The 45,314-nt window shown below is 69.7% G+C and carries 37 protein-coding genes; 16 read left to right on the plus strand and 21 right to left on the minus strand.

Annotated elements, in window-relative coordinates:
- The first annotated feature begins 55 nt into the window (after positions 1-55).
- The 3 genes from VT52_RS32215 to VT52_RS32225 all read left to right on the plus strand — a co-directional run bounded on the left by VT52_RS32215 (position 56) and on the right by VT52_RS32225 (position 4,928).
- Positions 56-1,345 carry a ribonuclease D gene (locus VT52_RS32215; protein WP_046427462.1) on the plus strand — a complete coding sequence of 430 codons (1,290 nt, stop codon included), beginning with the start codon at positions 56-58 and terminating at the stop codon, positions 1,343-1,345.
- A 242-nt stretch (positions 1,346-1,587) separates the two neighbouring features.
- Positions 1,588-2,805, plus strand: coding sequence for a thiolase family protein (locus tag VT52_RS32220; protein ID WP_046427459.1), 1,218 nt, complete (start codon positions 1,588-1,590; stop codon positions 2,803-2,805).
- On the plus strand, positions 2,802-4,928 hold the full coding sequence (locus VT52_RS32225) for a 3-hydroxyacyl-CoA dehydrogenase NAD-binding domain-containing protein (RefSeq protein WP_046427458.1): 2,127 nt from the start codon (positions 2,802-2,804) through the stop codon (positions 4,926-4,928). Before VT52_RS32220 ends, VT52_RS32225 begins: the two co-directional genes overlap by 4 nt.
- A gap of 158 nt (positions 4,929-5,086) precedes the next feature.
- On the opposite strand, the gene VT52_RS32230 is transcribed toward VT52_RS32225, so the two are convergent.
- Positions 5,087-6,103: a PLL family lectin gene (locus VT52_RS32230; RefSeq protein WP_046427455.1), complete on the minus strand. Its 1,017-nt coding sequence runs from the start codon at positions 6,101-6,103 to the stop codon at positions 5,087-5,089.
- 55 nt (positions 6,104-6,158) lie between these two features.
- Here VT52_RS32230 and VT52_RS32235 point away from each other — a divergent pair, with 55 nt between their 5' ends.
- Entirely contained in the window at positions 6,159-6,536 is a 378-nt protein-coding gene (locus VT52_RS32235; RefSeq protein WP_046427453.1) for a PIN domain-containing protein, read from the plus strand.
- A 42-nt stretch (positions 6,537-6,578) separates the two neighbouring features.
- Here VT52_RS32235 and VT52_RS32240 read toward each other — a convergent pair whose 3' ends face one another.
- The 10 genes from VT52_RS32240 to ngcE all read right to left on the minus strand — a co-directional run bounded on the left by VT52_RS32240 (position 6,579) and on the right by ngcE (position 19,452).
- Positions 6,579-8,090, minus strand: a complete 1,512-nt coding sequence (locus VT52_RS32240; RefSeq protein ID WP_046427467.1) for an amino acid permease — start codon at positions 8,088-8,090, stop codon at positions 6,579-6,581.
- A gap of 151 nt (positions 8,091-8,241) precedes the next feature.
- Positions 8,242-10,170, minus strand: coding sequence for a 1-deoxy-D-xylulose-5-phosphate synthase (gene dxs, locus VT52_RS32245; protein WP_046427451.1), 1,929 nt, complete (start codon positions 10,168-10,170; stop codon positions 8,242-8,244).
- A 232-nt stretch (positions 10,171-10,402) separates the two neighbouring features.
- Positions 10,403-11,014 carry a hypothetical protein gene (locus VT52_RS32250; RefSeq protein WP_143070952.1) on the minus strand — a complete coding sequence of 204 codons (612 nt, stop codon included), beginning with the start codon at positions 11,012-11,014 and terminating at the stop codon, positions 10,403-10,405.
- Positions 11,015-11,172: 158 nt separating this feature from the next.
- Positions 11,173-12,480: a sugar ABC transporter permease gene (locus VT52_RS32255; protein WP_046427447.1), complete on the minus strand. Its 1,308-nt coding sequence runs from the start codon at positions 12,478-12,480 to the stop codon at positions 11,173-11,175.
- A complete protein-coding gene (locus VT52_RS32260; protein WP_046427445.1) occupies positions 12,477-13,277 on the minus strand; it encodes an ATP-binding cassette domain-containing protein in 801 nt (266 codons plus the stop codon). The genes VT52_RS32255 and VT52_RS32260 overlap by 4 nt, the downstream gene beginning before the upstream one ends.
- A gap of 197 nt (positions 13,278-13,474) precedes the next feature.
- Positions 13,475-14,578 (minus strand): sugar ABC transporter substrate-binding protein, encoded by a 1,104-nt coding sequence (locus tag VT52_RS32265; RefSeq protein WP_046427444.1) that lies wholly within the window; start codon positions 14,576-14,578, stop codon positions 13,475-13,477.
- Positions 14,579-14,711: 133 nt separating this feature from the next.
- Positions 14,712-15,923, minus strand: coding sequence for an ROK family transcriptional regulator (locus VT52_RS32270; protein ID WP_046427443.1), 1,212 nt, complete (start codon positions 15,921-15,923; stop codon positions 14,712-14,714).
- A 199-nt stretch (positions 15,924-16,122) separates the two neighbouring features.
- Complete coding sequence (locus VT52_RS32275) at positions 16,123-17,046, minus strand: carbohydrate ABC transporter permease (protein ID WP_046427442.1); 924 nt, start codon at positions 17,044-17,046, stop codon at positions 16,123-16,125.
- A gap of 4 nt (positions 17,047-17,050) precedes the next feature.
- Positions 17,051-17,977: a carbohydrate ABC transporter permease gene (locus tag VT52_RS32280; RefSeq protein ID WP_046427441.1), complete on the minus strand. Its 927-nt coding sequence runs from the start codon at positions 17,975-17,977 to the stop codon at positions 17,051-17,053.
- 29 nt (positions 17,978-18,006) lie between these two features.
- On the minus strand, positions 18,007-19,452 hold the full coding sequence (ngcE, locus tag VT52_RS32285) for an N-acetylglucosamine/diacetylchitobiose ABC transporter substrate-binding protein (RefSeq protein WP_046427439.1): 1,446 nt from the start codon (positions 19,450-19,452) through the stop codon (positions 18,007-18,009).
- 380 nt (positions 19,453-19,832) lie between these two features.
- On the opposite strand from ngcE, the gene VT52_RS32290 reads away from it, so the two are divergent.
- Both VT52_RS32290 and VT52_RS32295 read left to right on the plus strand, forming a co-directional pair.
- Positions 19,833-23,636 carry a GH92 family glycosyl hydrolase gene (locus VT52_RS32290; protein WP_206306667.1) on the plus strand — a complete coding sequence of 1,268 codons (3,804 nt, stop codon included), beginning with the start codon at positions 19,833-19,835 and terminating at the stop codon, positions 23,634-23,636.
- Positions 23,637-23,725: 89 nt separating this feature from the next.
- Positions 23,726-23,956: a hypothetical protein gene (locus VT52_RS32295; RefSeq protein WP_046427438.1), complete on the plus strand. Its 231-nt coding sequence runs from the start codon at positions 23,726-23,728 to the stop codon at positions 23,954-23,956.
- A 7-nt stretch (positions 23,957-23,963) separates the two neighbouring features.
- Here VT52_RS32295 and VT52_RS32300 read toward each other — a convergent pair whose 3' ends face one another.
- A complete protein-coding gene (locus VT52_RS32300) occupies positions 23,964-24,368 on the minus strand; it encodes an ATP-binding protein (RefSeq protein ID WP_046427436.1) in 405 nt (134 codons plus the stop codon).
- A 145-nt stretch (positions 24,369-24,513) separates the two neighbouring features.
- Between VT52_RS32300 and VT52_RS32305 the strand changes: the two genes are divergently transcribed.
- From VT52_RS32305 to VT52_RS32320, 4 genes are all read left to right on the plus strand, one after another.
- Positions 24,514-25,299 carry a helix-turn-helix domain-containing protein gene (locus VT52_RS32305; protein WP_079175429.1) on the plus strand — a complete coding sequence of 262 codons (786 nt, stop codon included), beginning with the start codon at positions 24,514-24,516 and terminating at the stop codon, positions 25,297-25,299.
- Positions 25,296-25,541, plus strand: coding sequence for a DUF397 domain-containing protein (locus tag VT52_RS32310; RefSeq protein WP_046427431.1), 246 nt, complete (start codon positions 25,296-25,298; stop codon positions 25,539-25,541). The genes VT52_RS32305 and VT52_RS32310 overlap by 4 nt, the downstream gene beginning before the upstream one ends.
- The gene (locus VT52_RS32315; RefSeq protein WP_046427429.1) at positions 25,538-26,440 is read left to right on the plus strand and encodes a poly-gamma-glutamate hydrolase family protein; all 903 of its coding nucleotides are present in this window, start codon (positions 25,538-25,540) and stop codon (positions 26,438-26,440) included. The genes VT52_RS32310 and VT52_RS32315 overlap by 4 nt, the downstream gene beginning before the upstream one ends.
- Before the next feature lie 314 nt (positions 26,441-26,754).
- Positions 26,755-29,475 carry a SpoIIE family protein phosphatase gene (locus VT52_RS32320; protein ID WP_079175430.1) on the plus strand — a complete coding sequence of 907 codons (2,721 nt, stop codon included), beginning with the start codon at positions 26,755-26,757 and terminating at the stop codon, positions 29,473-29,475.
- A gap of 147 nt (positions 29,476-29,622) precedes the next feature.
- On the opposite strand, the gene VT52_RS32325 is transcribed toward VT52_RS32320, so the two are convergent.
- The 3 genes from VT52_RS32325 to VT52_RS32335 form a co-directional block, all read right to left on the minus strand.
- Positions 29,623-30,717 (minus strand): ABC transporter substrate-binding protein, encoded by a 1,095-nt coding sequence (locus tag VT52_RS32325; RefSeq protein ID WP_046427426.1) that lies wholly within the window; start codon positions 30,715-30,717, stop codon positions 29,623-29,625.
- Positions 30,718-30,793: 76 nt separating this feature from the next.
- Positions 30,794-31,675, minus strand: a complete 882-nt coding sequence (locus VT52_RS32330) for an ABC transporter permease (RefSeq protein WP_046427425.1) — start codon at positions 31,673-31,675, stop codon at positions 30,794-30,796.
- On the minus strand, positions 31,672-32,532 hold the full coding sequence (locus VT52_RS32335; RefSeq protein WP_053055707.1) for an ABC transporter ATP-binding protein: 861 nt from the start codon (positions 32,530-32,532) through the stop codon (positions 31,672-31,674). The genes VT52_RS32330 and VT52_RS32335 overlap by 4 nt, the downstream gene beginning before the upstream one ends.
- A gap of 259 nt (positions 32,533-32,791) precedes the next feature.
- On the opposite strand from VT52_RS32335, the gene VT52_RS32340 reads away from it, so the two are divergent.
- Both VT52_RS32340 and VT52_RS32345 read left to right on the plus strand, forming a co-directional pair.
- Positions 32,792-34,486, plus strand: coding sequence for an ATP-binding protein (locus VT52_RS32340; RefSeq protein ID WP_240509972.1), 1,695 nt, complete (start codon positions 32,792-32,794; stop codon positions 34,484-34,486).
- On the plus strand, positions 34,483-35,172 hold the full coding sequence (locus tag VT52_RS32345; RefSeq protein WP_046427422.1) for a response regulator: 690 nt from the start codon (positions 34,483-34,485) through the stop codon (positions 35,170-35,172). Before VT52_RS32340 ends, VT52_RS32345 begins: the two co-directional genes overlap by 4 nt.
- 7 nt (positions 35,173-35,179) lie before the next feature.
- Here the strand turns inward: VT52_RS32345 and VT52_RS32350 are convergent, their stop codons facing one another.
- Both VT52_RS32350 and acnA read right to left on the minus strand, forming a co-directional pair.
- On the minus strand, positions 35,180-35,398 hold the full coding sequence (locus VT52_RS32350) for a hypothetical protein (RefSeq protein ID WP_071387722.1): 219 nt from the start codon (positions 35,396-35,398) through the stop codon (positions 35,180-35,182).
- 95 nt (positions 35,399-35,493) lie between these two features.
- Positions 35,494-38,211 (minus strand): aconitate hydratase AcnA, encoded by a 2,718-nt coding sequence (acnA, locus tag VT52_RS32355; protein WP_046427420.1) that lies wholly within the window; start codon positions 38,209-38,211, stop codon positions 35,494-35,496.
- Positions 38,212-38,490: 279 nt separating this feature from the next.
- On the opposite strand from acnA, the gene coaD reads away from it, so the two are divergent.
- Positions 38,491-38,916: a pantetheine-phosphate adenylyltransferase gene (gene coaD / locus VT52_RS32360; RefSeq protein ID WP_046427418.1), complete on the plus strand. Its 426-nt coding sequence runs from the start codon at positions 38,491-38,493 to the stop codon at positions 38,914-38,916.
- Positions 38,917-39,016: 100 nt separating this feature from the next.
- A complete protein-coding gene (locus tag VT52_RS32365) occupies positions 39,017-39,946 on the plus strand; it encodes a DUF4232 domain-containing protein (protein WP_046427416.1) in 930 nt (309 codons plus the stop codon).
- 24 nt (positions 39,947-39,970) lie between these two features.
- Here the strand turns inward: VT52_RS32365 and VT52_RS32370 are convergent, their stop codons facing one another.
- Positions 39,971-40,420, minus strand: coding sequence for a rhodanese-like domain-containing protein (locus tag VT52_RS32370; protein ID WP_046427414.1), 450 nt, complete (start codon positions 40,418-40,420; stop codon positions 39,971-39,973).
- 140 nt (positions 40,421-40,560) lie between these two features.
- Here VT52_RS32370 and VT52_RS32375 point away from each other — a divergent pair, with 140 nt between their 5' ends.
- Together VT52_RS32375 and VT52_RS32380 are read left to right on the plus strand one after the other, a co-directional pair.
- The gene (locus VT52_RS32375) at positions 40,561-41,025 is read left to right on the plus strand and encodes an Lrp/AsnC family transcriptional regulator (protein ID WP_046427412.1); all 465 of its coding nucleotides are present in this window, start codon (positions 40,561-40,563) and stop codon (positions 41,023-41,025) included.
- A gap of 177 nt (positions 41,026-41,202) precedes the next feature.
- Positions 41,203-42,732 (plus strand): helix-turn-helix domain-containing protein, encoded by a 1,530-nt coding sequence (locus tag VT52_RS32380; protein ID WP_046427410.1) that lies wholly within the window; start codon positions 41,203-41,205, stop codon positions 42,730-42,732.
- Between the two features lie 197 nt (positions 42,733-42,929).
- Here VT52_RS32380 and VT52_RS32385 read toward each other — a convergent pair whose 3' ends face one another.
- The 3 genes from VT52_RS32385 to VT52_RS32395 are packed head-to-tail and all read right to left on the minus strand — an operon-like array spanning position 42,930 to position 44,753.
- Positions 42,930-43,550, minus strand: a complete 621-nt coding sequence (locus VT52_RS32385) for a type 1 periplasmic-binding domain-containing protein (protein ID WP_071387723.1) — start codon at positions 43,548-43,550, stop codon at positions 42,930-42,932.
- A 20-nt stretch (positions 43,551-43,570) separates the two neighbouring features.
- The gene (locus tag VT52_RS32390) at positions 43,571-43,885 is read right to left on the minus strand and encodes a hypothetical protein (RefSeq protein ID WP_046427463.1); all 315 of its coding nucleotides are present in this window, start codon (positions 43,883-43,885) and stop codon (positions 43,571-43,573) included.
- A 40-nt stretch (positions 43,886-43,925) separates the two neighbouring features.
- Complete coding sequence (locus tag VT52_RS32395) at positions 43,926-44,753, minus strand: glycoside hydrolase domain-containing protein (protein WP_046427406.1); 828 nt, start codon at positions 44,751-44,753, stop codon at positions 43,926-43,928.
- Between the last annotated feature and the right edge of the window lie 561 nt (positions 44,754-45,314).

Genomic DNA, 45,314 nt, shown 5'->3' on the forward strand with positions numbered 1-45,314 from the left:
CGTCGCCGGAACGTTCCGGCGACGGGCGCTGTCCGCGCATGGATACCCTTGACAGGTGACCGACGCCCAAGACACCGCAGCAGACAGCACCCGGCGCAGCAATGGGGACACCTCTCCCGACGACGCCGGATCTTCTGTGACGGAGGCGCCGACACCCCTTCTCGAACCCCGTGAGGGCATTCCGCCCGTCGTCGCCGACGCGGCGGCGCTCGCCGAGGTGGTCGCCGCCTTCGCCGCCGGCTCCGGGCCGGTCGCCGTGGACGCCGAGCGCGCCTCCGGGTACCGCTACGGCCAACGTGCCTACCTGGTGCAGCTGCGCCGCGAGGGCGCCGGCAGCGCACTGATCGACCCCGTCGCCTGCCCGGACCTGTCCGCGCTCGGCGAGGCGCTGTCCGGTGTGGAGTGGGTGCTGCACGCGGCCACCCAGGACCTGCCGTGCCTGCGCGAGATAGGCATGCTGCCGACCCGCCTGTTCGACACCGAGCTGGCCGGACGGCTCGCCGGGTTCCCCAGGGTGGGCCTCGGCGCGATGGTGGAGAACGTCCTCGGCTTCGTCCTGGAGAAGGGGCACTCCGCCGTCGACTGGTCCACCCGCCCGCTGCCCGAGCCGTGGCTGCGCTACGCCGCGCTGGACGTCGAACTCCTCGTGGACCTGCGCGACGCCCTGGAGAAGGAGCTGGACCGCCAGGGCAAGCTGGAGTGGGCCCTCCAGGAGTTCGACGCGATCGCGAGCGCCCCGCCGGCCGAGCCCCGCAAGGAGCCGTGGCGCCGTACGTCCGGGATGCACAAGGTACGGCGCCGCCGGCAGCTGGCCGTCGTACGGGAGCTGTGGGAGACGCGGGACCGCATCGCGCAGCGGCGCGACGTGTCCCCGGGCAAGGTGCTGGCGGACGTGGCGATCGTCGAGGCGGCACTGGCCCTGCCGGGCAATGTGCACGCGCTGGCCGCGCTGAACGGGTTCGGGCACCGGACCGGGCGCCGGCAGCTGGAGCAGTGGCAGGCGGCGGTGGACCGGGCGAAGGCACTGCCGGAATCCGAGCTGCCGCAGCCGGGACAGCCGGTGACGGGTCCGCCCCCGCCGCGGGCGTGGGCCGACAAGGACCCGTCGGCGGCGGCGCGGCTGTCCGCGGCGCGGGCCGCGGTGACGGCGCTCGCCGAGCGGCTGTCCATGCCGCAGGAGAACCTGGTCTCCCCGGACACCGTCCGCCGGCTCTGCTGGCAGCCGCCGGCCGCGGCCGACGCCGGGGCCGTCGCCGCCGCGCTCTCGGGGTACGGCGCGCGTCCGTGGCAGGTGGAGCTGGTGACGCCGGTGCTGGTCACCGCGCTGTCGTCGAAGGGCGCCTGACCGCCGCCTTCCACCACGTCGTCGCGGCGGCCGCGGGTCGCCGCGAGCCGATCGCGCGCTTCCCCGCGCCCCTCGGGGGGCGCCAGGACGCCGTACAGATCACGCCAACCTGTACATCGGTCCTGCCTCCCGCCGGTGTGACCTTCACCGCTGGCACCTCTGACGCTGTGCAACTACATTACTCGCAAGTAGCATGGGCTTAAGCAAGCGCTCAGCGTCCCGCACCATGGAGGAGAGCCATCGTGCCTCGTACCGTCAGGGACGTCGTCTTCGTCGACGGCGTCCGCACCCCGTTCGGCAAGGCGGGCCCGAAGGGCATCTACCACGAGACTCGCGCCGACGACCTCGTCGTCAAGGCGATCCGGGAGCTGCTGCGCCGCAACCCCGGCCTGGACCCGAAGAAGATCGACGAGGTCGCCATCGCCGCGACCACGCAGATCGGTGACCAGGGTCTGACCCTCGGCCGCACCGCCGGCATCCTGGCCGGCCTGCCGCAGTCGGTGCCCGGTTACTCCATCGACCGCATGTGCGCCGGTGGTCTGACCTCCGTGACGTCCGTGGCCGGCTCCATCGCGTTCGGCGCCTACGACGCCGTCATCGCCGGTGGTGTCGAGCACATGGGCCGCCACCCGATGGGCGAGGCCGTCGACCCCAACCCGCGCTTCGTCAGCGAGAAGCTGGTGGACGAGTCGGCCCTGTTCATGGGCATGACCGCGGAGAACCTGCACGACCGCTACCCGAGCCTCACCAAGCTGCGTGCCGACCAGTACGCGGTGCTCTCGCAGGAGAAGGCCGCCAAGGCGTACGCCGACGGCAAGATCCAGCAGGACCTGGTGCCGATCTCGGTGCGCCGCACCACCCCCGTGGGCGGCGAGACCGGCTGGGGCCTGGTCACCGCCGACGAGCCGATGCGCCCGGGGACCACCCTGGAGGGGCTCGCCAACCTGAAGACGTCGTTCCGCGTCCACGGCCGCGTCACCGCCGGCAACTCGGCCGGTCTGAACGACGGTGCCACCGCGTCGATCGTCGCCGGCGAGGACTTCGCCCGCGAGAACGGCCTCCCGGTCAAGATGCGCCTGGTCTCCTACGCCTTCGCCGGCGTGGAGCCCGAGGTCATGGGCTACGGCCCGATCCCGGCCACCGAGAAGGCGCTCGCCAAGGCGGGCCTGTCCATCTCCGACATCGGCCTGTTCGAGATCAACGAGGCCTTCGCCGTCCAGGTCCTGGCCTTCCTGGAGCACTACGGCATCGCGGACGACGACGCGCGCGTCAACCAGTACGGCGGCGCCATCGCCTTCGGCCACCCGCTCGCCTCCTCCGGCATCCGGCTGATGACGCAGCTGGCCCGCCAGTTCGAGGAGCAGCCGCACGTCCGCTACGGCCTGACCACCATGTGCGTCGGCTTCGGCATGGGCGCGACGGTCATCTGGGAGAACCCGCACTTCGAGGGGGACAAGTGAGCACCACCGAGCTTCTGGAGCAGGCTTCCGGCCTGTTCCCCGACGAGGTCGTCACCACGGCGCACGTGCGCCACTTCGACCTCCCCCTCGGCGCCGGCCGCTTCGCGCTGATCACGCTGGACAACGGCCTGGACCACACCAAGCCGACCACGTTCGGCCCGGCCTCGCTCGCCAACCTGAACGCGGCGATCGACCAGGTCGAGCAGGAGGCCGCGGACGGCGCGATCGCCGGTATCGGCATCACCGGCAAGCCGTTCATCTTCGCCGTCGGCGCCGACCTCAAGGGCGTCGAGCTGCTGAAGGAGCACGAGCACGCGCTCGCCATCGGCAAGGGCGGCCACGAGGTCTTCAAGCGCCTCGCGGGCCTCGCCGTGCCGACCTTCGCCTACTACAACGGCGCTGCCATGGGCGGCGGTGTCGAGGTCGGCCTGCACTGCACCTACCGGACCGTCTCCCAGGCGATCCCGGCGTTCTCGCTGCCCGAGGTCTTCCTCGGTCTGGTCCCCGGCTGGGGCGGCTGCACCCTGCTGCCGAACCTGATCGGCGCCGACAAGGCCGTCTCGGTCATCATCGAGAACTCGCTGAACCAGAACAAGCAGCTCAAGGGCAAGCAGGTCTTCGAACTCGGCATCGCCGACGCCATCTTCGAGGGTGCCGACTTCCTGGAGCAGTCGCTGCTGTGGACGGCCGGTGTCCTCAAGGGCGACGTCACGGTCGAGCGCCCGGAGATCGACCGCGGCGAGGCCTGGGACCAGGCCGTCGCCAAGGGCCGCTTCGTCGCCGACTCCAAGGTGCACGGCGCCGCCCCGGCCGCCTACCGCGCCCTGGACATCATCGAGGCCGCCAGGAACGGTGACCTCCAGCAGGGTTACGACGCCGAGGACCAGGCGCTCGCCGACCTGATCATGGGCGGCGAACTGCGTGCCGGCATCTACTCGTTCAACCTGGTGCAGAAGCGCGGCAAGCGCCCCGTCGGCGCCCCGGACAAGAGCCTGGCCCGCCCGGTCACCAAGGTCGGCGTCGTCGGCGCCGGACTGATGGCCAGCCAGCTCGCGCTGCTCTTCCTGCGCCGCCTGGAGGTGCCGGTCGTGCTGACCGACATCGACCAGGAGCGCGTCGACAAGGGTGTGGGCTACGTCCACGCCGAGATCGACAAGCTGCTCGGCAAGGGCCGCATCCACCAGGACAAGGCCAACCGCCTCAAGGCGCTGGTCACCGGTGTCCTGGACAAGGCCGAGGGCTTCGCGGACGCGGACTTCATCATCGAAGCCGTGTTCGAGGAGATGAGCGTCAAGCAGAAGGTGTTCGCCGAGGTCGAGGCGGTCGCCCCGGCGCACGCGGTCCTCGCGACCAACACCTCCTCGCTGTCGGTGTCGGAGATGGCCTCCAAGCTCCAGCACCCCGAGCGGGTCGTGGGCTTCCACTTCTTCAACCCGGTCGCGATCCTGCCGCTGCTGGAGATCGTCCGCGGTGAGCGCACCGACGACGCCTCCCTGGCCACCGCCTTCGCGGTCGCCAAGAAGCTCAAGAAGACCGCGGTGCTGGTCAAGGACGCCCCGGCGTTCGTCGTGAACCGCATCCTGACCCGTTTCATGGGCGAGATCCAGAACGTCATCGACGAGGGCACCCCGGTCGAGACCGCCGAGAAGGCCGTCGAGCCGCTGGGCCTGCCGATGTCCCCGCTGGTCCTGCTCGAACTGGTCGGCCCGGCGATCGGCCTGCACGTCTCGGAGACCCTCAACCGGGCCTTCCCGGACCGCTTCACGGTCTCCCCGAACCTCAAGGCCGTGGTCGAGGCCGGCAAGCGCGGCTTCTACGTCTACGACAGCGGCAAGCCGGAGCTGGACCCCGAGGTCGCCGCTCTCCTCAAGCAGGGCGATGTCGTCCTGACCGAGGAGCAGGTGCGCGACCGGGTCCTGGACGCGGTGGCGCAGGAGATCGGGCTCATGCTGGACGAGGGCGTCGTCGCCGAGGCCCAGGACATCGACCTGTGCCTGATCACCGGCGCCGGCTGGCCCTTCCACCTGGGCGGCATCACGCCGTACCTGGACCGCGAGGGCGTCTCGGAGCGGGTGAACGGCAAGCCGTTCCTGGCCCCGGGCGTGGCGAGCGTCCCGGCGTAACCCCGGCAGCGACGTGCAGGGCCCCCGCCTCGGCGGGGGCCCTTTCGTTCGCGCACGGCACGGTCGGGCCGCACCGCTCTCGGTCCGCCCGGAACGCCCGGTCCGCCCGGACCGTCACTCGGGCAGTCGGTCGCCCGGACCGCCGCCCGGACCGCCGCTCAGACCGCTCGCCACGCCTCCAGCGCGAGGCCGGGCTCGTCCTTGCGGCGGGTCAGCAGGAGTTGGCCGGTCGACGGGGACAGGGTCGCCGCGACCACCCGGCCGTCCCGGTCCGTCGTGAGGGACACCCGGGCGTCCACCGTGAGCCGGGGGCCCGACTCGGTCCACCAGGCCCCGGCGGACTCCAGTTCGGTCGGGTAGGCGGCGAAGGCGACGCGGCCGGCGGCGGAGCGCTGGGCCAGCAGGGTGCAGTCGTGGCCGTCGAGGTCGCAGCGGACGGCGCTCACCGGGCCGTGGCCGGCGGCCGTCAGCAGGGTGACCGGCTCGCCGCCCGGCCGCCAGGCGCACAGCTCGCCGTCGGTGCCGGTGTAGTAGAGCGTCGTGCTGTCGGCGGACGTGGCGAGGGCGTACAGGCTCCCTGGGCGGACCGGGGCCTTCAGGGGCTCCTGGAGCACCGGCTCGGCGCCGGAGGCCTCCTGACGCCAGTGCAGGACGCCCTCGGGGCCCGGCGCGTACAGCTCGACCCCGCCGGACTCCCCCGTCACCGCGGCGAGTCCGTCCTGGACGTCCTTGCCGCCGAGGTCCCGCCAGGGCTCCCAGCCGCCCTTCTCCTTCTGCGCGAGCATGCTGACGCCGCCGCCCTTGTTGCGCACGAAGACATGGGCGCGGCCCTGGGCGTCGACGGCGACGGCGGGCCGGCCGGTGCGGTCGCCCTTCTTGTCGGGGTGACCGACCGGGCTCCAGTCCAGGGCGGCGAGGTGGGCGCGGAAGTGGGTGGAGTGCACGAGGCCCGACCCGCCCTCGCCGGTGGGCCGCCAGGACACCAGGTGGGCATAGCCGTCCGCGCCCTGGCCGAGGGCCGGGACGGGATGCAGTCTCTGTTCGCCGCCGACCTTGCGCGGGCCGGTCCAGGGGCCGCCGGGGGCGCTCTCCGCCCGGCACAGGACGGCGTCGCCCGACGACTGGTAGACACTGAGCCGGCCGTCTCGGCCACGCAGGAGCCAGTCTCCGTTCACCCGGTCACTTTAAGCCGGGGCCCCGGACGCCCGGCGAGCGGGCACCATGGCAGGCATGACGAACATCCTGCCCCTGCTCGTCGTCGACGGCGCCAACGTGGTCGGCTCCGTGCCCGACGGCTGGTGGCGCGACCGGCGCGGGGCCGCCGAACGGCTGCGCGACCGCCTGGTGGCGTACGCCGCCTCCGGCACGGCCGAGCTGTCAGGGCCGCTCGAACTGGTGCTGGTGGTCGAGGGCGCCGCCCGCGGGGTGGGGTCCGTGCCGGGGGTGCGGGTGGCGGAGGCGTCCGGCAGCGGGGACGACCGGATCGTGGAGCTGGTGGCGGAGGCGGCGGGCCGCACCTGTCTGGTCGTCACCGCGGACCGTGAACTGCGGCGCCGGGTGACGGCGCTGGGGGCGCGGGTGACCGGGCCCCGCGCGGTGCTCGGCTGAGCCGGCCGCGCCGCCCGGCGGGACACGACGACGGGGCGCGGGTCACGACGTCGGCGGCGCGGGTTCCGGTTCGGCCGGCCGCTCGGAGTGGGCGAGGCGGCTGTGCGAGCGGCCGTAGAGGAAGTAGACGGCGAAACCGATCACCATCCAGATGGCGAACCGCAGCCAGGTCTCGGCGGGCAGATTGAGCATCAGCCAGAACGTGGCGCACACGGAGAGGACCGGAACGAACGGAACCCACGGGGTGCGAAAGGCGCGGGGCAGGTCGGGACGTGTCCGGCGCAGGATGATCACGCTGATCGCCACGACCACGAACGCGAACAACGTGCCGATGTTGACCAGTTCGGCAAGCTCGCTGAGGCTGGTGAAACCGGCGACGATCGCGATGACCACACCGAGCAGGATGGTCGGCCGGTGCGGGGTCCGGAACCGGGGGTGCACCCGGGAGAAGAAGCGCGGCAGCAGCCCGTCGCGGCTCATCGCGAAGAACACCCGGGTCTGGCCGAGCAGCAGGATCAGGCACACGGTGGTCAGGCCGATCGCGGCGCCGAAGCTGATCACGCCCGCGTACCAGGGGTGCCCGACGGACTTGAAGGCGTCGGCGAGCGGGGCGGCCACGGACAGCTGGGTGTAGTTCTGCATGCCCGTGACGACGACGGAGACGGCCACGTACAGCACGGTGCAGATGAGCAGCGAGCCGAGGATGCCGCGCGGCACGTCCCGCTGCGGGTTGCGGGTCTCCTCGGCGGCGGTGGCCACGATGTCGAAGCCGATGAAGGCGAAGAACACCACCGAGGCGGCGGTGAAGATGCCCATCACGCCGAAGTTCGCGGGCGCCCACCCGAACATCAGCTGCACCAGCGGCGCCTTGAGGCTCCCGCCCGCCGGCACCGGCTGGGCCGGCGGGATGAAGGGGTGGTAGTTGCGGGCGCTCACGAAGAAGGCGCCGGCGATGATCACGATGAGCACGACGGCCACCTTGATCGCGACGACCAGCGAGGTGATCCGCGCCGAGAGCTTCATGCCGAGGACGAGGATCGCGGTCAGGACGAGCACCAGCAGCGCGGCGAGGATGTCGAAGCCGAAGCCGTGGGCGCCGTCCCGTCCGGAGAGGTACTCCGGCAGGTGCCAGCCCACGTTGTCCAGCAGTGAGCGGATGTAGCCGGACCAGCCGACCGCGACCACCGCGGTGCCGAGCGCGAACTCCAGGACCAGGTCCCAGCCGATGATCCAGGCGGGCAGCTCGCCCAGGGAGGCGTAGCTGAAGGTGTACGCCGAGCCCGCCACCGGGACCGTGGACGCGAACTCGGCGTAGCACAGGGCGGCGAGGGCGCAGACCACGCCGGCGGCGACGAAGGCCAGGGCGACCGCGGGGCCGGCGTTGTTCTTGGCGACCTGTCCGGTCAGGACGAAGATACCGGTACCGATGATCACACCGACGCCGAAGACGGTCAGATCGAGGGCGGAGAGCGACTTCCTGAGCGCGTGCTCCGGTTCCTCGGTGTCCCGGATCGACTGCTCGACGTTCTTCGTCCGGAAGAGTGAGCTGCTCACGTTGCTGCCTCCCACGCTTGTCGTCCTCGACCTGGTCGACTTGATCGAGAGGTTCGGGACGCGAGTGCCCCGTGACAGGCAGGCTTACGCACACGGGCCGGTTCCGCCACCGCAAGGAGGGGCGGAACCGGCCCGGTTGGGATCGCCGGTCCTAGTCGCGCGCTGATTCCACCGAGTCCACCGGGTCCGCCGTACGGTCGAACCGGCCGTCCAGCTTGGCGACCAGGCCGGTCACCTGGCGGGCGATGTCGGGCGCGGTGAGCCCGATCTCGGTGAGCACCTCGGCGCGCGAGGCGTGGTCGAGGAAGCGCGGCGGGATGCCGAAGTCGCGCAGCGGCACGTCGACGCCCGCGTCGCGCAGCGCCTGCGCGACGGCGGAGCCGACGCCGCCGACGCGGCTGTTGTCCTCGACGGTGACGACGACCCGGTGCCGCTCGGCGAGCGGGGCCATCGCCTCGTCCACGGGCTTGACCCAGCGCGGGTCGACCACGGTGGTGGAGATGCCCTGCTTGTCGAGCAGGCCGGCGATCTCCAGGCACATCGGGGCGAGGGCGCCGACGGAGACCAGGAGCACATCGGGCCGGTCGGTGCCCGCCTCGCGCAGCACGTCCATGCCGCCGACCCGGCCGACGGCGGGGACGGCGGGGCCGACCGCGCCCTTGGAGAAGCGCACCACGGTCGGCGCGTCCTCGACGGCGACGGCCTCCCGCAGCTGGGCCCGCACCTGGTCGGCGTCGCGCGGCGCGGCCATCCTGAGGCCCGGCACGACCTGCAGGATCGACATGTCCCACATGCCGTTGTGGGAGGCGCCGTCGGTGCCCGTGACGCCGGCCCGGTCGAGCACGAAGGTGACGCCGCACCTGTGCAGCGCCACGTCCATCAGGACCTGGTCGAAGGCGCGGTTGAGGAAGGTGGCGTAGACCGCGAAGACGGGGTGGACGCCCGCGTGGGCGAGGCCCGCGGCGGAGACGGCGCCGTGCTGCTCCGCGATCCCGACGTCGTACACCCGTTCGGGGAAGCGCTTGGCGAACTTGTCGAGGCCCACCGGCTGGAGCATGGCCGCGGTGATGGCGACGAGGTCCTCGCGCTCCTCGCCGAGCTTGACCATCTCCTCGCCGAACACGGAGGTCCAGTCGGCGCCGGACGCGGCGATCGGCAGGCCGGTGTCCGGGTGGATCTTGCCGACGGCGTGGAAGCGGTCGGCCTCGTCCTGGAGGGCGGGCTGGTAGCCGCGGCCCTTCTCGGTGAGGCAGTGCACGATGACCGGCCCGCCGAACCGCTTCGCGCGGGCCAGCGCCGACTCCAGCGCCTCGATGTCGTGGCCGTCGATCGGGCCGACGTACTTCAGGCCCAGGTCCTCGAACATGCCCTGCGGGGCGATGAAGTCCTTCAGGCCCTTCTTGGCGCCGTGCAGGGTCTCGTACAGCTGACGGCCGACCACGGGGGTCTTCTCCAGCACCTCGCGGGTGCGGGCGAGGAAGCGCTCGTAGCCGTCGGTGGTGCGCAGCGTGGCCAGGTGGTTGGCGAGGCCGCCGATGGTGGGGGCGTACGACCGCTCGTTGTCGTTGACGACGATGACGAGGGGGCGGTCCTTGGCGGCGGCGATGTTGTTGAGCGCCTCCCAGGCCATGCCGCCGGTCAGCGCGCCGTCACCGATGACGGCGGCGACGTGGCCGTCCCGCTTCATGAGCTGGTTGGCCTTGGCGATGCCGTCGGCCCAGCCGAGCACCGTGGAGGCGTGGCTGTTCTCGATGACGTCGTGCTCGGACTCGGCCTGCGACGGGTAGCCGGAGAGGCCGCCCTTCATCTTCAGCCGGGAGAAGTCCTGCCGGCCGGTGAGGAGCTTGTGCACGTAGGACTGGTGACCGGTGTCGAAGAGCACCTTGTCCTTGGGGGACTCGAACACCCGGTGCAGGGCGATGGTGAGCTCGACCACGCCGAGGTTGGGGCCGAGGTGTCCGCCGGTCTTGGAGACCTCCTCCACGAGGAAGGTCCTGATCTCCCCTGCCAGCTGGTCCAGCTCCTCCGGGCTGAGCCGGTCCAGATCGCGCGGTCCCGTGATGCGGGTCAGCAGCGGCACCCGTGCCTCCTTGCAATAGAGCTGATCGAGCTTGCCGGGCTCGCCAGAGTCTAACTTTCCGGCAGGGCGCGCGGTGCTCCAGGTCGCCGAGCGTCACCACCCGATCGGGCAGTGTCGGCAGATGCCCGGTCAGCCGTGTGACCGACCTCATGCATCGTGGACAGGCGCATGGTGGCCGCGGTTCACGCGGCCGGCCGCGGAACCGGTGAGATCCGGCTCCACGGCGGTTCCCCTACTCCAGGTGCATGCCCAGGATGTGGGCAAAAGCCCGCCACTTCATGGTGGCGAACTCCTTGTTGACCCCGTCCGGGATGGTGGGGTGAGTGACGGTCGCATACACCTTCAGATGCAGGAACCCCTGCTTGTCGTCGTAGAAACGGAACCGGACCATCGAGTCCTTGCCGTCGAAGTGCCCCTTCTGCGCGAGGAAGAACCAGGTGTAGGGATAGCTGTTGCTCTTGTGGTAGCGGACCGGGGCGTTCTTGCAACCGAAGTGCCCGATGCCACACGCCTTGAGCTTTATGTACTGATTCTCCGAGGGGAACTTCTTCGGCGCGCCGTCCACCGGGAAGCTGCAGTTGAAGCAGCGATGCAGCTCGTCCCACGCCTTCTTGGGCTTGAGCTTCAGCTTCCGCACATCCTTCGCACCTACGCGCTCGCCGACGAAGAAGTCGACGTCGTACAGGACACGGTCAGTGGATCGCAGCGAGGTCTGCGCTCGCGGGGCCGCCTGACGGGTGGCCCCGGCGGGACGGCCGACCGCAGGGGCCGCCAGCGCGGGCGTCGTCAGGAACGTGGTCGCGAAGAAGGCTGCCGACACCATGGCAGCCAGCACTTTCTTCATGTCTTCCCTCCCGTGATGTGTGGGCTGGGAGACACCCACAGATGATCATGAAGCTCGGGAAGTATCCCTAATGGTCCGATAGGGTGTCAATTAGGTTTTTAGACAGCAAACAGGCAGCCCCCGTGGCCTCGGGACACGGGGGCTGCTCGTCGCTTCCGTCAGGCGCGTCCGGCCGTCTTCTGCGTCTTGCGGGTGATCGAGTCGATCACGACGGTCGTGAGCAGAACCGCCGCGGTGATCATGTACTTCACCGGCTCCGCGATGGACTCCAGCTGGAGCCCGTACTGGATCGAGACGATCACCAGCACACCGAGCAGGGCGTTCCAGGTTCGGCCCCGGCCGCCGAACAGCGACGTGCCACCGATGACGGCGGCCGCGATCGCGTTCATGAGCAGGTCACCGGTGCCTGCGCTCTGGTTCGCCGAGGCGATCTTCGACGCCAGGAACAGACCGCCGATCGCCGCGAAGCCACCGGAGATCGCGAAGACGGAGATGCGCACCGCCGTCACATTGATACCCGCGCGCCTGGACGCCTCGACACTGCCGCCGAGCGCGAAGATCTTGCGGCCGTACGGGGTGCGCCGCAGCACGAAGTCCGAGCCGATCAGGAACACCAGGAAGATCACGGTGGCCAGCGGCAGGCCCTTGTACTGGTTGTACATGTACGCCGCGGCGAACGAGATCACGGCCAGCAGGACGGTCCGCAGGACCGTGTCGCTGAGCGGCCGGGACGGGACGCCCGCGGCCTCCCGGCGCCGGTTGGCGAGGAACGAGGTGAGGAAGAACACGGCGACCACGACCACGGCGAGCCCGTACGCGGCGGCCACGTCCGAGAAGTAGTACGTGGTGAGCTTGCCGACCAGACCGTTGGAGTCGAGGTTGATCGTGCCGTCCGCGCCCAGCACCTTCAGCATGAAGCCGAGCCAGAACAGCAGACCGGCCAGGGTGACAGCGAAGGCGGGCGCGCCGAGCACCGCGAAGAAGAAGCCGTGCAGCGCGCCGATGGCGGCGCCCGCGGCGATGGCGAGCAGCACGGCCGCCCACTCCGGCCAGCCCTGGTTGACCGCGAGTACGGCCGCCAGGGCACTGGCCGCGCCGCTGACCGAGCCGACGGACAGGTCGATCTCGCCGAGCAGCAGCACGAAGACGATGCCGACCGAGATCATGCCCGTGCCGACCATGGTGATCGTGATGTCGTTGATGTTCTGCGCGGACAGGAAGTTGGAGTTCAGGACCTGGAAGATCACACAGATGATCGCGAGGCCCACGACGACGGGCATGGAGCCCAGTTCGCCGGCCTTCATCTTGCGCTTGAACTCGCTCCAGTAGCCCAGCAGGCCCTGTTCGCGAACGAGGAGGCGGGGGTCGACCGCGGTGACCGCGGAGGCCGCCTCGGGCTTCTCGACAGGCTGCCCGTCCTGCTCGGGCGTCTTGTCGAGGTTCGCGGAGGTGTTGTCGACGCTCACTTGGAAACCTCCCCGTTCGTGCTGGACGTGCGTGCCGCACGGCGGGTCACAGCGTTGTCGGTGGCGCCGGTGATGGCGGAGATGATCTCCTCCTGCGAGGTCGTGCTGACCTCGAAGACGCCGTTGTTGCGGCCGAGGCGCAGAACGGCGACCTTGTCGGCCACCGCCTTCACGTCCGCCATGTTGTGGCTGATGAGGACGACGGCATGGCCGCGCTCGCGCAGCCGCTCCACCAGGTCGAGCACCTGTGCGGTCTGCTCGACGCCGAGCGCTGCGGTGGGCTCGTCGAGGATGACCAGCTTGGGCTCGCCGAGCATGGAGCGGGCGATGGCCACCACCTGGCGCTGACCGCCCGAGAGCGCGGCGATCGGGATACGGACGCTGGGGATGCGGATCGACAGCGTCGTGAGCAGCTCGCGGGAGCGGCGCTCCATCTCGACCTCGTCCAACACACCCCACTTCCTCAGCTCACGGCCGAGGAACAGGTTGCCGACGACGTCGATGTTGTCGCACAGCGCGAGGTCCTGGTAGACCGTCGCGATGCCCAGTGCCTGGGCGTCTTGGGGCCGGCTGATGGTGACGGGCTTGCCGTCCCACTCGATGGCACCCTCGTCGATCGGGTGCACACCGGCGATCGTCTTGACCAGCGTGGACTTTCCGGCACCGTTGTCGCCCACCAGGGCGACCACCTCACCGGCGTGGACCTCAAGCTCTACGTCGGTGAGCGCCTGGACGGCACCGAACCGCTTGGAGACCCCGCGCAACGCCAGCACGGGCGTAGCGGACACGTGAACCATCTCCTTCGCCGCCTGACCCGGCGGGAGGTTGTGCAGAGAGTTTGGGGGGGTTCCGTCCGGCGCCCCGCGCCGAGCTTGCGGGGCTGTATGTGTCGCGGAGCGCCGGAGGACAGTGGGGCGCCCTCTCCCCTCACCGAGGAGGCTTCCCGGGGGGTACGGGGGTGAACTCCCCGGGGAAGAGGGGGTGTTGCGGCGGCTTACTTCAGGCCGAGCTTGTCGCAGGCGGACTTGTACTGCGAAGTGCAGATGTCGGCGACCGTGTAGACGCCGTCCTTGATGACGGTGTCCTTGACGTTGTCCTTGGTCAGCGCGGTGACCGGGACGAGGACCGACGGGACGTTCTTCTGGGAGGTGCTGGAGACCTTGTCCTTGGCGACGGAGTCCAGCGACTTGCCCTGGGCGAGGTAGACAGCCATCTCGGCGGCGGCGTCGGCCTCGGGAGCGTACGGCTTGTAGACGCTCATGTACTGCGTCCCGGCGACGATGCGCTGCACACCGGCCAGCTCGGCGTCCTGGCCGGTGACCGGAACCTTGAGGCCGGCCGCGCTGAGGGCGGTGATGATACCGCCGGCCATGCCGTCGTTGGCGGAATACACGCCCGCGATCTTGTCCTTGCCGACCGCGGAGATCGCCGCCTCCATCTCGGAGTTGGCGTTGTCCGGCGACCACTCCTTGGTGTCGTACTCCTTGGCGATCGTGACCTTGCCGTCGAGGACCTTGTGGGCGCCCGCCTTGAACTGGGCGGCGTTCGGGTCGGTGACCGAGCCGTTGATCATGACGATCTTGGAGGACTTGGTGGCCTTGCTGCCCAGCGCCGTCAGCAGGGCCTGGCCCTGCGTCTCGCCGACCTTCTCGTTGTCGAACGAGGTGTACGCGCTGATCGGGCCCTCGGCGAGGCGGTCGTAGGCGACGACCTTGATGCCGGCGTCGACGGCCTTCTGAACGGAGTTCTGGATGGCCTTGGCGTCGACCGCATCCACGATCAGGACGTCCACCTTGTTGGTGATCATGGTATCGACCTGCTGAGCCTGCAGGTTCGCGTCCTGACGGGCGTTGTTGTAGTCGATCGTCGCCTTGCCGTTCGTCAGCTCCTTGATCTTCTTCTCGATCAGCGGGCGGTCGAACTTCTCGTAACGAGCGGTCTTGTTCTCCGGAAGCAGGAGACCGACCTTGATGTTGTCGCCCTTCTTGGCGGACGACGAGGAGGAAGAGCTGTCGCCCTTCGACTCCTTGGCACTGCCACAGGCGGCGAGCGAGACGGCCATGGCACCAGCGGCAACGGCGAAGGCCGCGCGACGCATACGCGTGTTCACTTCTCAAACCTCCCTGACGAGGCCGCGTCGTTGCGGCCGAGGTGGCTGGAAGTCAACTCGGCCACACGTGCGACGTCAAGAAGTAAATCCTTAACGAGATGGCAACGGTGCCATTCCTTCTCTAAGTGAAGGCAGGGGCGGACATGGCCGGAGCGCCGGTGACGGATCCGTCCAGAAGGGCCGAATCGCCCATCTCGCTCAGGGCGAGGGCGAGCGCGCCGAGCACCTCGGCGCGACCCCCAAGTGCCCCGGGAAGCACGGTGAGTTGACGGGCGGCGCTGGGGATCGCGTAGCGGCCGACGGACTCCCTGATGGGCCCGAGGACCAGCTCGCCCGCCTCCGCGAGATCGCCGCCGAGGAGCACCCGGCTGGGGTTGAGGAGATTGCAGAGATTTGCCACGCCGCTGCCGATGTGGCGGCCGACGTCGGCGACCACCCGGCGGCAGCCGGGGTCACCCTCCCTGGCGAGCCGTACGACGCCCTCCATGGTCAGATCGGACCCGTGGCTCGGCTGGAGCAGCGGGAGGACGTAGCGGGCCGCCGCGAAGGTCTCCAGGCAGCCGCGGTTGCCGCACCGGCAGACCGGGCCCGACTCGTCCAGCGTGATGTGGCCGATCTCGCCCGCGGTGCCGCCCGGCCCGCGGTAGATCTTGCCGTCGATGACCAGGCCGGCGCCGACGCCGCTGGCGACCTTGATGTACGCGAGGTCGCGCACGCCCTTGCCGCTGCCCCAGACCAGCTCACCGAGGGCGCCGAGGTTCGCGTCGTTGTCCACGTGCACGGGCACGCCGAGGCGCTGTTCCAGTTCCTCGGCGGGCTTGGTGCCGCCCCAGCCGGGCAGGATGGCGCTGTGCCCGAGGGTCCCGGACTCCAGGTCGATGGGGCCGGGCACGCCGAGGCCCACGCCCGCGACCTTGGACCGGTCCACGCCGGTGGCCACGATCAGCCTGCTGACCAGCTCCTCGGCCCGGTCGAAGCCCTGGGCGGCGGAGGCGTCCACATCCAGCGGCTCGGCCTCCTCGGCCAGCACCTGGTGGGCGAGGTTGCCGACGGCGACCCGCAGGTGCTGGTGCCCGAAGTCGACGCCGATCACGATGCCCGCGTCCCCGCTGAGGCTGACGCTGCGGGCCCGGCGCCCGCCCGCCGAGGTGGGCGTGACCTCGACGGTCCCGCCGTCCTTCAGCTCCCGCACGATGTTGGAGACCGTGGCGGCGGACAGGCCGGTCGTCCGCGCGATCTCCGCCTGCGTGAGCGAACCGGCAAGCCGGACGGCCCGTACCACCCGCTCCAGGTTGGCTCGGTGCAGCGACGACTGCGACCCTGGAGTCTCCACGACGACCTCCTGAGCACGGGGCCGCTTCGGCGAGGCCCCGTGTATGTCCAACTAGTGAACTCTAAGCTGAGCCGTTCGGGGTGACTCACGTCAAGAGGTTGAGCCGGATCCGGGGTACGCCACAGCGGCGCACGCCGCCCCGGGGACCGGAACGGCGTGCGCATGTACGATCACGGAGCGCGATATCGCTCCCGGAGTGTTACTTCAGCGCCCCCGCGGTGAGCCCCTGCACCACCTGGCGCTGGAAGATGATGTACGCCCCGAGCACCGGCAGCATGGCCATCACCAGGCCCGCGAAGAGTCCCGACCAGTCGCCCTTGTAGCCCTGGCTGACCGCGAGCTGGACCAGGCCCTGGGTGAGCACCTTCTTGTCGGGGTCGGTGTTGAGGACCGTGGGCAGCATGTACTGGTTCCACTGGCCCAGGAAGTTGAAGATGCCCACGCTGATCAGGCCGGGCTTGGCCATGGGCAGCATGATCTGGAAGAACGTACGCGTGTGCGAAGCCCCGTCCACGAACGCCGCTTCCGCCACCGAGGTCGGCAGGGTGCGGAAGAACGCGGTGAGGAAGAAGACGGTGAACGGCAGCGAGTACGCGATGTAGACCAGGATCAGCCCGTGGATGGTGTTCAGCAGGCCCATGTTGTTCACGACGTAGAACAGCGGGACCAGTGCCAGCATGATCGGGAAGCTCATGCCACCGATGAACAGGTAGTAGATGAAGCGGTTGCCCGGGAAGTCGAACCGGGCGAGCACATAGGCGGCCATCGAGCCCAGCACCAGGGTGCCGATGAGCGAACCGCCCACCACCAGGACGGTGTTGAGGAAGTAGCCGCTCATGTTGGCCTCGGTCCAGGCCCGTGCCCAGTTCCCGAAGTGCAGCCGGTCCGGCAGCGCCCAGGGCGAGCCGAAGATGGAGCTGTCGTCCTTGAAGGACGTCATCACCGCCCACAGCAGCGGCGTGACCACCATGATCGCCCAGATGACCAGCACGCCGTGGGAGAAGACGTTGAGGACGGCGCCCTCCTTCTTGCGGCGAGGCGGTCCCGCGACCGGCGCGGCCACCTCGGAGACGCTCGCACCGGGCTCGGCCGGCGGCGGGGCGGGGGTCTCGGTCGTCTTCATCGGTTCAGAACTCCAGCCGCTCGCGACGGCCCAGCCGCATCACGATCGCCGCGAAGGCGAGCGTGACGACCAGCAGGGCGACGCCGATGGTGGTGGCGTAGGCGGCCTGACCGTCCCGGAACGCCTTCTGGTACACGTACAGGACCAGCACGGTGGTCGAGTAGTCGGGCCCGCCCGGACCGGTCGTCATGATCTGTACGACCGCGAACGACTCGGCGCCGAGCGCGAGGATGCCCATGTAGACCCAGCCGGACTGCACGGTGTCCCACAGCAGGGGCAGGGTGATGCGGAAGAAGGTGGTGGCGCGGCTCGCGCCGTCGATCAGCGCGGCCTCGTACAGCTCGCCCGGGATCGAGGCCATGCCGGCGGAGAACAGGACCACGAAGAAGCCGGTCGTGGACCAGACGAGCACCGCCATCACACACCACAGGGCGAGGCTCGGATCGCCCAGCCACAGGGGCTGCACATGGCCGAGTCCGATTCCGCGCAGGAAGGAATTGATCGCTCCGCTGTCCGGGTTGTAGGCGAACTGGAAGAGCAGCGCGACGATCGCGATGGACAGGACCTGCGGAAAGAAATAAACGATCTTGTAGAAGGAGGAGCCCCGGACCCCGGTGATCGCGGGGCCGCCCCTTCTGCGCCGTCCGCCCACATTGATCATGAAGGCGAAGAAGAGCGCCAGGCTGATCGTCACGATCGGCAGCACCAGAGCGAAGAGCAGGCTGTGCTGCAACGACTTCCAGAAGATGTCGTCGTGCAGCATCCTCTTGTAATTGTCGAAGCCGACCATCTTGAATTCGGGGCTCAGGCCGGTCCAGTCCGTGAACGAGTAGTAGATGGACTGGATGAACGGCCACACCACGAACAGCGCGTACAGTCCCAGGGGTACGGCCAGGAACCCCACGATGAACCGGTACTTGCCGTGCTGCATCGTTACTCCGGTGCGCTCGGGGGTGCTGGTTACTGGTGCTTGTAGTGCTTGATGGTGGTGTCCTTGGCCGCCTCGTCGGCATAGCCCTGGATCTTCTTTATGGCCTCCGCCGGGGTGAGCCGGCCCGCCATCATCTCGCCGAGGGCGCCCACGCCGATCTTCTCCTTCTCCAACTGGACGTACCAGTCCTGCAGACGCGGGTTCACCACGTTGGAGCCGGCCAGCTTGAGCGCGGCCACGCCGGACTTCAGGCCCGGGGTCAGCTCGATGCCGTCGGTGCCGCCGTTGTACGCGGACAGCGACTTCACCTTGGAGGTGAAGTTCTTCGAGGACGCCTCGGAGAGCATGATGCGCAGCTGCTCCATGCCGCCCTCGGGGTTCGCGGCCTTGGAGGGCACGATGAACGGCTCACCGCCGGAGGCCCAGATGGTGCCGAAGGGCATCTTGTCGTTGTCGTCGATGCCGGAGGGCGCCGAGACCGCGAGGTCGAAGTCCTTGGGGATGACGTTCGCCGACTCGTTCTCCACCCAGGAGCCGTTCGGGATGAACAGGGCCTCGCCCTTGGCCCACGCGGTCTGCGACTGGATGTGGTCCAGGCCGGGCGTGCCCTTGAGGATGTAGCCCTTCTTGAACAGCTCGTAGTACGCCTCGAAACACGCCTTGACCGCCGGGTGCTTCCAGGCGTTCGGCTCCAGGTTGTCGATGGCGTTCAGGACCTCGACGCCGCCGACCTTGCCGATCATCGGGTAGAGCGAGAAGGGGATGTAGTACGGGTACTTGCCCGCGTACGTCCAGCCCGCCATGCCCTTCTTCTTGGCCTTCGCGCACACCTGGAGCATCTCGTCCCAGGTCTTCGGGTACTCGGCGTCCAGTGAGTCGAGCGCCTTCTGCGAGTACCAGACGCCGTAGACCGTGTACGCGTAGTACATGATCCACACCGGTTTGCCGTCGAACTGGCCCATCTCCACGATGCCGGGGCGCAGGGTGTCGCGGACCTTCTTGCCCGGGTCGTCGTACGACGGCGCGTCGAGCAGCGGGGTGAGGTCGGCCAGCTGGTTCTTGCCGACCAGGACGCCCATGTCCATCTGCTCGGCGCCGGAGTTGTCGATGAGGTCCGGCGGGTTGCCCTGGTTGAAGCGGGGCTGGAGCGTGGACTGGATCTTCTGGGTGGCGGAGAACTTCACCTGCGCCTTGGGGAAGTCCTTCTGGTAGATCTTGACCGCGTCCTGCGCGTACTCCTTGCCGAAACCGCCGTCGAAGAGGACGAACTCCATCTTGGCGGTGTCGTTGACGCCGAGGGGATTCTTCGCGGTCTTCTTTCCGGCCTTCGCCTTGCTCTGGCCGTCGCCGCCGCTGCTCGCGCAGGCGGACAGCAGGCTCATGCCGGGAACGGCGACCAGGCCGAGCGCGGCGGACCGCCTGATCAGTTCGCGGCGGCCGACACCCTCACGGTCGTGATGCGCAGTGGATCCCATGCTCAAGTCCTCGCCTTCTCCAGGACTCAGGCGGTGAACCGGATCCTGCCCGGCACCGCGGTCGGGTCAAGCTGGGTGGTGCGGAAGTGCTTCGTGCATGCAGTGCCGGGATTGCTCTTGTACCGGGCGCCGACAGGTATAGTCCACTTTCCGTCGGCGGAGCAAGATCGAATACAGGGTTGGCGACGGGTCTTTTCCGAGTTGAGACCTCGCCGACATGGGAGCGGGCCGCGCGAAGCCCCTGCGAAATCGACGCGACATCAGCCCCGGAATGACACGCCCAACGCCCTTGACATCATCCACCACTTGACCACCTACTTGGTTCCTGTGTTCCGCTTCTGACAACGTTGTCCACAACGGCGCGGGGAGGAAATCCGTACATGCAGCGGAGAACTCGGCACAGATGGGGCCCGGCGGTCGTACTCACGGCCGCCTTCGTGATGGCCGCGGGCGCGCAGGGCGCCGCGGTCGCGCTGCCCGCCAAGGCCCCGGTGGCCCACCGGGAGTTCGCGTCCTCGTTCGAGGCGGGTGATCCCGCCCCCGACTGGGTGGACACGGTCGACACCGGCCCGGACGGCACCCCGCGCGCCTCGGGGGTGGACGGCGGCTACAGCACCGGCATACCGGGCAATGTGAACGACCATGTCACCGAGGTCCGGGCGAGCGGCGAGAACGCCGGCGCGGGCGAGGTGAAGGAGAACCTGGCCGACGGCGAGTCCGGCACCAAGTGGCTGACCTTCCAGCCCACCGGCTGGGTGGAGTTCGACCTGGACAAGCCGGTCGCGGTGCGGACGTACGCGCTGACCTCGGCCAACGACTACGCCGAACGCGACCCGCGGGACTGGACGCTGCTCGGTTCCACCGACGGCAAGGACTGGAAGACCCTCGACACTCGGACGGGCGAGACCTTCGCGGAGCGGTTCCAGACCAGGTCGTACGACCTTCAGCAGCCGGCCGAGTACCAGCACTTCCGCCTCGAGGTGACGAGGAACAACGGGGCGCCGGACATCCTCCAGCTCGCGGACGTGCAGTTCTCCACGGGCGGCGGTGGCGGCCCGGTGCCGCAGGACATGCTGACGCTGGTCGACAAGGGCCCGACCGCCTCGCCGACGGCCAAGGCCCGGGTCGGCTTCACCGGCACGCGGGCGCTGCGGTACGCCGGGCGGCACACGGCGAGCGGGCGCGCCTACTCCTACAACAAGGTGTTCGACGTCGACGTGAGGGTCGGCGACGACACGCGGTTGTCGTACCGGATCTTCCCCTCGATGGCCGACGGCGACCGGGACTACGACGCGACCTACGTCTCCCTGGACCTCGCCTTCACCGACGGCACCTACCTCAGCGACCTCGGCGCGCGGGACGAGCACGGGTTCGGGCTGTCGCCGCGCGGGCAGGGCGACTCGAAGTCCTTGTACGTCAACCAGTGGAACAACGTCGTCTCGCGGATCGGCTCGGTGGCGGCGGGGAAGACCGTCGACCGCATCCTCGTCGGGTACGACTCCCCCGCCGGGCCGGCGAAGTTCCGCGGCTGGATCGACGACGTGTCGCTGAAGCCGGTCGCGCCCGAGAAGCCGAAGGCGCATCTGTCCGACTACGCGCTGACCACGCGCGGCACCAACTCCAGCGGCAGCTTCTCGCGCGGCAACGACTTCCCGGCGACGGCCCTGCCGCACGGTTTCAACTTCTGGACGCCGGTGACCAACGCGTCCTCGCTGAGCTGGCTCTACGAGTACGCACACGCGAACAACGACGCCAACCTGCCGACGATCCAGGCCTTCAGCGCGAGCCACGAGCCGAGCCCGTGGATGGGCGACCGGCAGACCTTCCAGGTGATGCCGTCGGCCTCGCCGGGTACCCCGGACACCGGCCGGGAGGCGCGGGCGCTCGCGTTCCGGCACGAGAACGAGACGGCGCGGCCGTACTACTACGGCGTGCGGTTCGAGAACGGGCTCAAGGCGGAGATGGCGCCGACCGACCACGCGGCGGCGCTGCGCTTCACCTATCCCGGCTCCGACGCGAGCGTGCTGTTCGACAACGTCACCGAGCAGGCGGGGCTGACGCTGGACAAGGTGCACGGCGTCGTCACCGGCTACTCGGACGTCAAGTCGGGCCTGTCGACCGGCGCGACCCGGCTGTTCGTGTACGGCGTGTTCGACAAGCCGGTCACGGGCGGTTCGGCGAGCGGGGTGAAGGGCTACCTGCGCTTCGCGGCCGGCGCCGGCCACACGGTCACCCTGCGCCTGGCGACCTCACTGATCGGCGTCGACCAGGCGAAGGACAATCTCCGCCGGGAGATCCCGGGCGGCACCTCGTTCGACACCGTCAAGCGGCGGGCCCAGCGCACCTGGGACAGGCTGCTGGGCAAGGTCGAGGTGCGGGGAGCGACGCCGGACCAGCTGACCACGCTGTACTCCAGCATGTACCGGTTGTACCTGTACCCCAACTCCGGCTACGAGAAGGTCGGCGGGAAGAACCGGTACGCCTCGCCGTTCTCCCCGATGCGGGGCCAGGACACCCCGACGCACACCGGCGCGAAGATCGTGGACGGCGAGGTGTACGTCAACAACGGCTTCTGGGACACCTATCGGACGACATGGCCGGCGTACTCGTTCCTGACGCCCTCCCAGGCAGGCCGGCTGGTCGACGGGTTCGTGCAGCAGTACAAGGACGGCGGCTGGACCTCGCGCTGGTCCTCCCCCGGCTACGCGGATCTGATGACCGGCACCTCGTCGGACGTGGCGTTCGCCGACGCCTACGTCAAGGGTGTGAAGTTCGACGCGAAGGCGGCGTACGAGGCGGCGCTGAAGAACGCGACCGTCGTGCCGCCGTCGTCCGGGGTGGGCCGCAAGGGCATGAGCACCTCGCCGTTCCTCGGCTACACCAGCACCGGCACCGCCGAGGGGCTGTCCTGGGCGATGGAGGGGTACGTCAACGACTACGGCATCGCGAGGATGGGCGCGGCGCTGTACAAGAAGACGGGCGAGAAGCACTACGCGGAGGAGTCCGACTACTTCCTCAACCGCGCCCGCGACTACGTGAACCTCTTCGACCCGAAGGCCGGTTTCTTCCAGGGCAGGGACGCCAAGGGTGACTGGCGGGTGGATTCGGCGAAATACGACCCCCGGGTGTGGGGTTACGACTACACGGAGACCAACGGCTGGGGCTATGCCTTCACCGCCCCGCAGGACACCCGGGGCCTCGCCAACCTGTACGGCGGGCGCAAGGGGCTCGCCGGCAAGCTGGACCGGTTCTTCGCCACGCCGGAGACCGCCTCCCCCGAGTTCGTCGGCTCCTACGGCGGGGTCATCCACGAGATGACCGAGGCGCGGGACGTGCGCATGGGCATGCTCGGGCAGTCCAACCAGGTCGCGCACCACGTCTCGTACATGTACGACGCGGCAGGGCAGCCCTGGAAAACGCAGGCGGCGGTGCGGCAGATCCTTTCCCGGCTCTACCTGGGCAGCGAGATCGGGCAGGGTTACCACGGTGACGAGGACAACGGCGAGCAGTCGGGCTGGTTCCTCTTCTCCGCGCTCGGCTTCTACCCGCTGGTCATGGGCAGCGGCGACTACTCCATCGGCTCCCCCCTGTTCAAGAAGGTCACGGTGCATCTGGAGAACGGGCACGACCTGGTGGTGAACGCGCCGGGCAACAGCGCGAAGAACGTGTACGTCCAGAGCGTCACCTTCGACGGCCGCCCCTGGACGTCCACTTCGCTGCCGCAGTCGTTGCTCGCCAAGGGCGGGGAGCTGACCTTCTCCATGGGGCCCCGGCCTTCGGCGTGGGGCTCCGGGAAGAACGCCGGGCCGGTGTCGATCACCCGGGACGACAAGGTGCCCGCACCCCGTACGGACATGCTGCGTGGCGCGGGGGCGCTGTTCGACGACACGTCGGCGACGGACGAGACGTTCACCTCCGTCGATCTGCCGGTGAGCCGGTCCGGGAAGCCGGCGCAGTACACGCTGACCTCGGCGGCGGACCACACCAGGGCCCCCACCGGCTGGACCCTCCAGGGCTCGGCCGACGGCACGACCTGGCGGACGCTGGACCACCGCTCCGGCGAGACCTTCCCGTGGAACCGCCAGACCCGGGCGTTCACGATCGCGGCGCCGGGATCGTACGCCAAGTACCGGTTGGTGCTGGGTGGTTCGGCGACGTTGGCGGAGGTGGAGCTGCTGGGGTGAGGTGTCCGGCAGCGCAGGGGCCCCGGGTGCGAGTGCGGCGCCCGGGGCCTCGCGCTGCGGGCGCAGCCGACGGCGCCCCCTGGTCCCACATGGTCACGGCGCTGGGCGCGGGCGTGGTGGGGTGGCTGGTCATCGGCCGGCCCGAGGCCGAATGGGGCGAGGTGCCCCTGGCGCTGATCTCCAAAGTGGTCCTCGGCTCCGAGGCCGCGCAGGCGGCGCGGGTCCTCTCCGGGAAGGCGTGGGCGGGCCGGGCGACGGCGTGCGGCAGTGGAGCGGCCTCGGCCGACCGGCTTCTGGCCACCCCGCTGCCCTTCATGTGACAGCCCTTCACGTCAGGGCGAACTCGCACCACACGATCTTGCCGGGGTTCCTTTCACCGACGCCCCACTTGTCGGACAGGGCCGACACCAGCAGCAGTCCGCGGCCGCCCTCGTCCAGGGTGGGGTGCGCGAGGGCCGGGACGCCCGTTCCGCTGTCGTGGACCTCCACCCGGACGAGGGCGGCGCCGTGGCGCAGCCGGAGCAGGAAGCCCCGGCCCGGCGGGGCGCCGTGCACGACCGCGTTCGTGGCCAACTCGCTCACGCAGAGCGACACGTCCGCGCTCCGCTCCCATTCGGTCAGCCCCCAGTACGACAGCGACCACTCCGTGAACCGTCTGGCAGCGGGGACGGAGCGGCGCGCCCGCGCGTAGAACTGGTCGCGCTGACGCAGGAGTTCAATCTGCTCGTTCACGGGGCGAATGTCGCGCAGCGTGACTACCCTGCGTCAGTAGGTGATCCCGTACAGATTCTTTGTACGGGTTCGCGCGGGGTGGCGTACGGACGGCACGGGGAGTTCAACAGGCATGACGCCAACACGGAGGAAGAACCAGTCGGCCATGAAGATGCTCGGCCGTCAACTGGGCGCCGCGCGCCGGGCGGCAGGTCTGAGCCAACCCGCGCTGGCCGCGGCGCTGAATGTCAACGACGAGACCATCGCGTCGATCGAACAGGGCCGACGCCGACTGAAGCTGGACATCGCCGAGCGATGCGATGAACTTCTTGACACCAAGGGGACGTTGGCGGCGGGGGTAACGAACCTTCCGGAGATCGACCAGTTTCCGCTCTGGGTCGAGGAGTACATGGATCAAGAGAAAGTTGCCGTCACGCTGTCGTGGTACGACGCGATGGTCGTGCCTGGCCTGCTTCAGACTGAGGCTTACGCGCGCACGGTTCTGCAAAATCGCGTTCCCGCGTACGAGGCGGAGGAACTGGAGACGATGCTGCGACTGCGGCTCGATCGCCAAGAGATCCTTAAGCGCAAGTGTCCGCCGACGCTGAGCTTCGTGGTGTGGGAGCCAGCACTGCTGCTGCATATCGGCACCGAGGAGATCCGTAGGGAGCAGATGCGGTATCTGCGCGAGGTAGCCGAACTGCCTTTCGTCTCGCTCCAAGTGCTACCGCTGGACAGCCCCCTGCACGCGGGGGTCGCGGGCCCCTTCGCCATCCTGGAAACCCCGGACCACCAAACACTTGCCTACACCGAATCGCAGCGCGGGAGCCAGTTGGTCTCCGACCCAGAAAGGGTGTCTCGCCTGGCACGCAAGTATGCAATGCTGCGGACACAGGCCCTGAACATCCAGTACTCCAAGGGCTTGCTCGACCGCCTGCTAGGAGAGCGATGAGCGCGGAAGCACTTCAGTGGTTCAAGTCGACGTACAGCAGCGACGAAGGCGATGCCTGTCTCGAAGTTGCTGTCTCCTGGCGCAAGTCGAGCTACAGCGGCAGCGAGGGCGGCCAGTGCGTCGAAGTCGCCTCCTGTGCCCATTCCATCCACATCCGCGACTCGAAGCAGGACCCCTCCCAAGCCCCCACCCTCCGCGTCACCCCCCTCACCTGGGCCGCCTTCACCGCCTCGGTCCGATGAACAGCAGACGCGCCGTCCTCGCCTCCGTCGCCGCCCTCGCCGCCGGGCTGCCCACCGTCAACGCCGTCGTCAGCGGCGGCGGCGCCACCCCGGCGTCCGCGGCGGACCAGTACGGGTCCAACACGGAGCTGTACACCCGTACCGCGGACAGGGAGGGCATCGACTGGGTGCGCCGGTTCCGGATCGGGGCTCCCGCGCAGGTGACGGACAACGACCGGGCCACGAGCGGCCTGCTCGGCAGCACCGCGGTGATCGCGCCGCACGGGGGCGGCATCGAGGCCGGTACGAGTGAGCTGTGCATGGCGATCGCCGGGTACACGCCGTTCGAGGCGGACACCGACCCGGCGAACGCGGCCGTGGCGGGAGAGCCGCAGCGGGACTACTGGATGTTCGAGGCGCTGGCCGACTCGGCCGCGCAGCACGTGACGTCCACGCACTGCGACGACCCGGCCGCGCTGGCCGTCTGCACGGGCAACCTGTACGCCGTCTCGCTGCACGGGTTCGACGACACGTCCGTGAAGAAGGTGATCATCGGTGGCCGGGACGCGCGGCTCAAGCGCAACCTGCTCGCGGCGTTCACGAAGTACGGGCTGACCTCTCCGGCGACGAACACCGACTGGGACGTCACCGTGGTCCTCGCGGACTCCTCGTCCTCCATCGACGGCGACGACCCGGCCAACATCGTCAACCGCACCCGTTCCGGCGGCGGCGCCCAGCTGGAGATCTCCACGGCGCTGCGCAAGGCGATGTTCGGTGACTTCTCCGGCGCGGCCAAACGCCGGACGACCGCGGGCGTGCCGAGCACGGCCGGCCCCTACGCCGACCATTTCTGGAACGGCTTCGTGGGCGCCGTACGCGAGGCGATCAAGAACCACGAACGGGGCCTGGACTCGCTGTAGGAAATCGGTTCGCGCGGGAAGCGGGCCTGGAGACGCTGGTCGTGTGGCCGTCGGAGCACAGCGACCCGCTGTACCGGCGCTCCGGTTTCCAGCCCTCGGCGGAACTGCCCGAACTGCCCCTGCGGTAGCGGCCATTGGCTTCCCGGTGCGGCGCGGACGGGGCCGGGTTGGTCACTTTCGGTGACCTGCGGGTCGACCGAGCGTGCAGGCCGGAGGGCGCGGCTGGATCACCGGCGGTTCCACCCCCTAGAACACATGTCCAGCTCGTGGACGGACCATGGCCACACAGCGGACTCCGGTGCTACAAATGCGGCATGTCGGACACCGTCGCTCGATTCAGACGCCTGCTGTGGCGCTCTGTGGTCGGCAGGAGGCAGTGGAGCGTCGCCAAGCAGGTCTTCCTGCTCCAGGTGGCCCTGGTCGTGGTGCTGGTGGTCAGTGGCGTCCTCGCCCTGTTCCTCCAGTCCGAGCGGGACACCCAGTCCGAGGCCACCCGTCGTTCCATCGCCGTGGCGGAGACCTTCGCCCACTCCCCCGGCGTCCTCCAGGCCCTGGCGGCCCCGAACCCCTCCAAGGTGCTCCAGCCGCTCACCGAGGCGGGGCGCAAGGCGGCGGGGGTCGACTTCATCGTCGTCATGGACACCCATGGCATCCGCTACACGCACCCGCTGCCCAGCAAGATCGGCGAGCGGTTCGTGGGCAACATAGCCGCGCCGCTCGCCGGACGGACCTACACGGAGAGCGTGCACGGTCCACTGGGCCACGAGATGCAGGCCACCCTGCCGATCAGGGACACGCACGGCAAGGTGACCGCCCTCGTCTCGGCCGGGCTCAAGGTCAAGAACGTCACCAACGAGGTGGACCGGCAGATCCCGATCATCCTGACCGCCGGGGCGGGCGCGCTCGTCGTGTCCACCGGCGGCACCGCGCTGGTCGGGCGGCGGCTGCGGCGGCAGACGCACAGTCTCGCCCCCGACGAGATGACCCGGATGTACGAGCACCACGACACGGTGCTGCACTCGGTGCGCGAGGGTGTCCTCATCATCAGTGACGACGGCGTGCTGCTGCTCGCCAACGACGAGGGCCGGCGCCTGCTGCGGCTGCCGGCCGACGCCGAGGGCAGCCATCTGTCCGAGCTGCCGGGGCTCGACCCCGAGACCGTCGAGCTGCTGACCTCCGGGCGCGAGGCGACGGACGAGGTGCTCTTCGCCGGGGAACGGCTGCTCGCGGTCAACCAACGGCCCACCGACCGCGGCGGAGCCCCTGGCGGCACCGTGGTGACCCTGCGGGACACCACCGAGCTCCAGGCACTCTCCGGGCGCGCCGAGGTCGCCAGGGAGCGGCTGAAGCTCCTCTACGACGCCGGGCTCGGCGTCGGCACCAGCCTGGACGTGCGGCGGACCGCGGAGGAGCTGGCGCGGATCGCCGTACCCCGCTTCGCGGACTACGTCAGCGTCGACCTGGACGACGGCGTCCTGCACGGCGAGGAGCCCGCACCCACGGCGGCCACCCTGCGCCGTATCGCCGTGCACGGCATCCGGAGCGACCACCCCCTGTACGAACGGGGCCGGCTGATCGACTTCAAGCCGTTCACGCCCCAGGCCCGCGGCTACGGCTCCGGCCACTCCGAGCTGGTGGCCGACCTCGCCGCCGCGACGGACTGGCGGGCCCAGGACCCGCAGCGCACCGAGAACATCCTGGAGTACGGCATCCAGTCCCTCATCTCGGCCCCGATCCGGGCCCGCGGGGTGGTGCTGGGCATCGCCAACTTCTACCGGGCCAAACGGGACCCCTTCGACGAGGAGGACCTCACGCTCGCGGACGAGCTGGTGGCCCGCGCCGCCGTCAGCGTCGACAACGCCCGCCGCTACGCCCGTGAGCACACCCTCGCGGTCACCCTCCAGCGCAGCCTGCTGCCGCGCGCACTGCCCGAGCAGAGCGCCCTGGACGTCGCCTACCGGTATCTGCCGGCCCAGTCGGGGGTGAGCGGGGACTGGTTCGACGTGATCCCGCTGCCGGGCAGCCGGGTGGCACTGGTCGTCGGCGACGTCGTCGGGCACGGGCTGCACGCCGCCGCCACGATGGGCCGGCTGCGGACCGCCGTGCACAACTTCTCGACCCTCGACCTGCCCCCCGACGAGCTGCTCGGCCATCTGGACGACCTGGTCGGGCGCATCGACCAGGACGAGGGGGACGGGGAGGACTCGGACGCGATCGTGGGCGCCACATGCCTGTACGCGATCTACGACCCCATCACGCGCCGGTGCGCCATGGCCCGTGCCGGGCACCTGGCGCCCGCCCTGGTGCATCCCGACGGCAGCGTCACCTACCCCGAGCTGCCGGGCGGTCCGCCGCTCGGCCTCGGGGGCATGCCGTTCCAGACGGCCGAGCTGGAGCTGGCCGAGGGGACGCAGCTGGTGCTGTACACCGACGGACTGATCGAGGACCGTACCCGCGATCTGGACGAGGGGCTGGAGCTGCTGCGCCGGGCGCTGGCCGGCCACCCCGACCGCTCCCCGGACGCGAGCTGCGGGGCGGTGCTGGAGGAGCTGCTGCCCCAGGGCCCCAAGGACGACGTCGCGCTGCTGGTGGCGCGCACCCGGGCCCTCACGTCGGAGCAGGTGGCGGAATGGGACGTACCCGCCGATCCGTCCGCCGTCGCGGGGCTGCGCCGGGCCGTGACCGAGCGGCTCGGGGAATGGGGACTCGATGAGCAGGCCTTCGGCATGGAGCTGGTGCTCAGCGAGCTGGTGACCAACGCGATCCGGTACGGCTCCGGGCCGATCCGGCTGCGGCTGATCCGGGACCGGACGCTGATCTGCGAGGTGGCCGACGGGAGCAACACGTCGCCGCACCTGCGGTACGCGGCGACGACGGACGAGGGCGGACGGGGACTGTTCCTGGTCCAGCAGATGACCGAGCGGTGGGGGACGAGGTATTCGCCGCAGGGGAAGGTGATCTGGGCGGAGATGGCGCTGCGCAGTGCCGCGCCGGCTCTGCCCGAGTTCTCGCTGGACTCGTTCGACGAGCTGTGAGGGTGGCGGGTGGCGCGGGTCGGGGTGACGCGGCCACCGGGCACGGCCGAGGGCCGCACCCCCGGTGACGGGGGTGCGGCCCTCGACCGCCCTCGGAGTGGCGCGGCAGGAGACTGGTGCCGCGGTGACATGCGTGTCCGGTGGTGATCAACCGGTCGGTCCTGCCGGGGTCGTGGTGGTCTTGAAGCCCTCCGTCCTGTTGGCCTGGAGGGCGAACTCGTTGGTGAACGTCTTGCTGAGGTCCACCGAGCCCTTCACGCTGCCGACCAGCTGCTCCGTCGCCAGGGAAGTCTTCGGACCGCCGGCCGGCATGATGCCGTCCGGGAGGAACTGGCCCTTGTCCTCGGTCAGGGCACTGATGTAGTCGGCCTTGGTCACCAGCTGGTTCGACACGAACGACGCCGGCAGCTTGTCCGCGATGTCGGCCGCGCTGTGCGTGTTGATCCAGTGCATGGTGGCGACGAGCGCGTCGACGACCTTCTGCACCGTGTCCTTGTGCGCGTTCACCCAGTCGGTGCGGGCGAGCACACTGGCCGCGGGGTAGGCACCGCCCATCGCCGCCGTGGCGCCCCGCGTGGTGGCCAGGTCGATCGCGGAGGTACCGACGCCCTTCTTCTGGATCGCGGCGACCGTCGGCTGCGTCGTCATCACACAGTCGACCTTGCCGTTCTGCAGGGCGGCGATGGCCGTGGAGCCCGCGCCGACCCCGATCCGGTGGAACTGGCTGGTCTTGACGCCCTTCTTGGCGGCCAGGAACTGGGTGAGCGTGTCGGTGCCCGAGCCCAGGTCGGTGACGCCCAGGGTCTTGCCCTTGAAATCGGCGCCCGACGTGACGCCCGACTTCTTGGCGCACATCTCCCGCTCGCCCGGCGCGCCGGACAGCTGGACGACGTCCTCGACCGCCTTGCCCTTGGCCTGGAACTCGATCGTGTGGCTGTACCAGGCACCCGCCATGTCCACCTGCCCGGAGGCCATGGCCTCCTCGGCGCCGACACCGCCGTCCTGCTCGGTGCTGAGCTGGACGTCGACGCCGTACTTCTTGTAGAAGCCGAGGTTCTGAGCGAGCTGGTAGGGCAGGTAGATCTGCTTGTCTATACCGCCGACCATGAGCTTGACCGTCGGTGTGCCGCCGGAGCCTCTGCTCGCGGTGGTGCTGCCGGAGTTGCCGGAACAGGCGCTGACCGCGCCGAGGGCGAGAACGGTGAGGACGGACGCGGCGACGGTGACGGGTCGTCTGGACATGGCTGGCCACATTCCTTTTCTGAGGTCGAACAGGGAAGAGCGGGGGAGGGAGAGGGGAGGGAGAGGGGAGGGCGGGTCAGAGGGCGCTCGACGCCTCGGACGGAGCCGGCGGACGCCAGGACAGCAGCCGGCGTTCGAGCTTGCCGATCACCCACTCGGCGCCGAGCACGATGACGGAGATGACGAGCATCGTCGCGAACACGCCGTTGGGGTCGAAGTTGTTCTGCGCGGTCTTGATGACCAGGCCCAGACCGCTCTGCGCGCCGAGCACCTCGCCGACCAGCGCGCCGACGATCGCGAAGCCGAAGGCGCTGTGCAGGCTGGCGATGATCCAGGTGAGCGCGGAGGGCACGGTGACGTGCCGGATGATCTGCAGCTGGGAGGCGCCGAGCACCGTGGCGTTGGCGAGGATGTTGCGGTCGACCTCGCGCACGCCCTGGAAGGCGTTGAAGAAGACGATGAAGAACACCAGCACCGCGGCGAGCAGGATCTTCGGCAGCACGCCGATGCCGAACGCGACGATGAAGATCGAGCCGAGGACGATCCGCGGGATCGCGTTGACCATCTTGATGTAGGGGCCGAGGACGTCGGCGAGGAAGCGGCTCTGGCCCAACGCGACGCCGAACACCACGCCTGCGACGGCTCCGACGGCGAAGCCGACGAGCGCCTCCTGGATCGTCGTCCAGATGTTCGCGTAGAAGGACCCGAACTCGGTGCCGTGCTGGAAGAGGTCGGCCAGCCGCCTGGCGATGCCGGACGGTTGCCCGAAGAAGAACGGGTCGACGATCCCCCAGGTGGTGAACGCCTGCCAGCCGCCGATGACGAGGACCGCGAGGCCGACGCGGCCCGCCCAGACCAGGGCGACGCGGCGCCGGCGGGCGCGTTTGGCGGCCGCCCCGGCCGAGAGGTGTGCGCGGCCCCTGACGGAATCGGGGGAAACAGCGGACGTCGTGCTCATGCCGTACCTCCTGCGGTGCGTGCGTAGGCGCGCTCCACCTCCTCGCGCAGCGAGTCCCAGATCTGGTGCTGAAGTTCGATGAAGCGGGGCTGGAAGCGGATCTCCTGAACCGAGCCGCGCGGGCGCGGCAGGTCGATCTCGAAGACCGCCTTGACCGACCCGGGGCTGGACGTCATGACGACGACCCGGTCTGCGAGCGCCACGGCCTCGTCGAGGTCGTGGGTGATGAAGATGACCGACGGCCGTATCTGCTCCCACAGGCCGAGCAGTTCGGTGGACATGATCGCCTTGGTCTGCACGTCCAGGGCGCCGAAGGGCTCGTCCATGATCAGGATCCGGGGTTCGTTGATCAGCGCCGCGGCCATCGCCACGCGCTTGCGCATACCGCCGGAGAGCTGGTGCGGGAAGCGGTCCTCGAACCCCGCGAGGCCCACCCGGCGCAGCCAGTCGCGCGCCGAGGCCTGAGCCTGCTGCTTGGGTACCCCGCGGAAGACCGGGCCCATCAGCACATTGCCGAGGACGGTCTTCCAGGGCAGCAGGGCGTCGGCCTGGAACATGAAGCTGACGCCGTCGGTGACGCCGTCCACCTCACGGCCGCCGACCTTGACCGACCCCTCACTGGGCCGGTCGAGACCGGACACCATGCCCAGGGTCGTGGACTTGCCGCAGCCGGTCGGGCCCACCACCGCGCAGAACTGGCCGGGCTCCACGGTGAACGAAACGTCCTGCAGGGCCGTGAACACCTCACCGGCGGGAGTCAGAAAACGTTTGGTGAGCCCGGAGATCTCGACTCGTGCGCTGTCCTGGCCGGTCCTCTCGGCGACCGGACTCACCGCCGCATCGTTTCGCGAAGCCATCAGAGGCTGTCTCCTTCCTGACCTCGGGGGTCGAACCTCGGGGATCGAGGAAGGCAGACGCTAGATGCCGCCGGGTGTTACGTCGCTGTTTCATCCGTATCTCGCGTAAGCCGTGTTAGCGGGACTTCTGCTCGTTCTGCTCAGCGATCCGGGGCTGGGCAGCAGGCCGAGGTCGGGGGCACAATCACGCCACCACGGGTACGGCTGCAGGGGCTGGGCCCGGCAGCCGTACGACAGGCGAGAGACGCGAGGAACACTGGTGAAACCCATCCGTATCCCGGGCGGACGTGGCAGGAAGGGGCGGCTCTCCGCGCGGATTCTGGCCAACCAGCTGGCCATCCTGGCGCTGACCGGGCTGATCGGTTTCGTGCTGTTCGCCTTCGCGCAGCGGGGCGAGATCGACCGCGCCTACGAGCAGCGGGCACTGGACATCGCGCAGACGACGGCCGCCGAACCGCAGATCCGGCAGGCCATGGAGTACGGGGGCGGCGGCGACGTGGTGCAGACCGTGACCGAACAGATCCGCAAGGCGTCGGGGGCGTCGTACGTGGTCGTGCTCGACCTGCGCGGCGTCCGCCACTCCCACCCCGACCCGACGCTGGTCGGCGAACCGACGGGCGATCCGATCGTGGTGCTGGACGGCAGGCCCCACGTCGGCACCGACCAGGGCGCGACCGGGCGGTCCGCCAACGGCAAGGCTCCGCTGTACGGGCCCACCGGCAAGCTGGTCGGCGAGGTGTCCGCGGGCATTCCCGAGCACTATGTGCTGGGCGAGCTGTGGCGCGAGCTGCCGACCTTCGGCCTGTACAGCGCCATCGCCGTCGCGCTCGGCTCGGCGGCCGCGTTCCTGCTGGCCGGGCGGCTCAAGCGGACGACGTTCGGACTGGAACTGGAGGAGATCGCCGGTTTGCTGCAGGACCGCGAGGCGATGCTGCACGGCATCCGTGAGGGAGTCGTCGCCTTCGATCCGGACGGCAGGATCACGGTCGTCAACGACGAGGCCCGCGAACTGCTCGGCATCGGCACCGCGCTCGGCAGCACGCTGGCGGAGGTCCTGCCGGACGGGCGGCTGCGCCGCGCCCTGGACGGCACCCTGACCGGCAACGACATCAGCGTGCTCACCGACGACCACTGCTTGGTCGTCAACCGGATGCCGGTGACCCTGCACGGCCGCGAACTGGGCGCCGTGGTCACCGTGCGCGACCGCACCGAGCTCATCGGGCTGCTGCGCGAACTGGACTCGGTGCGCGGGCTCACCGACGCGCTGCGCGCCCAGCAGCACGAGTTCACCAACCGGATGCACACGGTGGCCGGCCTGCTGGACATCGGCGACCACGACGCCGCCTACGAGTTCGCCGTCGAGACGGCCGGCGCCGAGCAGGCGCTGACCGAGTCCGTACGGGAACGGATCGGCAACCCGCTGCTCGTGGGACTGATCGTCGCCAAGACCACGGTGGCGGCGGAACGCGGGATACGGATCGTCCTCAGCGAGGACTCCGCGCTGGGCGAGGACCCGCCGCATCTGCGCCGGCTGCTGGCCATCGTCGGCAACCTGCTGGACAACGCGATCGACGCGGCCGCGACCGGACCGGCACGGCCGGGCGGCTGCGAAGTGCGGCTGTCGATCATCGAAACCGTCGACGTGGTGCGGGTGGAGGTGGCCGACACCGGGCCGGGCATCCCGCCGGGCACCAGCGAGTCGATCTTCGAGGACGGCTGGTCGACCCGTCCGGACCGGGGCACGGCCCGGCGCGGCCTCGGACTCGCCCTCGTCCACCGGCTGGTGCAGCGGCACGGCGGCACGATCACGGTCAGCGAGGGACCGGGGGCGGTCTTCAGCCTGACGTTGCCGGTGCCCGACACCGCGCCGGCTCCGCAGGGCGCTCTGTTCACGACGGCTCCGGCGGTGCCGGCCGGCGCGTCGACCGGCACCGCCGGAGGTGACCGCTGGTGATCCGGACCCTGGTGGTGGACGACGACTTCCGCGTCAGCCGCATCCACTGCGACTACGCATCCCGCGTCAAGGGCTTCGAGGTGGTCGGCCAGGCGGCGACCGTGGACGCGGCGCTCGACGCGGTGCGCACCCTCCACCCGGACCTGTTGCTGCTCGACATATTCCTGCCGGACGGCAGCGGACTCGACGTGTTGCGCCGCCTGAACGGGGACTCGGGCGGCGACCGGCCCGACGCCATCATGATCACCGCCGACCGGGACATCACCTCCGTTCGGACAGCGATGAAACTCGGCGCCGTCGGCTACCTGGTCAAACCCTTCGGCGCGCCCGACCTCGCCGAGCGGCTCACCGCCTACAGCGAGCTTCAGCACCGCGTGGACGCCCTCGGTACCGTCCCGGAGACCGACCAGGCCGACGTGGACGCCCTGTTCAGCGCCGCCCGCCCGCCCGCGGTACCCCGCGTCCCCGCCAAGGGCCACTCCGCGCCGACCGTCGCCCTGCTGCACCAGACCCTGCGCACCACGCACGACGCCCTGTCGGCCGCCGAGGCCGCCGAACGCACCGGGGTCTCCCGGGCCACGGCCCAGCGCTATCTCTCCTACCTCGCCAAGGAGGGCATGGTCCGGCTCGAACTGCGCTACGGAGCCACCGGACGCCCCGAGCACCGTTACCGCGCCGCGCACTGAGCCGGGATCAGGGCAGAGCGGCGGGAGTGAGCGCCGCGAGGATCGCCGTGGTGCCGAAGCCGACGCCGACGCCGAGCGGCTTGTCCAGCCGAGCCAGTCGGCTGGCGGCGCTCGTTCGCCGAACGCTCGCAAGGACAGAAGAGCCCCGTACCTGGTACCAGGTACGGGGCTCTTCGTCGTCGTAGGATGCGCGGCTCCGCTCCGGGAACAGACCGCCTGCGATCACGGTCGCAGGCGATGTCTTCCGCAGCGTGGAGCGCGAGTACCCCGCCCCCTCCCCCGCGCGCGAGATGCAGGGGCAGGGCACTCGTTCACATCAGGTCAAGAACCGACAAGTTCGCGCAGCACGTACTGCATGATGCCGCCGTTGCGGTAGTAGTCGGCCTCACCGGGGGTGTCGATGCGGACGACCGCGTCGAACTCGACACCCGTGTCGGTGGTGACCTTGACCGTGCGCGGCGTGGTGCCGTTGTTCAGCTCGGTGACACCGGCGAAGGAGAAGGTCTCCTCGCCCGTCAGACCGAGGGACTCGGCCGAGGCGCCCTCCGGGAACTGGAGCGGCAGGACGCCCATGCCGATGAGGTTCGAGCGGTGGATGCGCTCGTACGACTCGGCGATGACGGCCTTGACGCCGAGGAGCGCGGTGCCCTTGGCCGCCCAGTCACGGGACGAACCGGAGCCGTACTCCTTGCCCGCCAGGACGACCAGCGGGATGCCGGCGGCCTGGTAGTTCTGCGAGGCGTCGTAGATGAAGGACACCGGGCCGTCGGCCTGGGTGAAGTCGCGGGTGTAGCCGCCCTCGGTGCCCGGCGCGATCTGGTTGCGCAGGCGGATGTTGGCGAACGTACCGCGGATCATGACCTCGTGGTTGCCGCGGCGCGAGCCGTAGCTGTTGAAGTCGCGGCGCTCCACACCGTGCTCGGTGAGGTACTTGCCGGCCGGGGTGTCGGCCTTGATGGCGCCGGCCGGGGAGATGTGGTCGGTGGTGACCGAGTCGCCCAGCTTGGCCAGCACACGGGCGCCGGAGATGTCCTCGACCGGGGCCGGCTCCATGCCCATGCCCTCGAAGTAAGGGGGCTTGCGCACGTAGGTGGACTCGGCGTCCCACTCGAAGGTGTTGCCGGTCGGGACCGGGAGCGACTGCCACTGGGCGTCGCCGGCGAACACGTCCTGGTAGGACTTGTTGAACATGTCCTCGCCGATGGCGCTGGCGACGACCTCGTTCACCTCGGCCTCGGAGGGCCAGATGTCCTTCAGGTAGACCGGGTTGCCGTCCTGGTCGGTGCCCAGGGCGTCACGGGTGATGTCCACCTTCATGGAGCCCGCGATGGAGTACGCGACGACCAGCGGCGGGGACGCCAGGTAGTTCATCTTGACGTCGGGGTTGATCCGGCCCTCGAAGTTCCGGTTGCCGGACAGGACCGAGACGACGGCGAGGTCGTGCTCGTTGACCGCCTTGGAGACCTCCTCCGGCAGCGGGCCGGAGTTGCCGATGCAGGTGGTGCAGCCGTAGCCGACGAGGTTGAAGCCCAGCTTGTCCAGGTACGGCGTGAGGCCGGCCTTGTCGAAGTAGTCGGTGACGACCTTCGAGCCCGGGGCGAGGGTGGACTTGACCCACGGCTTGCGGGACAGGCCCTTCTCGACCGCCTTCTTGGCGACCAGGGCGGCGCCGATCATGACGTACGGGTTGGACGTGTTGGTGCAGGAGGTGATGGCCGCGACGGTGACCGCGCCGTGGTCGATCGTGTAGGTCGACCCGTCGGGGGCGGTGACCTGGACCGGGTTGGACGGGCCGCCGTTCGGGTGGACGGCCGGGGCGTCGGAGGCCGGGAAGGACTCCTGGCCCGCCTCGTCGACGACGTCGACGTAGTTGCGGACGTCCTGCTTGAACTGCTCGGCGGCGTTCGCCAGGACGATGCGGTCCTGCGGGCGCTTCGGGCCGGCGATGGAGGGGACGACCGTGGAGAGGTCCAGCTCCAGCTTCTCGGAGAAGTCCGGCTCGGCCTTCGGGTCCAGCCACAGGCCCTGGGTCTTGGCGTACGCCTCGACCAGCGCGACCTGCTGGTCCGAACGACCGGTCAGGCGCAGGTAGTTGAGGGTCTCGTCGTCGATCGGGAAGATCGCGGCGGTGGAACCGAACTCCGGCGACATGTTGCCGATGGTGGCGCGGTTGGCCAGGGAGGTGGCGGCCACGCCCTCGCCGTAGAACTCCACGAACTTGCCGACGACGCCGTGCTTGCGCAGCATCTCGGTGATCGTGAGCACGAGGTCGGTGGCGGTGGTGCCGGGCTGGAGCTCACCGGTGAGCTTGAAGCCGACGACGCGCGGGATCAGCATGGAGACCGGCTGGCCGAGCATGGCGGCCTCGGCCTCGATGCCGCCGACGCCCCAGCCGAGGACGCCGAGGCCGTTGACCATGGTGGTGTGCGAGTCGGTGCCGACCAGGGTGTCGGGGTAGGCCTTGCCGTCGCGGACCATGACGACGCGGGCGAGGTGCTCGATGTTCACCTGGTGCACGATGCCGGTGCCCGGCGGGACGACCTTGAAGTCGTCGAACGCGGTCTGGCCCCAGCGCAGGAACTGGTAGCGCTCGCGGTTGCGGCCGTACTCCAGGTCGACGTTCTGCTTGAACGCGTCGCTGGTGCCGAACTTGTCGGCGATGACGGAGTGGTCGATGACCATCTCGGCCGGGGAGAGCGGGTTGATCTTCGCCGGGTCGCCGCCGAGCGCCGCGACGGCCTCACGCATGGTGGCGAGGTCCACGACGCAGGGCACGCCGGTGAAGTCCTGCATGATCACGCGGGCCGGCGTGAACTGGATCTCCTGGCTGGGCTGGGCCTGCGAGTCCCAGCCGCCGAGAGCACGGATGTGGTCGGCGGTGATGTTCGCGCCGTCCTCCGTGCGGAGCAGGTTCTCCAGCAGGACCTTGAGGCTGTACGGCAGGCGGGCCGAGCCCTCCACCTTGTCCAGCCGGAAGATCTCGTACGACTCGTCGCCCACCTGCAGCGTGCTGCGGGCGTCGAAGCTGTTCGCCGACACGACAGTCTCCTTCATTGATGTGCGCGTACCACCGTCAATCCTGCCGCCACGCCGGTTTGGCCGGTCCGGTAAGGTCAGGCTAAGTTAGCCTCGCCTTACCGGGGTGGCGGCTACGGTGCGCCTCGGCAGATATCTCGATGTCGAGATAACTCTAGTACATGGGTGCCGGATGGTCATGCCGGGCCGGTACGTCTCGGCCGCGGCGGGACCGGCTGGTCCCGATTCGGCCGTTCCGGCATTTCGCCACCCGGGGGGCGGGCCCGTTGTTACTGTCCAGTCATGCGAGCCCTCTTCCCAGGATCCTTCGACCCGGTCACGCAGGGGCACCAGGACGTCCTCCGCCGCGCCTCTCTCCTGTTCGACGAGGTCGTCGCCTGCGTGATGTTCAACGCGAACAAGACCGGTCGCTTCCCCGTCGCCGAGCGGCTGGACCGGCTCCGCGCGGCGGCGACCGGTCTGGGCAACGTGACGGTCGACTCCCACACGGGCGGCCTGCTGGTCGACTACTGCCGCCGGGCCGGGATCGATGTCGTCGTCCGCGGCGTCCGCGACGCCAAGGACCTGGACTACGAGATGCCGATGGCCCGCATGAACCGTGAACTGGCCGGAGTCGAGACGTTCTTCGTTCCCGCCGATCCCGCGCTGGCCCATGTCTCCTCCAGCCTCGTCACAGCGCTGGGCCGGGACGCGGGAGGCGGCGCGTAGGGCGGGCGCGTGCGGCCGCGCCGGGGCCCGGCTCCCGCCGGTGGCCGGAACTGTGGCTTCCACCATGGCCAGGAGCCTGCGGCGCTGATGGGATGCGGGGATGCGCAATGCCACCTCACTCCTCCCGGCCGTCGCCGCGCTGCTGCTGCTCACGGCGTGCGGATCCGAACACGCGGGCGCTCCCGGCGCGGCCGGACCGACGCCCGGGTCCGGCTCCGCGGTTCCCGTCTCCGACCCGCCCGTGGACGGTGTCCGGATCACCTCGGTGACGATCCCCACCGCCACGCCGAGCGCCACCCCCACCGGCCACCTGGTGCACGCCGATCCGCTCCCGGCCGCCGGCTCCGGGGTCTCGGCCACGTACGAGGTCACCAACAGCGGCTCCCGGGCGCTGACGTACACGGTCCTGTTCGACTTCACCACGGGCAGCGGCGCGGTGATGGACAACCGCTTCGAGACCGTACGCTCGGTCGCCCCCGGCGCGACGAAGCGCGGCACGGTACGGATGGGGGCACCGGCCCCCGGATCGTCGCCGGTCAGCCGGGTCAAGGTCACCCGGGTGACCAAGGTGCCCGCCGGCGAGGCGCCGCCCGAGCCCGGCGTGTGCCCGCCCTCCGGCATCCGTGTGACCAACGACGAGGGCGACGCCGCGATGGGGCTGCGCGTGGTGGGGCTGCGCCTGGAGAACTGCGGCAAGGACGACTACGCCCTCGACGGCTACCCGCGACTGGAGCTGCTGGACGACGACCTGGCACCCGTCCACGGCGTCCGCGTCCTCCACGGCAGCGGCGGCATCAGCACCGGCACCCGATTCGACGACCCGGCCCGCCCGCTGGTCCTGAAGCCCGGCGAGAGCGCGGTCTCGGGCCTCATGTGGCGCAACACCACCGGGTTCGGTACGGCGGTCGACGTCCCGTACGTCAGGGTGCGGGCGAAGGAGGGCGCCGCCCCGGTGACCGTCACACCCCACCTCGACCTCGGCACGACCGGCAAGCTGGCCGTCCGGGCCTGGGCGCGCGAGGCGTCGTAGGACCCGCCCCGCTCCCGGCCGGCGTCAGCAGCCGCAGGCACCCGCGACCGGGGCCACGAGGGGATCGGGGTCACGGCGCTCCGGGCCCTGCCAGGTGTCGTAGGCGAACCCCTCGCGCGCCCAGTACTCGAATCCGCCGAGCATCTCCTTGACCTGGTGGCCGAGTTCGGCGAGGGCGAGGGCGGCACGGGTGGCGCCGTCGCAGCCGGGGCCCCAGCAGTAGGTGACGACGGGGACGGACCTGTCGAGCAGGCCGGGGGCCCGCTCGGGGATGAGCGCGGTGGGGAGGTGCACGGCGCCGGGGATGTGCCCCTGGTCCCAGGCGTGGGCGGAGCGGGAGTCGAGGAGGACGAACCCGGGGCCGCCGGGGGCGGCGAGAGCGGCGGCCACGTCGGCGACGTCGGTGTGGAAGCGGAGTGAGGCGCGGAAGTGGGCGGCGGCCTCGGTGGGGGTGGCGGGGGCGGTCGTGGTCATGGGGCGGGCCTCTCCGGGTGCGGGGCGGACGGCTCGGCCGCCGTCCGGCCATGAATCTACGGACCGCGGCCGGCGCCCTGAAGGCTTGATCCACGGCGATGTCACCCGAACGGCCGGGGAATCCGTGCTATTCCTCGACCATGACCGCGATATCCCTGGACGCCATCGACTGGCGCATTCTCGACGTCCTCCAGCGGGACGGCCGGACCAGCTTCACCGACCTCGCGCGGGCCGTCTCCATGTCGCCCAGCGCCGTCACCGAGCGCGTGCGCAGGCTGGAGGAGGCCGGGGTCATCAGCGGCTACGCGGCGGTCGTGGACCCGGACAAGGTCGGCCTGACGATCATGGCCTTCGTCCGGCTGCGCTACCCGAACGGCAACTACAAGCCGTTCCACGACCTGGTCGAGGCCATGCCGGAGATCCTGGAGGCGCATCACGTGACGGGTGACGACTGCTTCGTCATCAAGGTGGCGGCGCGCTCCATGCGCCATCTGGAGGAGGTTTCGGGCCGGATCGGCGGTCTGGGGTCCGTGACGACCAGCGTCGTCTACTCGTCCCCGCTCCCCCGGCGCTCCGTGAGCGAACGCCCCGCCGGTGCCCCCTGAGCGCTTCGCGAGCACCTGACAATGACCGCGTAAACGAGTAAATCCGTAATGGAAGGCATTGGGAACGAATCACCCACCGCCGGGGCATCCCCCCTGAACCCGCAGGTCACTGACGCGCCATCACTCGAATGGACCCCCCGGCGAGCACCATCTCATATCTGAGATAACCTCAACCTCATGGCAGACGACTACCTCGTACGCATCGGCAAGCTCATCCGTGACGCGCGGCAACACCGGGGCTGGACGCAGACGCAGCTCGCGGAGGCGCTCGGCACCAGCCAGAGCGCGGTGAACCGCATCGAGCGCGGCAACCAGAACATCAGCCTTGAGATGATCGCCCGCATCGGTGAGGCGCTGGACAGTGAGATCGTGTCGCTGGGCTACGCGGGCCCGATGCATCTGCGGGTCGTCGGCGGCCGCCGGCTGTCGGGCGCCATCGACGTCAAGACGAGCAAGAACGCCTGCGTGGCCCTCCTGTGCGCGTCCCTGCTGAACAAGGGGCGCACCGTGCTGCGCCGGGTCGCGCGCATCGAGGAGGTGTACCGCCTGCTGGAGGTGCTCAACTCCATCGGCGTGCGGACCCGCTGGATCAACGACGGGGTCGACCTGGAGCTGGTCCCGCCGGCCGAGCTGGAGATGTCGGCGATCGACGCCGAGGCGGCCGTGCGCACCCGCTCCATCATCATGTTCCTCGGCCCGCTGCTGCACCGCATGGACCAGTTCAAGCTGCCGTACGCCGGCGGCTGCGACCTCGGCACCCGGACCATCGAGCCGCACATGATCGCGCTGCGCCGGTTCGGGCTCCAGATCGCGGCGACCGAGAACCAGTACCACGCGCAGGTGGACCGCACGGTCAGCCCCGACCGACCGATCGTGCTGACCGAGCGCGGCGACACGGTGACCGAGAACGCGCTGCTGGCCGCGGCGCGGCACGACGGCACGACCGTCATCCGCAACGCGTCCTCCAACTACATGGTCCAGGACCTGTGCTTCTTCCTGGAGGCACTGGGCGTGCGGGTGGAGGGCATCGGCACCACCACGCTGACCGTGCACGGCGTGCCCAACATCGACGTCGACGTGGACTACTCGCCCTCCGAGGACCCGGTCGAGGCGATGAGCCTGGTGGCCGCGGCGGTGGTCACCGAGTCCGAACTCACCGTGCGCCGGGTGCCGATCGAGTTCCTGGAGATCGAGCTGGCGGTCCTGGAGGAGATGGGGCTGGACCACGACCGTTCGCCGGAGTACTTCGCGGACAACGGCCGTACCCGCCTGGTCGACCTCACGGTCCGCCCCTCCAAGCTGGAGGCGCCGATCGACAAGATCCACCCCATGCCCTTCCCGGGCCTGAACATCGACAACGTCCCCTTCTTCGCCGCGATCGCGGCCGTCGCCTCGGGCCAGACGCTGATCCACGACTGGGTGTACGACAACCGCGCGATCTATCTCACCGACCTCAACCGCCTCGGCGGCCGCCTCCAGCTCCTCGACCCGCACCGCGTCCTCGTCGAGGGCCCCACCCGCTGGCGCGCCGCCGAGATGATGTGCCCCCCGGCCCTGCGCCCCGCGGTGGTCGTCCTGCTGGCGATGATGGCGGCCGAGGGCACGTCGGTGCTGCGCAACGTGTACGTCATCAACCGGGGTTACGAGGACCTCGCGGAGCGGCTGAACTCGATCGGCGCGCAGATCGAGATCTTCCGGGACATCTGACACGACGGTGCCGCCGCATCCTTTCCGGCCTGGTGTTCAGCGAGCCAGGCAGGGGTGCGGCGGCATCTCTGGGACTTCCCCGGGACTTGGGCCTGCGGTGGGCTACCGGCCGCGCTCCACGGGTTCGGCGTACCGGCCGCGGCTACGCGAAGACCGCGGCGGCGACGGCGCTGCCTCAGGTTCGGGGTTACCGCTGTTCAGCCCCCGCCGTTCACAGCCCGCTCGACGGCGCCGGCGACCTGGGACCGCAGCTCGTCGCCCGCGCGGACCGTGGTCACGTTCCCACCGGTGTGGTCACCGCCGACGAGAACGAAGTCCACCTTCCGGTATCGCGGCGCCGTCTCCTCCGCCGCCGACACCTCGGGATGTCCCACGGCCAGTACGACGTCGCAGGACCGCTGGAGCAGCCCGTTGAGGAACGGCCGTGCGTTGCCGACGCTCTGTTCCCCGGTCACCGACGCGTAGCTCACGCGCGCGTGGGTCTTCAGCGAGGCGTCCTGCATGCCCTGCCAGACCTCGGCGGCGGTGGTCCCGGGAGTGATGCCCTTGTCGCCGGCGAGCAGGCAGGCGTCGGTCTCCGTGTAGTGGCGGGCCCGGGTGTCAGGGATCGGCGGACGGTCGTCGTGCCGGTTCAGCAGCACCGCTGTCACCGCCACCGCCGCGGCGACCGCCGAGGCGACCGCCGCGAGTGCGAGGGTGCGACTGCGCAGCGCGCGCAGCCAGGAGACGAGGGCGCGCCCCACGATCGCGAACAAGCTCCCTTCGGGTGCCGCCTTGGCCGAACGCGCCTGTGACACCTGCCTGACCTGCTTGGCCACCTGACGTCGCTCCTCTTTTCCTACTTGGCGACCCGCTGCGGCCAAGCCGTCCACGCGTGCACGGAGGGGGCCACCATCGACAGCATGATCAGCGGCAGGTCGATCGCGAGTGACAGGCCGTGGCCGGCGCTCGGAGTCAGCTGCAGATCGGTGATCCAGGCCGCCAGGACCACGCTGAACGCCCCGAAGGCCAGCCAGTGCGCACGGCCGCCTCGCCGTACCGCGAGCACGAGGGAGGGAACGGGACACAGCAGTCCCATGCTCACGACCGGCAGCGCGGCGAAGGCCGCCCGCGCCGCGTACTGCCAGAGTGCCGACGTGTCGACCACTCTCATGTCCCGCCCCTTCTCGAGAAGACCTGATGCCTACGTCGCGTCAGCCGGTGATGGCGACCGGCCCGTCCCACGCGTCCCGGTCCACGGTGATCGTGTAGCCGTGCCGCGTCTCTTTGCTGTTGACCATGTACTGGTGGCCGCGGCTGTGGTCGGTGAAATGGGTCGAGCCCCACGGCCAATCCGTGGTGGTGGTGTACTTCTTGTCCCACAGGGCGTACCAGAGGTTGCCCGGCAGGTCCGTCTTGTTGCTCGCGGTGGCGATGGCCTTGGCGCTGGAGCTGGAGAAGCCGTAGAAGCCGGCACGGTACGTCTTGGCGCGGAGGGTCTTGTCGAAGGCGCGGACGTACGTCAACACGGTGTCATTGCATGACTTGTTGGTAATGCTGTACGGCTCCATGTCGAGATAGACCGGGCTGCCGGCCTTCATACCGAGCGCCGCCTCCTTGGCCACCGCGTCCGCCGCGTCGCTCGCGCCGAGGGACGCGGCGGTGGACGCGGTGAGCTTCTCGGGGTTGGAGCTGGTCTGGCAGGGCGGCTGTGCACCGACGTAGATCGGGATGAGTTTGTAGCCGACCGAGCTGACCGACTTCACCCAGGAGGCGGTGAGATTGGGCTGTCGGCAGCCACGGTTCTTGCCGCCGACGTAGACCGCGGCAGCACCGTAGAACCCGGTGTGCCAAGCCTTCATCGCGGACAGCGAAGGCGCGCTGCAGGTGTCGAAGGCATGGCCGGTGAACGTCTTCTGGGCGGGCCACGTGGTGGCTGCCATCGAGGTCTGCGCGGCGATCCCGGCGCCCGCCACGACGGCGGCGCCCGCGGTCGCCCATGTGATGTACCTGCGCTTCTTGGACTGCCGGTGCTCGGCCACCCCTACCCCACTTCATGTTGCGCACAAAAGCGACGCACGACGGTGGTCGGGCGTGTGCGTCCGCTGGAAATGTTCTGGCCCCCGGAACGGCGCGCGGCGACATATGCCGCGTGGCCGAAACAGATCGCAGATTAACCAACGTGATCACCAGAAACAGGCAAGCAACCCCCTCAGCGATCACAAGAAGCACCCAAGGCACAGTAAATTCACAACAACTGGTCCACATCTTGATCAAACCGTGAACGAGCGGACACGTCTCCGTAGTCAAAGGCCCTCTGGTGCTGATCCTGAGCGACCGACGCACCCCCTCAAACCGCAGCGGCAAGCCGGCAGAACGACGTACGCGCCGCCGCCTTCGCCGGCCTTGGCGTACGCCCCTGCGTCGTCGCCAATCGCTCTCGAGGCCGCCCGGCATCTCGATGTCCAGGCGCTTGTACGCGGAGGCCCGCGTCCGAGCGGCCACCCCTCGAACACCCGCCCCACCAGGGGCCACGTACACAAGGTTCACGGTCGGACCAAGATCGATGGCGGCGGCTTGAACCTTTTTCATCCTGTCCTGTA

This window comes from Streptomyces malaysiense (assembly GCF_000980885.2).
GTDB lineage: Bacteria > Actinomycetota > Actinomycetes > Streptomycetales > Streptomycetaceae > Streptomyces > Streptomyces malaysiense.

Excerpts from the sequence above, each read along its gene's own strand:
- VT52_RS32290 (WP_206306667.1), top strand. The coding sequence starts at position 19,833 with ATGCAGCGGAGAACTCGGCACAGATGGGGCCCGGCGGTCGTACTCACG.
- VT52_RS32280 (WP_046427441.1), bottom strand. The coding sequence starts at position 17,977 with ATGCAGCACGGCAAGTACCGGTTCATCGTGGGGTTCCTGGCCGTACCC.
- VT52_RS32370 (WP_046427414.1), bottom strand. The coding sequence starts at position 40,420 with ATGACCACGACCGCCCCCGCCACCCCCACCGAGGCCGCCGCCCACTTC.
- VT52_RS32365 (WP_046427416.1), top strand. The coding sequence starts at position 39,017 with ATGCGCAATGCCACCTCACTCCTCCCGGCCGTCGCCGCGCTGCTGCTG.
- VT52_RS32260 (WP_046427445.1), bottom strand. The coding sequence starts at position 13,277 with ATGGTTCACGTGTCCGCTACGCCCGTGCTGGCGTTGCGCGGGGTCTCC.
- VT52_RS32305 (WP_079175429.1), top strand. The coding sequence starts at position 24,514 with ATGAAGATGCTCGGCCGTCAACTGGGCGCCGCGCGCCGGGCGGCAGGT.
- VT52_RS32265 (WP_046427444.1), bottom strand. The coding sequence starts at position 14,578 with ATGCGTCGCGCGGCCTTCGCCGTTGCCGCTGGTGCCATGGCCGTCTCG.
- VT52_RS32310 (WP_046427431.1), top strand. The coding sequence starts at position 25,296 with ATGAGCGCGGAAGCACTTCAGTGGTTCAAGTCGACGTACAGCAGCGAC.
- VT52_RS32295 (WP_046427438.1), top strand. The coding sequence starts at position 23,726 with ATGGTCACGGCGCTGGGCGCGGGCGTGGTGGGGTGGCTGGTCATCGGC.
- VT52_RS32380 (WP_046427410.1), top strand. The coding sequence starts at position 41,203 with ATGGCAGACGACTACCTCGTACGCATCGGCAAGCTCATCCGTGACGCG.
- VT52_RS32315 (WP_046427429.1), top strand. The coding sequence starts at position 25,538 with ATGAACAGCAGACGCGCCGTCCTCGCCTCCGTCGCCGCCCTCGCCGCC.
- VT52_RS32390 (WP_046427463.1), bottom strand. The coding sequence starts at position 43,885 with ATGAGAGTGGTCGACACGTCGGCACTCTGGCAGTACGCGGCGCGGGCG.
- VT52_RS32250 (WP_143070952.1), bottom strand. The coding sequence starts at position 11,014 with ATGAAGAAAGTGCTGGCTGCCATGGTGTCGGCAGCCTTCTTCGCGACC.
- VT52_RS32325 (WP_046427426.1), bottom strand. The coding sequence starts at position 30,717 with ATGTCCAGACGACCCGTCACCGTCGCCGCGTCCGTCCTCACCGTTCTC.
- VT52_RS32275 (WP_046427442.1), bottom strand. The coding sequence starts at position 17,046 with ATGAAGACGACCGAGACCCCCGCCCCGCCGCCGGCCGAGCCCGGTGCG.
- VT52_RS32330 (WP_046427425.1), bottom strand. The coding sequence starts at position 31,675 with ATGAGCACGACGTCCGCTGTTTCCCCCGATTCCGTCAGGGGCCGCGCA.
- coaD (WP_046427418.1), top strand. The coding sequence starts at position 38,491 with ATGCGAGCCCTCTTCCCAGGATCCTTCGACCCGGTCACGCAGGGGCAC.
- ngcE (WP_046427439.1), bottom strand. The coding sequence starts at position 19,452 with ATGGGATCCACTGCGCATCACGACCGTGAGGGTGTCGGCCGCCGCGAA.
- VT52_RS32235 (WP_046427453.1), top strand. The coding sequence starts at position 6,159 with ATGACGAACATCCTGCCCCTGCTCGTCGTCGACGGCGCCAACGTGGTC.
- VT52_RS32320 (WP_079175430.1), top strand. The coding sequence starts at position 26,755 with ATGTCGGACACCGTCGCTCGATTCAGACGCCTGCTGTGGCGCTCTGTG.
- VT52_RS32335 (WP_053055707.1), bottom strand. The coding sequence starts at position 32,532 with ATGGCTTCGCGAAACGATGCGGCGGTGAGTCCGGTCGCCGAGAGGACC.
- VT52_RS32375 (WP_046427412.1), top strand. The coding sequence starts at position 40,561 with ATGACCGCGATATCCCTGGACGCCATCGACTGGCGCATTCTCGACGTC.